The 55,964-nt window shown below is 68.9% G+C and carries 55 protein-coding genes; 30 read left to right on the plus strand and 25 right to left on the minus strand.

Features of this window, described 5'->3' with window-relative positions; translation table 11 throughout:
• Positions 1–34 precede the first annotated feature (34 nt).
• The 3 genes from AD72_RS03030 to AD72_RS03040 all read left to right on the plus strand — a co-directional run bounded on the left by AD72_RS03030 (position 35) and on the right by AD72_RS03040 (position 2,213).
• Positions 35–949 (plus strand): 2-hydroxyacid dehydrogenase, encoded by a 915-nt coding sequence (locus AD72_RS03030; protein WP_031464812.1) that lies wholly within the window; start codon positions 35–37, stop codon positions 947–949.
• Between the two features lie 101 nt (positions 950–1,050).
• Complete coding sequence (locus AD72_RS03035; RefSeq protein ID WP_231644715.1) at positions 1,051–1,734, plus strand: GntR family transcriptional regulator; 684 nt, start codon at positions 1,051–1,053, stop codon at positions 1,732–1,734.
• Complete coding sequence (locus AD72_RS03040; protein ID WP_031464814.1) at positions 1,734–2,213, plus strand: OsmC family protein; 480 nt, start codon at positions 1,734–1,736, stop codon at positions 2,211–2,213. The genes AD72_RS03035 and AD72_RS03040 overlap by 1 nt, the downstream gene beginning before the upstream one ends.
• A gap of 112 nt (positions 2,214–2,325) precedes the next feature.
• Here the strand turns inward: AD72_RS03040 and AD72_RS03045 are convergent, their stop codons facing one another.
• Complete coding sequence (locus AD72_RS03045; protein ID WP_051897791.1) at positions 2,326–3,129, minus strand: ABC transporter ATP-binding protein; 804 nt, start codon at positions 3,127–3,129, stop codon at positions 2,326–2,328.
• 14 nt (positions 3,130–3,143) lie between these two features.
• Positions 3,144–4,052, minus strand: coding sequence for a LysR family transcriptional regulator (locus tag AD72_RS03050; protein WP_231644716.1), 909 nt, complete (start codon positions 4,050–4,052; stop codon positions 3,144–3,146).
• Between the two features lie 82 nt (positions 4,053–4,134).
• Between AD72_RS03050 and AD72_RS03055 the strand changes: the two genes are divergently transcribed.
• From AD72_RS03055 to AD72_RS03065, 3 genes are read left to right on the plus strand one after another with little or no spacing between them, the layout of a single operon-like run.
• Positions 4,135–4,671, plus strand: a complete 537-nt coding sequence (locus AD72_RS03055; RefSeq protein WP_031464817.1) for a MaoC family dehydratase — start codon at positions 4,135–4,137, stop codon at positions 4,669–4,671.
• Positions 4,668–5,468 carry an HpcH/HpaI aldolase/citrate lyase family protein gene (locus AD72_RS03060; protein ID WP_031464818.1) on the plus strand — a complete coding sequence of 267 codons (801 nt, stop codon included), beginning with the start codon at positions 4,668–4,670 and terminating at the stop codon, positions 5,466–5,468. Before AD72_RS03055 ends, AD72_RS03060 begins: the two co-directional genes overlap by 4 nt.
• Entirely contained in the window at positions 5,468–6,736 is a 1,269-nt protein-coding gene (locus AD72_RS03065) for an acetyl-CoA hydrolase/transferase family protein (protein WP_031464819.1), read from the plus strand. Before AD72_RS03060 ends, AD72_RS03065 begins: the two co-directional genes overlap by 1 nt.
• A 2-nt stretch (positions 6,737–6,738) precedes the next feature.
• Here AD72_RS03065 and erm read toward each other — a convergent pair whose 3' ends face one another.
• Positions 6,739–7,503, minus strand: a complete 765-nt coding sequence (gene erm, locus AD72_RS03070) for a 23S ribosomal RNA methyltransferase Erm (protein WP_031464820.1) — start codon at positions 7,501–7,503, stop codon at positions 6,739–6,741.
• Between erm and AD72_RS36325 the strand changes: the two genes are divergently transcribed.
• On the plus strand, positions 7,502–7,837 hold the full coding sequence (locus tag AD72_RS36325) for a hypothetical protein (protein WP_156365022.1): 336 nt from the start codon (positions 7,502–7,504) through the stop codon (positions 7,835–7,837). The genes erm and AD72_RS36325 overlap by 2 nt on opposite strands.
• Before the next feature lie 600 nt (positions 7,838–8,437).
• Complete coding sequence (locus tag AD72_RS36330; protein WP_051897795.1) at positions 8,438–8,959, plus strand: HNH endonuclease; 522 nt, start codon at positions 8,438–8,440, stop codon at positions 8,957–8,959.
• 19 nt (positions 8,960–8,978) lie between these two features.
• On the opposite strand, the gene AD72_RS03080 is transcribed toward AD72_RS36330, so the two are convergent.
• Positions 8,979–9,557, minus strand: a complete 579-nt coding sequence (locus AD72_RS03080; RefSeq protein WP_031464822.1) for a TetR/AcrR family transcriptional regulator — start codon at positions 9,555–9,557, stop codon at positions 8,979–8,981.
• 46 nt (positions 9,558–9,603) lie between these two features.
• Between AD72_RS03080 and AD72_RS03085 the strand changes: the two genes are divergently transcribed.
• Positions 9,604–10,785: an FAD-dependent monooxygenase gene (locus AD72_RS03085; protein ID WP_031464823.1), complete on the plus strand. Its 1,182-nt coding sequence runs from the start codon at positions 9,604–9,606 to the stop codon at positions 10,783–10,785.
• A gap of 4 nt (positions 10,786–10,789) precedes the next feature.
• Positions 10,790–11,695, plus strand: a complete 906-nt coding sequence (locus tag AD72_RS36335) for an MFS transporter (protein ID WP_051897799.1) — start codon at positions 10,790–10,792, stop codon at positions 11,693–11,695.
• Here the strand turns inward: AD72_RS36335 and AD72_RS03095 are convergent.
• The 6 genes from AD72_RS03095 to AD72_RS03115 form a co-directional block, all read right to left on the minus strand.
• Complete coding sequence (locus tag AD72_RS03095) at positions 11,680–12,453, minus strand: GNAT family N-acetyltransferase (protein ID WP_031464825.1); 774 nt, start codon at positions 12,451–12,453, stop codon at positions 11,680–11,682. The two genes, AD72_RS36335 and AD72_RS03095, sit on opposite strands and share 16 nt — an antisense overlap.
• Before the next feature lie 85 nt (positions 12,454–12,538).
• Positions 12,539–13,111: a hypothetical protein gene (locus AD72_RS03100; RefSeq protein ID WP_031464826.1), complete on the minus strand. Its 573-nt coding sequence runs from the start codon at positions 13,109–13,111 to the stop codon at positions 12,539–12,541.
• Positions 13,108–13,647, minus strand: coding sequence for a DUF6286 domain-containing protein (locus AD72_RS03105; protein WP_031464827.1), 540 nt, complete (start codon positions 13,645–13,647; stop codon positions 13,108–13,110). Before AD72_RS03105 ends, AD72_RS03100 begins: the two co-directional genes overlap by 4 nt.
• The gene (locus tag AD72_RS03110) at positions 13,644–13,967 is read right to left on the minus strand and encodes an Asp23/Gls24 family envelope stress response protein (protein ID WP_031464828.1); all 324 of its coding nucleotides are present in this window, start codon (positions 13,965–13,967) and stop codon (positions 13,644–13,646) included. The genes AD72_RS03105 and AD72_RS03110 overlap by 4 nt, the downstream gene beginning before the upstream one ends.
• 4 nt (positions 13,968–13,971) lie before the next feature.
• On the minus strand, positions 13,972–14,148 hold the full coding sequence (locus AD72_RS37075) for a hypothetical protein (protein WP_020496513.1): 177 nt from the start codon (positions 14,146–14,148) through the stop codon (positions 13,972–13,974).
• A 13-nt stretch (positions 14,149–14,161) separates the two neighbouring features.
• Complete coding sequence (locus AD72_RS03115; protein ID WP_031464829.1) at positions 14,162–14,623, minus strand: Asp23/Gls24 family envelope stress response protein; 462 nt, start codon at positions 14,621–14,623, stop codon at positions 14,162–14,164.
• 172 nt (positions 14,624–14,795) lie between these two features.
• Here AD72_RS03115 and AD72_RS03120 point away from each other — a divergent pair, with 172 nt between their 5' ends.
• From AD72_RS03120 to AD72_RS03140, 5 genes are read left to right on the plus strand one after another with little or no spacing between them, the layout of a single operon-like run.
• The gene (locus AD72_RS03120; RefSeq protein WP_031464830.1) at positions 14,796–14,993 is read left to right on the plus strand and encodes a CsbD family protein; all 198 of its coding nucleotides are present in this window, start codon (positions 14,796–14,798) and stop codon (positions 14,991–14,993) included.
• 40 nt (positions 14,994–15,033) lie between these two features.
• Positions 15,034–15,582, plus strand: a complete 549-nt coding sequence (locus tag AD72_RS03125; RefSeq protein ID WP_051897801.1) for an RNA polymerase sigma factor — start codon at positions 15,034–15,036, stop codon at positions 15,580–15,582.
• Positions 15,573–16,136 (plus strand): Asp23/Gls24 family envelope stress response protein, encoded by a 564-nt coding sequence (locus AD72_RS03130; protein WP_031464832.1) that lies wholly within the window; start codon positions 15,573–15,575, stop codon positions 16,134–16,136. The genes AD72_RS03125 and AD72_RS03130 overlap by 10 nt, the downstream gene beginning before the upstream one ends.
• A complete protein-coding gene (locus AD72_RS03135; RefSeq protein ID WP_031464833.1) occupies positions 16,129–16,515 on the plus strand; it encodes an Asp23/Gls24 family envelope stress response protein in 387 nt (128 codons plus the stop codon). Before AD72_RS03130 ends, AD72_RS03135 begins: the two co-directional genes overlap by 8 nt.
• Positions 16,512–16,829 (plus strand): hypothetical protein, encoded by a 318-nt coding sequence (locus AD72_RS03140; protein WP_031464834.1) that lies wholly within the window; start codon positions 16,512–16,514, stop codon positions 16,827–16,829. Before AD72_RS03135 ends, AD72_RS03140 begins: the two co-directional genes overlap by 4 nt.
• On the opposite strand, the gene AD72_RS03145 is transcribed toward AD72_RS03140, so the two are convergent.
• From AD72_RS03145 to mgtA, 4 genes are all read right to left on the minus strand, one after another.
• Positions 16,811–18,094, minus strand: a complete 1,284-nt coding sequence (locus AD72_RS03145) for an ABC transporter ATP-binding protein (RefSeq protein WP_031464835.1) — start codon at positions 18,092–18,094, stop codon at positions 16,811–16,813. The two genes, AD72_RS03140 and AD72_RS03145, sit on opposite strands and share 19 nt — an antisense overlap.
• A 16-nt stretch (positions 18,095–18,110) precedes the next feature.
• Positions 18,111–19,844, minus strand: coding sequence for an ABC transporter permease (locus tag AD72_RS03150; RefSeq protein ID WP_031464836.1), 1,734 nt, complete (start codon positions 19,842–19,844; stop codon positions 18,111–18,113).
• 3 nt (positions 19,845–19,847) lie between these two features.
• A complete protein-coding gene (locus AD72_RS03155; protein ID WP_156365024.1) occupies positions 19,848–20,573 on the minus strand; it encodes an MgtC/SapB family protein in 726 nt (241 codons plus the stop codon).
• A 76-nt stretch (positions 20,574–20,649) separates the two neighbouring features.
• The gene (gene mgtA / locus AD72_RS03160) at positions 20,650–23,232 is read right to left on the minus strand and encodes a magnesium-translocating P-type ATPase (RefSeq protein ID WP_037344710.1); all 2,583 of its coding nucleotides are present in this window, start codon (positions 23,230–23,232) and stop codon (positions 20,650–20,652) included.
• Positions 23,233–23,542: 310 nt separating this feature from the next.
• Between mgtA and AD72_RS03165 the strand changes: the two genes are divergently transcribed.
• Positions 23,543–23,884, plus strand: coding sequence for an ArsR/SmtB family transcription factor (locus AD72_RS03165; RefSeq protein ID WP_031464839.1), 342 nt, complete (start codon positions 23,543–23,545; stop codon positions 23,882–23,884).
• A 274-nt stretch (positions 23,885–24,158) separates the two neighbouring features.
• Here AD72_RS03165 and dnaE read toward each other — a convergent pair whose 3' ends face one another.
• Entirely contained in the window at positions 24,159–27,677 is a 3,519-nt protein-coding gene (gene dnaE, locus AD72_RS03170) for a DNA polymerase III subunit alpha (protein WP_031464840.1), read from the minus strand.
• A gap of 109 nt (positions 27,678–27,786) precedes the next feature.
• Here dnaE and AD72_RS03175 point away from each other — a divergent pair, with 109 nt between their 5' ends.
• Positions 27,787–28,725, plus strand: a complete 939-nt coding sequence (locus tag AD72_RS03175; protein WP_031464841.1) for a LysR family transcriptional regulator — start codon at positions 27,787–27,789, stop codon at positions 28,723–28,725.
• Here AD72_RS03175 and AD72_RS03180 read toward each other — a convergent pair.
• Positions 28,710–29,579, minus strand: coding sequence for a nitroreductase family protein (locus AD72_RS03180; RefSeq protein WP_051897803.1), 870 nt, complete (start codon positions 29,577–29,579; stop codon positions 28,710–28,712). The genes AD72_RS03175 and AD72_RS03180 overlap by 16 nt on opposite strands.
• A complete protein-coding gene (locus tag AD72_RS03185; RefSeq protein WP_031464843.1) occupies positions 29,576–30,328 on the minus strand; it encodes a hypothetical protein in 753 nt (250 codons plus the stop codon). Before AD72_RS03185 ends, AD72_RS03180 begins: the two co-directional genes overlap by 4 nt.
• A 120-nt stretch (positions 30,329–30,448) precedes the next feature.
• Here AD72_RS03185 and AD72_RS03190 point away from each other — a divergent pair, with 120 nt between their 5' ends.
• Entirely contained in the window at positions 30,449–32,143 is a 1,695-nt protein-coding gene (locus AD72_RS03190) for a GAF domain-containing sensor histidine kinase (RefSeq protein ID WP_031464844.1), read from the plus strand.
• Between the two features lie 113 nt (positions 32,144–32,256).
• A complete protein-coding gene (locus AD72_RS03195; RefSeq protein WP_031464845.1) occupies positions 32,257–32,916 on the plus strand; it encodes a response regulator in 660 nt (219 codons plus the stop codon).
• A 108-nt stretch (positions 32,917–33,024) separates the two neighbouring features.
• Here the strand turns inward: AD72_RS03195 and AD72_RS03200 are convergent, their stop codons facing one another.
• The 3 genes from AD72_RS03200 to AD72_RS03210 form a co-directional block, all read right to left on the minus strand.
• On the minus strand, positions 33,025–33,657 hold the full coding sequence (locus AD72_RS03200) for an Rv1733c family protein (protein ID WP_156365025.1): 633 nt from the start codon (positions 33,655–33,657) through the stop codon (positions 33,025–33,027).
• Positions 33,658–34,048: 391 nt separating this feature from the next.
• Positions 34,049–34,528: a MarR family winged helix-turn-helix transcriptional regulator gene (locus AD72_RS03205; protein WP_031464847.1), complete on the minus strand. Its 480-nt coding sequence runs from the start codon at positions 34,526–34,528 to the stop codon at positions 34,049–34,051.
• A gap of 137 nt (positions 34,529–34,665) precedes the next feature.
• Complete coding sequence (locus tag AD72_RS03210; protein ID WP_031464848.1) at positions 34,666–35,070, minus strand: DUF5313 family protein; 405 nt, start codon at positions 35,068–35,070, stop codon at positions 34,666–34,668.
• A gap of 326 nt (positions 35,071–35,396) precedes the next feature.
• On the opposite strand from AD72_RS03210, the gene AD72_RS03215 reads away from it, so the two are divergent.
• The 4 genes from AD72_RS03215 to AD72_RS03230 all read left to right on the plus strand — a co-directional run bounded on the left by AD72_RS03215 (position 35,397) and on the right by AD72_RS03230 (position 39,365).
• Positions 35,397–36,557 carry a Cmx/CmrA family chloramphenicol efflux MFS transporter gene (locus tag AD72_RS03215; protein ID WP_031464849.1) on the plus strand — a complete coding sequence of 387 codons (1,161 nt, stop codon included), beginning with the start codon at positions 35,397–35,399 and terminating at the stop codon, positions 36,555–36,557.
• Between the two features lie 147 nt (positions 36,558–36,704).
• Positions 36,705–37,337: a cupin domain-containing protein gene (locus tag AD72_RS03220; RefSeq protein ID WP_037344715.1), complete on the plus strand. Its 633-nt coding sequence runs from the start codon at positions 36,705–36,707 to the stop codon at positions 37,335–37,337.
• Positions 37,338–37,600: 263 nt separating this feature from the next.
• A complete protein-coding gene (locus AD72_RS03225) occupies positions 37,601–38,047 on the plus strand; it encodes a CBS domain-containing protein (RefSeq protein ID WP_031464851.1) in 447 nt (148 codons plus the stop codon).
• Positions 38,048–38,078: 31 nt separating this feature from the next.
• Positions 38,079–39,365 carry an ArsB/NhaD family transporter gene (locus tag AD72_RS03230; protein ID WP_031464852.1) on the plus strand — a complete coding sequence of 429 codons (1,287 nt, stop codon included), beginning with the start codon at positions 38,079–38,081 and terminating at the stop codon, positions 39,363–39,365.
• On the opposite strand, the gene AD72_RS03235 is transcribed toward AD72_RS03230, so the two are convergent.
• The gene (locus AD72_RS03235; RefSeq protein ID WP_037344719.1) at positions 39,350–40,585 is read right to left on the minus strand and encodes a sodium:proton exchanger; all 1,236 of its coding nucleotides are present in this window, start codon (positions 40,583–40,585) and stop codon (positions 39,350–39,352) included. The genes AD72_RS03230 and AD72_RS03235 overlap by 16 nt on opposite strands.
• A 273-nt stretch (positions 40,586–40,858) precedes the next feature.
• On the opposite strand from AD72_RS03235, the gene AD72_RS03240 reads away from it, so the two are divergent.
• From AD72_RS03240 to AD72_RS03250, 3 genes are read left to right on the plus strand one after another with little or no spacing between them, the layout of a single operon-like run.
• Entirely contained in the window at positions 40,859–41,206 is a 348-nt protein-coding gene (locus tag AD72_RS03240) for an ArsR/SmtB family transcription factor (RefSeq protein WP_031464854.1), read from the plus strand.
• Between the two features lie 55 nt (positions 41,207–41,261).
• Positions 41,262–43,313 carry a DNA gyrase/topoisomerase IV subunit B gene (locus AD72_RS03245; RefSeq protein WP_031464855.1) on the plus strand — a complete coding sequence of 684 codons (2,052 nt, stop codon included), beginning with the start codon at positions 41,262–41,264 and terminating at the stop codon, positions 43,311–43,313.
• Positions 43,314–43,323: 10 nt separating this feature from the next.
• Complete coding sequence (locus AD72_RS03250; RefSeq protein WP_031464856.1) at positions 43,324–45,810, plus strand: DNA gyrase/topoisomerase IV subunit A; 2,487 nt, start codon at positions 43,324–43,326, stop codon at positions 45,808–45,810.
• On the opposite strand, the gene AD72_RS03255 is transcribed toward AD72_RS03250, so the two are convergent.
• Complete coding sequence (locus AD72_RS03255) at positions 45,807–46,439, minus strand: TetR/AcrR family transcriptional regulator C-terminal domain-containing protein (RefSeq protein WP_031464857.1); 633 nt, start codon at positions 46,437–46,439, stop codon at positions 45,807–45,809. The genes AD72_RS03250 and AD72_RS03255 overlap by 4 nt on opposite strands.
• A gap of 62 nt (positions 46,440–46,501) precedes the next feature.
• Between AD72_RS03255 and AD72_RS03260 the strand changes: the two genes are divergently transcribed.
• The 3 genes from AD72_RS03260 to AD72_RS03270 all read left to right on the plus strand — a co-directional run bounded on the left by AD72_RS03260 (position 46,502) and on the right by AD72_RS03270 (position 50,351).
• Positions 46,502–47,872 (plus strand): DHA2 family efflux MFS transporter permease subunit, encoded by a 1,371-nt coding sequence (locus AD72_RS03260; protein WP_231644717.1) that lies wholly within the window; start codon positions 46,502–46,504, stop codon positions 47,870–47,872.
• Positions 47,873–47,887: 15 nt separating this feature from the next.
• Complete coding sequence (locus AD72_RS03265) at positions 47,888–48,871, plus strand: ABC transporter substrate-binding protein (protein ID WP_156365026.1); 984 nt, start codon at positions 47,888–47,890, stop codon at positions 48,869–48,871.
• A gap of 61 nt (positions 48,872–48,932) precedes the next feature.
• Positions 48,933–50,351, plus strand: a complete 1,419-nt coding sequence (locus AD72_RS03270) for an MFS transporter (RefSeq protein ID WP_231644718.1) — start codon at positions 48,933–48,935, stop codon at positions 50,349–50,351.
• Here the strand turns inward: AD72_RS03270 and AD72_RS03275 are convergent.
• The 3 genes from AD72_RS03275 to AD72_RS03285 all read right to left on the minus strand — a co-directional run bounded on the left by AD72_RS03275 (position 50,348) and on the right by AD72_RS03285 (position 54,926).
• Positions 50,348–50,980: a class I SAM-dependent methyltransferase gene (locus AD72_RS03275; RefSeq protein ID WP_031464861.1), complete on the minus strand. Its 633-nt coding sequence runs from the start codon at positions 50,978–50,980 to the stop codon at positions 50,348–50,350. The genes AD72_RS03270 and AD72_RS03275 overlap by 4 nt on opposite strands.
• Before the next feature lie 50 nt (positions 50,981–51,030).
• The gene (locus tag AD72_RS03280) at positions 51,031–52,755 is read right to left on the minus strand and encodes a glycine/sarcosine N-methyltransferase (protein WP_031464862.1); all 1,725 of its coding nucleotides are present in this window, start codon (positions 52,753–52,755) and stop codon (positions 51,031–51,033) included.
• An 815-nt stretch (positions 52,756–53,570) separates the two neighbouring features.
• Complete coding sequence (locus AD72_RS03285; RefSeq protein ID WP_031464863.1) at positions 53,571–54,926, minus strand: type I glutamate--ammonia ligase; 1,356 nt, start codon at positions 54,924–54,926, stop codon at positions 53,571–53,573.
• An 89-nt stretch (positions 54,927–55,015) separates the two neighbouring features.
• Here AD72_RS03285 and AD72_RS03290 point away from each other — a divergent pair.
• The coding region (locus tag AD72_RS03290; protein ID WP_037344729.1) for a cytochrome c oxidase assembly protein at positions 55,016–55,964 on the plus strand (949 nt) is incomplete at its 3' end.

Below are 55,964 nucleotides of genomic sequence, written 5' to 3' on the forward strand. Positions count from 1 at the left end.
GGGTGCGCGCGGTGCTCGCCTATCTGCGGGCGCGGTGAATCCGGTGAACCGGGTGCTCGTGCCCTGGCCGGAGATCCGGGACCGGCTCGAGGGATTCGCCGCCGAGATCTATGACGGTGACCGGCCACCGCCCGCGGACCTCTCGGACGTGGTGGCCTGTGTGCTGCCCTATGACAAGGGAACCGCGCCCGCCGAGCTGCTTTCCCGTCCCATGCCGGAATTGCGGTTCGTGCAGGCGCTCTCGGCCGGGGTGGAGAAACTGCTCCCGCTCGTGGGCCCGGATGTGGTGCTGTGCAACGGGCGTGGGCTGCACGATGCGAGCGTTGCCGAGCACGCCCTCGGGCTCGTCCTTGCCGCGCAACGGGATGTGCCGCGCTGGGTGCGCCAGCAGTGGATCGGGAGCTGGGCGCGGGCGCACACCCGCTCGCTGATCGATGCCACGGTGGTGATCCTCGGTTACGGTTCGATCGGCGCGGCGATCGAGACCCGGCTGCGTGCCTGTGGCGCGATCGTGGTTCCGGTGGCGAACCGGGCGCGGCCGGAGAGCGGGGTGCGCGGGGTCGCCGAACTCGAGGAGATCCTGCCGCGCGCGGACATTCTCGTGCTCGTCCTCCCGGACAATGCGGGGACGCGCGGGCTGCTCGATGCCGAACGGCTCGGCCTGCTCCCGGACGACGCGCTCGTGGTGAACGTCGGCAGGGGCCGCGCCGTGGACACCGAGGCGCTGCTCGCCGAGACCGCGAGCGGGCGGTTGCGGGCCGCGCTCGATGTGACCGATCCGGAGCCACTGCCGCCCGGGCATCCACTGTGGACAGTGGAGGGAGTGCTGATCACCCCGCACGTGGCGGGCGGATCGGCGAGCTTCTATCCGCGCGCCGCCGACTTCGCGGTCGCCCAGCTGCGCCGGTTCGCGGCCGGGGAGCCGCTGGAGAACATCGTCGAACGCTGAACGGTCGAACGGCCGAGTAACGGGTACCAAAGCGCCCGCCGTGCACTCGGCATACTTTGTATACATTGCATTCATGGTATGCACGGTGTACTGTGTGGACCGTGACCGAACATCCGGTGCGGGCCGAACCCACGTACACCACGCTGCGCGAGCTGATCGTGTCCGGGGAATACGCGCCCGGGCGGCGGATCACCGAGCTCGAACTGTCCGAGCGGCTCGCGGTGAGCCGCACTCCCGTCCGGGAGGCGCTGCGGGTACTCGCCGGGGATGGCTTGGTGCGCCCGGAGAAACGCGGGGTGGCCGTGGTCGCGCTGGACGAGAAGGCGGTGCGCGAGGCCTACTGGGTGCGCGCCAATCTCGAGGCGCTCACCGCCGAACTGACCGCGCTGCGCCAGCACGAGGGGGAGCTCTCGCCCGCGGCGCTGCACCGCTTGCGGACCCAGGCGGAGCGCACCGACGAGCTCACCCGCCGTGGTGACCTCGCCGCGGCCGTCGAGCAGAACCGTGCCTTCCACCGGATGATCGCCGAGCTCGCCGACAACGCCATCGCGCTCGGCATGCTCGACCGGATCTGGGACCAGATCGTGGTCTCCACCCGGGAATCACTCCACGGGCAACGGCACGGCGAGCGCACCGAACAGGTCGACGAGGAACACCGGCAGCTCATCGAGGCCATCGCCGAAGGCAAGCCGGACGAAGCGGCGCGGCTGGCCCGCGCTCATGTACTCACCACACTGGCGACCAACAAAGCGGAAGCCCGGCAGGGCACGGAAGGAACACACTGATGGAACGCGAGCACGACTACCGGATCACCGTGGAGTGGACCGGGAACACCGGTGAGGGCACCGCGAGCTACCGTGGCTACGGGCGCGATCACGAGGTGCGCGCCGAGGGCAAGCCGACCCTGCAGGGCAGCGCCGACCCCACTTTCCGCGGCGAGGCCGAACGGTGGAACCCGGAGGACTTCCTCGTCGCCGCGCTCTCCGAATGCCACATGCTCAGCTACCTCGCGCTGTGCGCACTCGAGGGCATCGTGGTGACCGCGTACACCGACCAGGCCCAGGGCACCATGCGCGAATCCGCGCGGGACGGCGGGGCGTTCACCGAGGTCGTGCTCAACCCTGTGGTCACCGTGGCGAGCGAGGAGATGCGCGAGCGCGCCGAGGCACTGCACGAGGACGCGCACCACCGCTGTTTCATCGCGAACTCGGTCAATTTCCCTGTCCAGACCCGGAGTTCCTGCCTGGTCCGTTCCGCGGCGTGATCGGCAGGAGCGCAGGATCCCGTCCCGGGCCAGCCAGTCCGGCAGCATCGCGTCGACGGTTTCGGTGCTGTCGGCGCGCTCTCATTCCCGGGTTCGGCAAGGATTCCCGGGCTCAGCCGATCGCGGCCAGCCGCGGGGATCGCGCGCTCCACCGGCCCGCGGTCCGCTCGATCTCCACCGGATGCGCGAAGCATTCGCTGACCAGCTCGGTGGTGATGACCTCCTCGGCGGGCCCGCTCGCCAGGTGCGCGCCCTCGCGCAGCAGCAGGGCGTGCGTGGTGCTCGCGGGCAGCTCCTCCAGGTGATGGGTGACCAGCACGCTGGCCAGTTCGGGATGCCCGGCGCGCAGCCCGTCGATGGCGGTGAGCAGCTGCTCCCGTGCGGCGAGGTCGAGCCCGGTCGCGGGTTCGTCGAGCAACAGCAGCCGCGGTTTGGGCATGAGCGCGCGGGCGATCAGGGTCCTGCCACGCTCCCCTTGGGACAGGGTCGGCCAGCGCTCTTCGCGCTTGCCCGCCATCCCGAGCATGTCGAGCAGTTCCCCGGCCTGCGCGCGTTCCGCAGGGCTCGGCGACCAGCGGGGTACGAGTTCGGTGGTGTTGGTGATCCCGGTGAGCACCACCTCGAACACGGTGAGCGGGGTGCCGAGCGGGTGCCGCGGGTTGACGTGGCCGATGTGGCTGCGCAGTTCGCGCATGTCCACCTTGCCGAGCTGGTTGCCGAGTACGTGCACGGTGCCGCGGGTGGGGTGGGTGACCGCGCCGAGCAGACCGAGCAGGGTGCTCTTGCCCGCACCGTTCGGGCCGAGCAGCGCCCAGTGCTCGCCCTCCTGCACGGCGATGTCGATGCCGTTCAGCAGGAGTTTGCCGTTGCGCACCAGGTCCACGCCCTCGGTGCGCAGTACCGCGGTTCCGGTCATCGACCTACCAATCATCAGACGTCTGAGCTATCGGCGAGTGTAGCCGGACCGGATCCTGGGACACCATGGGTCGTGATGAAGGCACGGAACCGGTTCGCCGCCCCGGTGGTGTGCCGCGAACCGTGCCAGGCGAGCCCGATCGTGCGGTACGCGCCGCTGTCGCCGATCCGCACCAGCCGGGTACCGGCCACCGCGGGACCCGGCAGCACCGCGATCCCGATACCGGAGGCGACGAGCCCGCCGATGGTCGCGAGCTCGGTGCTCTCCATCGCGATGTCCGGGCGCACCCCGGCGGCGGCGAGCAGCCGATCGGTGATCTGGCGCAGGCCGAATTCGGGGCGCAGCAACACGAACTGCTCGCGCGCGAGTTCGGCGAGGGCGACCGAATCGCGCCCGGCGAGCGGATGCTGTTCGGGAAACGCGAGCCAGAGCCGCTGGGTGCGCAACGGGAACCATTCGATGTCCGGGGCCCGCGGCTCCGGGCTGGTGACGATCAGGTCGACACTGCCCTCGCGCAGCGCGGCGAGCACCGCGTCCGCCGAATCCGAACGCAGCAGGAACCGGGTCTCCGGCGCGCTCGGCCGGTAGGCGCTGATCAGCTCGGGCACCAGCCAGGAACCGAAGGAGTGCGGGAAGGCGAGGCTGACGGTGCCGCACCCCGGATCGAGCATCGCCGCGATCCGGTCCTGTCCGGTGGCCAGTTCGTCCAGGGCTCGCCGGGCATAGGTGCGGAACACCTCGCCGTACTCGTTGAGCCGCAAGCGATGGCTCTCCCGGTCGAACAGCGGTGCGCCGAGCCGCCGCTCCAGCCGGGCGATGGCCCTGGACAGCGTCGGCTGGGTGATGTGCAGCACCGCGGCGGCATCGGTGACGTGCTCGGTCTCGGCCAGGATGAGGAACCAGCGCAGCTCGTCGACCGTCACGCCGGTGATGATACGTCGCACGTATGGGCAGGTTCGGCTTCGGTTATTTCCGTTATCCGCGCGCTGCGGCGATGCTGAGGGCATGAGTGAACAGACAGCGACCATCGCCTGGCAGGGGCGCTATTTCGAGGATTTCGCCGTCGGGGAGGTTTATCGGCACCCGCTCGGGCGCACGGTCACGACCACGGACAACAGCTGGCTCACCCTGCTGACGCAGAACTCGGCGCCGCTGCACTTCGACGCGCACTACGCGAAGCAGACCCAGTTCGGCAAGCCGCTCGTGGACTCCACGTTCACCCTGGCCCTGGTCACCGGGCAGAGCGTCACCGATGTCTCCCAGCACGTGCTGGCCAACCTCGCCTGGGACAAGGTCCGGCTGCCGCATCCGGTCTTCGAGGGGGACACGATCTATTCGCAGTCCGAGGTGTTGTCCACCCGGGGCTCGAAATCCCACCCGGAAGCGGGCATCGTGCGGGTGCGCACCATCGGTTACAACCAGCGAGGTGAGATCGTGATCACGTTCGAGCGTACGGTGCTGGTCTACCGGCGCGGGCACGGCCCGGAGTTCGGCACCGTGGAACCGGTGTGGGACGAGCACGCGCGGAAGGCGATCCAGTGAGCGCGCCGAGGTCCTGGCTCTTCGTTCCCGGTGATCGCGCGGAACGGTTCGCCAAGGCGGCCGCGAGCGGTGCGGACGCGGTGGTCTGCGATCTGGAGGACGCCGTTTCCGCCGAGCACAAGGCATCCGCGCGCGCCGCGGTCGCCGACTGGGTGCGCGAGCACGAGGCCTATGTCCGGGTCAACGGGACCGAGACCGAGTGGCACACCGAGGACATCGCCGCCCTGGCCGGGGCGCCCGGACTGCGCGGGATCATGCTGCCCAAGAGCGAACAGGTCGACCAGCTGCACCAGGTGCACCGCGCGAGCGGTGCAGCCCCGGTGATCGCGCTGGTGGAGTCCGCGATCGGGGTGCACGAGGCCACCCCGATCGCCCGGATGCCCGGCGTGGCCCGGCTCGCGTTCGGTTCGCTGGATTTCGGCCTGGACGCGGGGATCGAGGTCGGCTGGGAGGAACTGCTCTACGCGCGCTCGCGGATCGTGCTCGCCTCGCGGGTCGCCGGTGTGCCCGCCCCGGTCGACGGGGTCACCACGGCGCTCGATGACCCGGAACTCCTTGCCCGGGAAGCGAATGCGGCGCACCGGCTCGGTTTCGGCGGCAAGCTGGCGATCCACCCGAGCCAGGTTCCCGGGATCAACGCGGCGTTCCGCCCGGCCGCCGAACAGCTCGAGTGGGCGCGTTCGGTGCTGGCCGCGGTCGCCGAATCCGGTACCTCCGCGGTGCGGGTGAACGGACAGATGATCGACAAGCCCCGTGTGGAACTCGCGCGCAGGCTCCTCGAGGAGGAAGGACAGTGATGACCGAGCAGGGACGGCCCGAGGATGTGCTCGACCACATCGGACCGGGCACGGATGTGATCGTGCCGATCCAGTTCGGCGAGCCCGTGACCCTGCTCGACACGCTGGAGGGGCACGCAGGGGAACTGGACGGGGTGCGGATCCACCGGATGGATCCGTACCACGAGCGCGCCTACATTCGCGGCGAGTTCGGTGACCACCTGCGGCACGTGGACTACTTCCTCGGGCCCGGTTCGCGCAAGGCCTACTGGGCGGGGAACTGTGATCTGGTGCCGAATCACTTCAGCGAGATGCCGTTGCTGTTGCGGCGCACCGCGCCACGCCCGATCGTGCTCGCCGCGGCGAGCCTTCCCGATGAGCACGGCTATTTCAGCCTCGGCACCAATGCCGACTACACCGCGGCGTTCATCGGGGAGGTGCCGTTCTTCCTCGAGGCGACACCGCACATGCCGCGCACCTTCGGGCAGAACCAGGTGCACATGAGCCAGGTGGCCGGATGGTGCCGCACCGGGCTCGAACTGCCCGATGTGCACCCGAGCGAACCCGATGAGCGCGACCACGCCATCGCGGCCGCGATCGCCGAACGGATCGCGGACGGTTCCTGCCTTCAGGTGGGGGTCGGCAAGGTGCCCGATGCGCTGCTCGCCGCGCTGACCGGGCACCGCGATCTCGGGGTGCACACCGAGGCGCTCTCCGACGGCATCATGCGGCTCATCGACAAGGGCGTGATCACCGGAACCCGCAAACACCAGTACCGCAACAAACACGTGGCCACCTTCTGCGTCGGTTCCCGGAAAATGCAGCGCTGGCTGCACAACAACGCCGCGGTCTCGATGCTCCCGGTCGACTGGGTCAACGATCCGCGGGTGGTGGCCCGCGAACCGAATTTCGTGTCCATCAACGCGACCAGCGAGGTCGATCTGATGGGGCAGGCCGCGAGCGAGACCATCGCGGGCAAGTACTGGTCCTCGTCCGGTGGGCAGGCCGATTTCGCCCGCGGTGCCATGTATTCCGAGAACGGGCAGGCCTTCCTGGTGCTGCACTCGGCCACGAGTTCGGGGCAGAGCAGGATCAATGTCACGCTCACCCCGGGCAGTGTGGTGACCACCCTGAAGAACACCATCGATCATGTGGTCACCGAGTACGGCATCGCCTCCCTGCGCGGGCGCAGTCTCGCCGAGCGGGCACGCGCGCTGATCGCCATCGCGCACCCGGAACACCGCGAGCGGTTGAGCAGGGAGGCGCGCGCGTCCGGGTTGTTGCACTGACGCTATTCCCGCACCAGTTGCCACAACGCCACCCACTGCTCGGCGGTCAGTTCCTTGGGCAGTGCCTTCGGCCCGATGCCGTGCTCACGCAGCACGGCATCGATCCCGGAGCGGCGTGGTTTTCCGTTGCGGAGCAGGATCTCCCGGATTCCGTGGCCCCGGCCGGTGAACACCTCCCGCACGAATCGCTGGTACGGCTGCGGTTTCCGCACGAGCGGCACCGTTCGCCGGTGGATCGCGAGCAGTCCGCCGTCCACCGCGGGCACCGGGCGGAACGCGCGTGCGGGAACGCGGCCGTGCAGCGCGAACTCGTACCAGGGCCACCAGCTCGCGGTGAGCAGGCTCGCCCCGCCGACTCCCGCGCGGCGCCTGGCCACCTCCCACTGCACGAGCAGGATTGCGGTGCGCCACCCGCGCGCGGCGAGGATGCGTTTGAGCAGCGTGGTGGTCAGGTGGAACGGGAGATTGCCGACGATCACGTGCGGTGCGGCGGGAAACCGGTAGCCGAGGATGTCGGCGTTGACCACCGTGACATGGTGCGGCGCGCGGTTTCGCAGTCGTCGCGCGCGTTTCGGGTCGAGCTCGACGGCGGTGACGGGGCGCCCGGTCGCGCCGAGTGCGAGCGTGATCGAACCGTCACCGGGGCCGATCTCGATGACCGGTTCCCCGGTGCGCGCGACCAGCTCGGTGATGCGCGCGATGACTGTGCGGTCGACGAGGAAATTCTGGCCGAGTTCGTGTGGACCACCGAAGTGCGTGGCAGGCATGGGTATTCTCCGCGAGGAAACGTCGGAGCCGGGCAGCCCGAATGACCGCGCCGGCAAGGGACTCTTGCATGGCAAAGACGTGGGCGCGGCGGAGCTGCCGGACGTTCTCGGAGAAGACGCGGAAGTCAGCTCGCCGCTAAGCGCGACGAATCCGCGTGAAGAAAATTGCGTTGATACCCATCGCGGTCAGTTTAGCAGCACGGCAGCCGCGCTGGTCGAGGCCTCAGCGGGCGAGCTCGAGTGCACCGGTGCGCGCTTACCGGCCGTGCTCCTCCATGGTGAAGGACGCTTCGCGTCGCTGCGCGATCGGCGCCTCGGCGGCGCCGTCCCTTGACCCTGGAGCCTCTGCCCGGCCGGTGGGCAGGCTTTCGCGGGACAGGCCATTGTGGGATGATTGGCCAATCGAATTCCGGCAGGATGCGTTGGTGGAGTCCACGTGTTCCTGTCGGGTCGAGTGCGCGCGGTTGGATCATCGGATTCTGGTTGATGTGCACCGATTGTGGTGTTCGCAGGTGGCGCGGTTTGGGGACGAGTCAGCGCGGGATTCGGTGATCGAGGAACTGCGACTGGCTTGGTCGTGTTATCGGGGTAAGGCGATCGGGATGGTCGAAGTATCGATCGAGATGCACGAATGATTCCCGAAACTATTGTCGTGTATGGGCGAGGGGTTGCTGGATTCGTTTCTCGCGTCGAAAGCCGTCGAGGTGCTGCGGTCGCTCGCTCCGGAGTTGGTGGTGGTCGCGGATCGGCGGGTCGCGCACCGCCTGTGTGAACAAGGCATGCCGCATGATTGGCGTGCGTTTCTGCGGCGGGTGGCGGATGGGCTGGATCCGGCGGCGAAGCAGGCCGCCTCGCGCAGGCGCGGGTCTGGGATCTCGCGCGGGCGATCAAACACCGCGGGGACGCGCGTCCCCAGGAACAGATCCGGGCGGACGTGTTCACCGACCTGTTGCTCGGTCGCGGCGAGAAGCATCCGTCGGTGTGCACGGTGGTGAACGTGCACGTGCCCCTCGGTACCGCGCTACATCTGTCCGAAGACAATGCGACCATCGACGGGATGGGTGAACTCCCCGCATACATCGCCCACCGTCTACTCACCGACCCCAACAACGTGGTGCGCAAAGTCCTCACCGATCCCGATACCGGCGTAGTACAAGGTTTGGGACGCAAACGCTACCGGCCCTCCCGGCGTCAACGCGATTTCGTCCACGCCCGTGATCGGCACTGCCGCACTCCCGGATGCGGGCGAGCGATAGTCGAGATGGACCACGTGAAGCAATGGCACCGCGACCAAGGAACCACCGACCCCGCCAACCTTCAAGGCCTCTGCCGACTCGACCACAGACTGAAACGCATCCCCGAGTGGAAACACCAACTCGACCCTGCCACCGCCCGGCTCACCATCACCACCCCCACCGGACGCGCATACACCAGCGAACCCGCCCAATCTCCCTAGTGGAGGTCGCAGGAAAGTCCTATCCGGTTTCCTCGGCGAGATAGTCGATCGCCCGGTGCACGAGCTCGCCCGGTCGGTGCGCGTCATCCGTCTCGGCCCAGCGGATGAGGGCTGCCGTGGTCGCGGTGAAGCAGGCATCCGCGCAGATCCGCAGCCGGAACTCCCACTCCGGGTCGGTTCGCTCCCCGCGCAGCGCCTCGACGACGGCCGCCTGGGTGGCGTGCTGGTTCTCCAGCAGCCGGGCGCGCAGAGCCGGTGCGCTCAGCATCAGGCGGATACGGCGCAGCAGCAGGTCCAGTTCCGGTTCGCTGAGCCGGGACAGCCCGTCCGCGAGTGCGCGGCCGATCCTGGTGACGAGTGGTTCGCCGGGTTCCCTGGCGCGGACGAGCTCGAGGATGTCCGGGTCGTAGTCGTCGCTGAGCACCAGGTGTTCCTTGGTGGGGAAGTGCCGGTAGACGGTCATCGCGGACACCTCGGCGGCCTCGGCCACCTGGTTCACCGTGGTCGTCTCGAAACCCTGCTCGAGGAACAGGCGCATGGCGTGCTCCTGGATGGACTGCCGGGTCCGTCGCTTCCGCCGCTCGTGCACCTCGCTCATGTGTTATAAACTAACATATGTTAGTCACTAACATTTAGGAGTGGGTATGACGGAGCGGCGGGTTCTGATCAGCGGGGCGGGGATCGCGGGGACGAGCCTCGCGTACTGGCTCGCCAGGTGCGGGTATCGGCCGACGGTCGTGGAGCGCGCGCCGGATCTGCGCACCGGGGGTTCACCGGTGGATGTACGCGGCCAGTCCCTGGAGGTGGCCGAGCGGATGGGGGTGCTCGGTGAGATCCGCGCCGCGCACACCGACATCCGGAATTTGTCCATTGTGGACGACAGGGGAGCGGTCGGGGCGCGGGTTCCGATGACGGCTTTCGGCGCGGCGGGCGACATCGAGACCATGCGAGGCGATCTGGTGCGCATTCTCCACCGGGCGGGCGAGCGGGACACCGAGTACCTCTTCGGCGACACGATCACCGCGCTCGACCAGGACGAGGACGGGGTGACCGCGAGCTTCGCGCATGCCGGGCCGCGCCGGTTCGAACTGGTGCTCGGCGCCGACGGGCTGCACTCGGCGGTGCGCGGGCTGGTCTTCGGTGCGCAGGAGGATCATCTGCACCATCTCGGCTGCACGGTCGGGGTGGCCACGGTGGCGCGGGAATTCGGGCGGGACCGGGAGGTCCTGCTGTACAACGTGCCCGGCAAAGCGGTCGGCGTGTACCGCTCGGGCAACCACGATCACGCGCGGGTGATCTTCCTGTCCCGCGAACCGGCTCCGCGCTACGACCACCGGGATCAGGCCGCGCAGCGCGAACTGCTGGCGGAGAATTTCACCGGCCTCGGCTGGCGGACACCGGAACTGCTCCAAGCGATGCGCGGCAGCCCGGAGTTCTTCTTCGACACGGTCAGCCAGGTGCGGATGCCGGAGTGGTCGCGCGGGCGGATCGGGCTGCTCGGCGATGCCGCGTACTGCCCGGCGCTGCTGTCCGGGACCGGTTCCGGGCTGGCCATGGTCGGCGCCTACGTTCTGGCCGGGGAACTCGCGGCCTGCGGGGACCCGGTGCGCGCGCTGCGCGGGTACGAACAGGTGCTGCGCGCCGAGGTGCGGCGCGGCCAGTCGCGGGCGGGATACGGCGGCGGAATGCTGGTCCCGGCGAGCAGGACGGGCATCCGGGCGCGGAACCTCGCGGCCCGATTCCTTGCCCCGCTCGCGAAACTGGGCTCCTCGCGCAAGCGGTCCGCCCCGCTTCCCGAGTATCCGATCCCGGAGCGGCTAGCCTGAACCGGTGTGCGACAAGGAAATCCCGCTCACCGGTGGGATGGGCGGCGCGGTGCGCGCGGGTGCCACGGTGCGGAAAACCCGGCACAGCGAGCGGATCTCGCTGTTGCTCGGGCGGTTGCGGGCGGCCGGATTCTCCCGTGCGCCCCGGTTTCACGGTGTGGACGAGCGCGGCCGCGATGTGCTGGAGTACCTGCCGGGCACGGTGGGGAATTATCCGTTGCCGCGCCAGGTCCGTACGCACACCGCGCTCGTGTCCGCGGCCCTGCTCACCGTCGGCACCGGCGGGGTGCTGTTCCTGCTGACCCAGTATTTCCAGTTCGTGCGCGGTTTCTCGGCCTTCTCCGCGGGGCTCGCCGTCGTCCCGCTCGCCGTCGGCACCGTGTTCGGCTCCGCGGCGGGTGCCCGCGCACCGGCCCGGATCGGGGCCCGGTGGTGCATCGCCGCCGGGTTCGCGGTCATCGCGGCCGGATTCCTGCTGCTCGCCACGCTCACTCCGGACTCGCCCATCCTGGTCGCGGTGCTCGGCTTGCTGCTCGCCGGGACCGGTTCGGGGTTCGCGGGTCCGAGTACGAACAGCACCGTGCTCGGCGCTGTTTCCGGGGAACGTGCCGGAATGGGCGCCGCGCTCAACGACACCCACCAGCAGCTCGGGATCGCGCTCAGCGTCGCCGGTCTGGGCAGCCTGTTCGCCGCCGGATACCGGGCACGGCTACCGGAACCGTTCCCGGGACGACTGGGTGATTCGGTCGCCGCGAGCTTCGGTTACACGGTGCACCGGCCGGAGTTCGCCGCCGCCGTCCGGCTCGCGTTCACCGGGGCGCAGGGGGTCGCGCTGGGTGTGGCGGCGGGTGCGGCCGCGCTCGGTGCCCTCGTCGCCGTGCTGGCGCTGCGCGGTCACCAGGGAGCGTGATAGAGCGCGGTCTGGGTTTCGGTGTCCGCGAACCCGACCGAGCGGTACACCCGGATCGCGCCATCCTGCGGGTCGGCGACGATGACCAGGGTGTGCGCGCCGAGCCGGTCGAACGCCCACCGGCTGGCAGCGTGCACCAAGGTGCCCGCGAGCCCCCGCTTGCGATAGGAGGCCAGGGTGCTGACGTTCTGGAACCGGGCGAGCCCGTTGCCCGCCTCGAATACGCCGAGACCGGAGGCGAGCACCCCGTCGAGGAACGCACCGAACCAGGCCCCGCTGCCCGCCTCGTGCAGCTCGCGCATCGCGGTCTGTTTCGCCCTGGTGTAGGCCACATTGTGCGCGTTGATCGGGACATTCGCGCTGGCACGCATCAGTTCCAGTGCGGCGGCCCAGTCCGCGTCCCCGTCGAGCCTGCGGATCTGCGCCTCGGTGTTCGGGCGTGGCGGTTCGTGCACCTCGGTCGCGGTCAGCACGGTGTCCCGCTGGCACTCCAGCTTCGGTGAGCGGTACACGGCGGGCTCGGTCGCGTCCACGCCGAGCGCGATGTGCTCGGCACCCGGGAACACCTCGCCGAAGGTGCGCACCCAGGATTCCACCGCTTCCTGCGGCGGCGCGTCGTGCAGCAGCAGGAAGTTCCCCCAGTGGAAGGTCGGGTTCCCCGGGGTTCGCACGATGGTGTAGCCCGCTTGCTCGTCGATCGTGCTGCCCTGCCGTTCGAGCAGGGCGAGATCGGTCCGGAAGCCGAGCGAGGTGACCATGGTGCCCGAGCTTATGCGTGCCAGGGCGAGGTTTCCAGTACGAGCGTCTCGGTTGCCGTGGCCCCGGGTGTGATAGGCGCCAGGCTCAGTCCACCCGCGCGCTCGAACCGTCCCGGAACCGGGCCTCGATCGTCACGGGCAGCCGCTCGAAACCCAGTGCCCGCTTCAGCCGCGGGACCGCTTCCCCGGCGATGCGTTCCCGGATCGCGGACAGCGGCGCCTCGTGGGTGACGCTGACGGTCAGGTGCAGCACCGGTTCGGATCGTTTGCCGTCCAGGCGGGCGGCCGCCTTGCACACCCCCGGATAGGCGCCGATCTCCGCGGCGAGCGGGGTGACCGCGACACTCGTGGACAGGCTGGTGCTGCCCGCGGATTCCGGCTCCTCGAGGCGCAGCGTGGTGTTCGCCGGTTTGCGGCCGAGCTGGGCGAAGATCCAGCGCAGACAGAGCAGCCCGAGCAGCACGGCCACGACGGCGACCACGATGCTCACCCACTCCGGCGGTACCGCGAGCCGGGGGACGAGCTCGGAATCCTTGCCGAGCAGCGGAAGCACCCCGGTCGCCGTGCCGAGCGCGAAGGCGCCCGCGGCGAGCAGCACCAGGCCGAGGATCGCGAGCAGGGTGCGGTTGAGCCGGGCAGGACGGTTGGGCAGGTTCATCGCTTCGACCTCAGCTGCCTGATCCGCACCCGGACCGGATGCCGGGTGACGAGTTCCAACTGTTCGATACGGCGCTGGACCGCAGCGCCGATCTCCTCGGCGAACGAGGCGGAATCCTCCGTATGGGTGGTGTACGCCGTGATGTGCGCTCCCTTGCGGGTGCACCGCGCCTTGGCCCGCTCGACCCCGGCCACGCCGCTCGCCGCGGTGCGCAGGGTGGTGCGCAGGCTCCGTTTCGAGGCGCAGGCGCGCAGCCCGGATTCGTTGTCCCGCAGCGGGAGGGCGTTCGGTGCGCCGGGCAGGAACGCGGCGAGCAGCAGCACGATCCCGAGCACGGCGGCCGCGCAGCCGGCGATCAGCACCGTGGCGTCCGCCCAGTGCAGCCCGTGCAGCGTGCCGAACAGCTGCCGGTAGCCGAGCACCGGCGGATACCCGGTGAGCAGCTGGATCGTGCTCGTCGCGAGCAGCGCGCACACGCCGAGCAGGATCAGTGCGGCCAGCGCGGCCGCGATCGAGCGCCGTGGCCTGCGGATCATCGCACCCTCCTGGTATCGCTCGCCGCCTCGAGCGCGGTCACCGTGATGTCCACCCGTGGCACCCCGAGCCCGGTCAGTTCCCCGATCCGCTCGCGCACCAGCTCCCGGGCGCGGCCGGTCACCTCGCTGACCGGCTCCGGATAGCGCACCGAGACCCGCAGGCGCAGCGTCGCGGTGTTGCCCTCGATGTTCGCGTTCGCCGTCGCCGTCCCGATGCCGTCCATCCCGGCCAGTGCCCGCGTCGCGATGCGCTCCACCACGCGGTCGGCGATGGTGGTCTTCCCGCGATCGGCGGCCGGTGCGGCGCTGAGCACGGTCATGCGCTCAGCCCCGGTCGCGATCGATGAACCGGGAAAGGTCGATCTTGCCGTCCAGGAATCGCCCGACGAGCAGGCCGACCGCGCCGAGCACCAGCACGATGAGGAATGCGCCGAAACCCCCGAGGGCGGCGGCGAGTCCGAGCGCGAGCCCGGCGATCAGCCCGAGGCTGGTGGAATTCATGAGCTCTCTCCGTTCACTGGACGCGATCGCCCGTAGCGGAATCCCCGCCGTCGTTCTCCTCGTCGTCACCGGGGAGATAGACATCGTTGACCGCGATGTTGACCTCGACCACTTCGAGCCCGGTCATCTGTTCGATCGCGGTGATCACATTGCGGCGCACCGCCTTGGTCAGATCGGCGATGGAGACCCCGTATTCCACGACGATCTGCAGATCCACCGCGGCCTGTTTCTCGCCCACCTCGACCGACACTCCCTGGCCCGCGCTCGGCCCGGTTCCCGGGATGCGGTCCCGGATCGCCCCGATGGCCCGGGCGGCGCCACCGCCGAGATCGTGGATTCCGGAGACCTCGCGCGCGGCCACTCCGGCGATCTTCTCCACCACGGTGTCCGCGATGCTCGTGGTTCCCTCGCCGGGAGCCCGGTCCGCGTTCTCGCCGGTTTTCGGGTCCGCCGCCTTCGTTTCCTGAGTGGTCATTCGAATTCTCCTCACGCTTTTCGGGTATCACTAACGACACCGAGCGCTTTCCTGTGTCACGGTATCCCCCTGTGATAGGTATCACCGAGTCGAGATCGTGAGGAATTCGCCGAATGCGGTGTCCAGGCTCGTGACAGTGACCGTATCGAGTGATGGACTGAAGGAGGACGGCATGTCTTTCGGTGACAAGATGGACGACCTCGCCGGGAAGGCGAAGGAAGCAGTGGGCAAGGCGACCGGCGACGACAAGCTGGACGCCGAAGGCAAGGGCGACCAGGCCAAGGCCGAGTTCAAGGAGGCGGCCAAGGGCGTCAAGGACGCGGTGAGCGATGCGGCCGGGAAGGCCAAGGAGGCCTTCAAGAAGGACTGAGGTCCTCGGCCGTACGGAACAGAAGGTGTGGCGGACCCGAGTGGTAGCGGACGAGCTCGACGACGCGACCCTGGTCGCTCGCGCCCGCGACGGCGACGTGCGTGCGTACGAAGAGCTCGTCCGCCGCCATCAGGACCGGATGTTCCGGCTCGCGCTGCGCATGCTCGGCAACCGCGGGGACGCCGAGGACGTCGTGCAGGAGGTCTTCCTCACCGTGTGGCGCAGGCTAGCCCAGTTGCAGCAGGACGCGGCGTTCCTCGGCTGGCTCTATCGCACGACGACCAACCGCTGCCTCAACGTCCTGCGTTCGCGCAAGCCGAGCGCCGAGGTGGACTGGGAGGAGATCGCGGCACCCGGAAACCAGGCGGGGCCGGAACGCAGTGCGCAGGTGAGCGAGCAGCTCGCGGTGCTGAACCGGGCCCTGCGGGAACTCACCCCGGAGCAGCGGGCATGCTGGCTGCTCAGAGAAGTGCACGGGCGCTCCTACGAGGAGATCGGGGCGGCCGTCGGCGCGAGCCCGACCGCGGTGCGCGGGCGCATCGCCCGGGCCCGCGCACAACTGGCAGAGGTGATGCGGCCATGGCAATGACGCCAGAGCACGAGCCGTATCTGCTGCCCTGCGGGCGCGAGCTCGAACAGGTGTGGCAGAACCTCGAAACGGGGCGCACGGACGAGCACGAGGTTTCGTGCCGGCACTGCACCACGGCGCGGGAGAGCCTCGGGGCGCTGCGCACGGCCACCACCGAACTGCTCGCCGACCAGGAACGCCCCTCGAGCGCGCTCACCGAGCGCATCATGTCCGCGGTGCGTGCCGAGGTGCGCAGGGGAGACCTGCTGCCGTTGCCGCCGACCGAACTCGGCCCGGTGGAGATCAGCGAACAGGCGGTCGCGGTCGTGCTGCGGTACGCGGCGGACGAGGTGACCGGGGTGCGGGCGCGGCGCTGCCGGGTCCGGGTGACGGAGGAGAACCGGGAGGGTGTGGTGTTCGTGGCCGCGGAGCTGACGATCGCGGTCGCGCACGCGACCGGGGTCGAGGCCGCGGCCGAGGCCGTCCGGGAACGGGTGCGGGCCGCGTGCGCGAATCGGATCGGATTCGAGCTTTCCCGGCTCGATGTGCACATCGCGGATATCTACGATGTCTAGCGCCGGGGCGGAGTGGGTGTTCGACGAGGCGGTGCTCGCCGCCATCGCCGTGGATGCCGCGCTGCGCACGCCCGGCGTTGTCCGGATGGAACCGGGACTGCGTGGGCTGCTCGACCGGCTCGGCCGCGGAGTGCGGCAACGCATCGGAGGGCTGGAGCGCGCGCCGTCCGAGGGGGCGCGGGCCGTTGTCACCGACGGCGAGGTGCGGATCCGGCTCGATCTGGTCGTATCCGGATCGGCGCGTGCCGCGGATGTGGCCGCACGGGCACAGCGTGCGGCCGCCGAGGCGATCGCGGCCGCCACCGGACTGACCGCAGGCCTTGTCACGGTGTCCATTCTGGACGTCGAGCTCAGTGTGAACGGAGAACCTCCGGCATGAACGAGAAAACCGGCCTCGCCGAGGAGCTGCTCGCCGCGGTGTCCACTGTGGACGGACTACGGCCCGCGACACCGGCAACGGTGCCGAAGACCGTGCGCGCCGCGTGGAACGTGGACACGCTCGCCGTCGACGTGTCCGCGGAACTGGTGGAGATCCGGCTGGTCGCCGCGAAACTGCCGCTTCCGGGGCTGCTCGCCGAGCTGGAGAACGCTGTCCGCCCGATCCTGGCGGACAGCGAGGTCCCCGAGGCCCGGCTGCGGCTCGTGGTCGCCGATCTGGACCGGGCCGCCCTGGATCAGGGCACGGTGAGCTGACCGGAATCCGTGTCGTAGTCGTACAGTTCGCCGTACCGGCCCCAGTCGATCGCGGTGTCCAGCTGCTGCTGTGCCTCCGTGCTCGGGAAACCCCGGCGCAGCAGGTCGAGGAAGAAATCCGCGCGCAGTTTCCCGTTCGCGCTGCTGGCCAGCGCGCGGACGATGGTGCGCACCAACGGGGCCCGCTCGCGGACCTGCGCGGCGAAAATCTCCTTGCTGCGCTGGATATCCGCCCCGGTGAACTCCTTTCCGGTCGTGGTGAGCGCCAGCTGCCCGCCGTCCACGGTGAGCAGATCGAGCATGGTCGCCGCGTCCACCAGCGGGAACAGATCGTCGATCTCGAAATTGAGTTCCCCGGCGATGTCCGGAAGTTCGGCACGCCCGCCGCCCGAGCCCACGATCTCGGTGAGCCCGGCGAGCCCGCCGACCGAGACCGGGGGCAGCGGGCGCGCGGTCGGGGTGGCCTCCGCGGGCTCGGGCACATCGACCCCGGGCTCGCGACCGGTCAGCTGGTCGTAGAGACGCTCCACGAGCGCGGTGAACCGCGGGGATTTCTTGTCCCGCGGGCGGTCCAGGCCGATCTCGACCTCGGCGACCAGGTGGCCGGGATTGGCGCCGAGCACGATCACCCGGTCGGCGAGCTGCACGGCCTCCTCGATGTTGTGCGTGACCACGCAGATCGCCTTGGTGGGGAAACGTTCCCCGGACCACAGCGAGATCAGTTCCCCGCGCAGGTTCTCCGCGGTGAGCACGTCGAGCGCGGAGAACGGCTCGTCCATCAGCAGCACATCGGGTTCGAGCACGAGTGCGCGGGCGAACCCGACGCGCTGGCGCATCCCGCCGGAGAGTTCCTTGGGGTAGGCGGACTCGAACCCGTCCAGCCCGATCAGGTCGATCGCCGCGAGCGCGCGTTCGGTGCGCTCCCGCGGGGCGACCCTGCGCGCGGCCAGCCCGAGCTCCACGTTGTCCTGCACGGTGAGCCAGGGCATGAGCGCGAAGGACTGGAAGACCATCGCGGTGCCCGGATTCGCTCCGCGCAGCTCGGTTCCCCGGTACCGCACCGAACCGCTGCTCGGCGCGATCAGCCCGGCGAGAGTGCGCAGCAGCGTGGACTTGCCCGAACCGGAACGCCCGAGCAGTGCGACGATCTCGCCCGCGCGCAGCTGCAGGTCGATGCCCTCGAGCACCCGGAGCTCATCACCTGCCGCGCCGGGGAAGCTCTTCCCGAGCCCGGCGGCTTCGATCAGGATTTCCTTGCCCATCATGGGATTCCCCTCTGTATCAGAACGCGTAGCGCTTTTCGGCGAGCCGGTAGAGCGGCCGCCAGAACACCCGGTTGAGCCCGACGACGAACAGGCTCATCACCGCGACCCCGATCAGGATGCGGCCCGGGTCCCCGGCGCCGGTCGCCTCGGTGATGTAGGCGCCGAGCCCGGTCGCGGTGAGCGTGTTGCCGTGATAGGTCACGATCTCGGCGACGATGGATGCGTTCCATGCGCCGCCGGCCGCGGTGATGCCGCCGGTGATGTAACTCGGGAACACCGCGGGCAGGATCAGCTTGCGCCACCACAGTTTCCGTGGCAGCCGCAGGTTCGTCGCGGCCTCGCGCAGATCGTTCGGGATCGCGCTGGCCCCCGCGATCACGTTGAACAGGATGTACCACTGCGCGCCGAGCGCCATGAGCAGGATCCCGCCGAGATCCAGGCTGATCCCGGTGGCCACCAGTACCGCGGCCACGAGCGGGAACAGGAAGTTCGCCGGGAACGAGGCGAGCACCTGCACGACGGGCTGGGCGAGCCGGGAAACCCTGGGGTTGAGCCCGATCCACACGCCGATCGGCACCCACACGCAGGTGGCCGCCACGAGCAGCACCAGCACTCTGCCGAAGGTGACCAGACCGAGCAGCAGCGCGTGCCCGAGCTCGCCGAATCCGGCGGTGGTGTCGATGAAGATCAGCATCCGGTAGAGCCCGTAACCGAGCGCGGCGAGCACCAGCACCGCGAAGACCACATCGGTGGCCCTGCGGCGCAGCACGGAACCGGTGAGCCGGTGCTCGGCCAGCCCGAACACGGCGAAGCACCGGTCCAGCGGATAGATCAGCCTGCCGAACACCGCGCGCAGCGCCTCGGGAATGCGGGACCGGCGCAGCAGCCCGAGGAACAGGCTGCGCGGTGCCTCGGCGACATCCGAGTCCTCCACCCGGAACCGCTCGGCCCAGGCGGTCAGCGGACGCCAGAACAGCACGTTGACCCCGATGATGAGCACGACCATCACCCCGACCGCGAGCCCGACCTTGCCGAGTTCGCCCGCATCGCTTGCCGCGGCGACATAGGAGCCGATCCCGGGCAGCGCGTAGTCGTGGTTGTTCACGCTGATCGCCTCGGACGCGGTGAGGAAGAACCAGCCGCCGCCGAAGCTCATCATCCCGTTCCAGACCAGGCCGATCATCCCGCTCGGGGCGTCCACCCGCCAGAACCGCTGCCACCGGGAAAGCCGCAGCAGCCGCGCGGCCTCGTCCAGCTCACGGGGCTGGGAGCGCAGCGAGTGATAGAAGGCGAAGGTCATGTTCCACACCTGGGAGGTGAAGATCGCGAACACCGAGGCGCATTCCAGGCCGAGCTCGGATCCGGGGAACAGCGCGATGAATCCGGTGATGGTCACCGAGACGAACCCGAGGATCGGCACCGACTGCAGGATGTCCAGCACCGGGATCAGGACCTTCTCCGCGCGCCGCAACCGGGCCGCCGCGGTGCCCACGATGAACGTGAACAGCACCGCGAACACCAGCGCGGCGAACATGCGCAGCAGCGAGCGGCCCGCGTACTCGGGAAGCAGCGCGGGATCGGTGGACACCGTGGCCGCGGCGGTGTTCGGATTCCACGGCGCCGCCGCCCCGCCCGCGAGGTGGACGATCAGCCACAGCAGTACGGCGGCACCGAGGAACACGAGGACGTCGGCGACTCCTCGGCCGCGGGAGAAGGTCCCGCGGGTCGGAAAGGCACGGAGCAGGGACATGGTTCACCCTTCGTCGTTCTCGTCCGCGGACTCGACCTGCCAGCGGACACTGGTCACCGATGGTTCGAAGGAGAGCAGGCTGACCGCGGACTCGAGCTGTTTGTCATCGCGTTGTTCGGCCATCGCAGAGGCGCGCACCTCGACACCGCCGTCCTCGCCGATCGTCTCGCTTTCCATGGAGCACAGGGCGAAATCCGTGGTGGCCAGCGCCTGCACCACGAGGGTCCGGATATGTGCCTGTGCCTCCTCGTTGGTCACCGCGCGGAAGGTGTAGCGCGCCGGGGTTTCCCTGCGCGGTTCCGGACGGCGGTCCACGGCGTGCCCGATCGGCCGCAGCAGCAGATGGGTGGCCACGATGACCACCGTGCCCGCGGCCGCGATCAGGTAAAGCCCCGCTCCGGCGAGCGCGCCCACCGCCGCGGAGCACCACAGCGTCGCCGCCGTGTTCAGCCCGCGCACGGTCAGCCCCTCGCGCAGGATCACCCCGCCGCCGAGGAATCCGATCCCGGACACGATCTGTGCGGCAACCCGGGTGGGGTCGGCCGGATAGGCGCTCCCGCCGTGGAATCCGTGCGCGGACAGCAGCACGAAAAGCGCGGCGCCCACCGCGACGAGCGCGTTGGTGCGCAGCCCTGCCATCCGGGCCCGGTACTGGCGTTCGAAGCCGATCACGCTGCCGAGCCCGAACCCGCAGGCCAGACGCAGCAGAGTCTCCGTCGTGGTAATCATGGCGTGCTCGCTTTCACCGGATTTTCCGGTTCAGGAAAAGGTTTCTGTGGTTTTCCTCGGTTTTCCGGGCAGCGGATCAGGGCAGGCTGCCGCGCACCCGCAGATACACCCGCTTGGTCAGCACCGCGGCACCGCCGTAGCAGGCGATCACCGCGATCAGCCATGGCGCGTAGGACAGTGGCAGCGGCTCGAAACTCAACGCCGCGGCGAGCGGGGAGAACGGCAGCGCGATCCCCAGCAGCGCGACGATCCCGGCCGCCCCGGCCACGTACTTGGACACCCGAGAGCCGCCGGCCGAACGCAGCGCGAACACCACGAGCAACTGGGAGAGCAGGCTTTCCAGGAACCAGCCGGTCTGGAATTCCCCGGCACCGGCGTGGAAGACCCAGTGCAGCACCGCGAAGGTCGCGAGGTCGAACAGCGAACTCAGCGGACCGAACACCAGCATGAACCGGGCGATCCCGGCGGCGCTGAGCCGTCGCGGGGCGCGCAGGTATCCCGGGTCGACCCGGTCCAGGGCCAGGGACAGCTGCGCCCCGTCGTAGAGCAGGTTCGCGATCACCAGCTGGATCGGCAGGATCGGCAGGAAAGGCAGGAACACGCTCGCCGCGAGGACCGAGAACACGTTCCCGAAGTTGGAGCTCGCGGTGATGGTGATGTACTTGAGCGTGTTGCCGAGCGTGCGCCGCCCGGTCACCACACCCTTGGCCAGCACACCGAGATCCTTGCGCAGCAGCACCAGATCCGCGGCCCGCTTGGCCACCTCGGTCGCGGTGTCCGCGGCGATCCCCACATCGGCCCCGCGCAGTGCGGGCGCGTCGTTGGTGCCATCGCCCATCACCCCGACCGCGTGCCCGCATTCGCGCAGCACTTCGACGATCCGGGTCTTGTTCTCCGGGGTCGCCTTCGCGAAAACCGTTGCCTGCTCGACGAGTTCGCGCAGGGCCGCGCCCTCGGCCCGGTCGAGCTCGGCGCCGAGCACGACCCGCTCGCCCGGATCCACCCCGACCGTGCGGGCGACCCGGGCCGCGGTGTGCTCGTTGTCCCCGGTGACGACCTTGACCGCGACCCCGTGCTCGGCCAGCGCGGCGATCGCTTCCCCCGCGCCCTCGCGGACCGGGTCCACGAATCCGACGAAACCCAGCAGGGTCAGTTCGTTCTCCTCGTCCGCGCGGTAGCGGCCCTCGCGCGCCGGAAAGGAACGCAGCGCGACCGCGAGCACCCGCATGCCGTGCTCGGCGTAGGAACGCGCGAGATCCGTGGCCCGCAGCCGTTCCCCGCGGTCGAAAGGCACGACGTCATCGTCGTCCCTGCGGACCTCGGTGCAGCGGGAGAGGATCTCCTCCGGATCTCCCTTGCACACCAGCAGATCCTGGTCACCGCGGCGCAGTACCACCGAGGCGCGCCGCCGGGCGTGGTCGAACACCAGCTCGTCCACCGGCGTGAAGGTGGCCTCGGCGAGCACATCGTCGCCCGCATCGGCCAGCTGCTCGGTGATCGCCTCGTCCAGCCGATCGCCCGGCGCCTCCTGGAAGTGCACGGCGAGATACGCGTACTCCGCGGGCGCCCCGTCGGTCCGGCCACGGATGTCCACACTGTTCGCGTACACCACACGGTCCTCGGTGAGGGTGCCGGTCTTGTCCACGCAGAGCACGTCCATGGCGCCGAGGTCCTGGATCGCGTCCAGCCGGGACACGATCACCTGCTCCTCGGAGAGCCGCACCGCGCCCCTGGTGAGGTTGGTCGTCACGATCACCGGAAGCATCTCCGGGGTGAGCCCGACCGCGACCGCGACCGCGAACATCACCGCCTGGCCCCAGTTCCCGCTCACCGTTCCGTTGACCGCGAGCACGATCGGCACCAGCACTGCCATGAACCGCACCAGGGTCCAGCCGACCGCGCGCACTCCACGGTCGAAGCTGGACTCCGGGCGGGCCCGGGCACTCGCGGAGGCGAGCGCGCTGGCGTAGGTCGCGTTCCCGGTGGCGACGACCACACCGGTTCCGTAGCCGGAGACCACGGATGTCCCGGCAAGGCACAGCGAAGGGGATTCGGTGACCGGGTGCGCCCGCCCGTTCTCGTGCTTGCGCACCGGAAGCGTCTCCCCGGAGATCGCGGACTGGTCCACGACCAGATCGTGCGCGGAGAGCACCCGCACATCGGCGGGGAGCACATCGCCGGGAACGAGCACCAGCAGGTCCCCGGTGACCAGATCGGCGACCGGGACATCGCGCTCGAGCGACTGGTGGCCGACCTCCGCGCGGCGGCGCACCGTCAGCGTGGTGGACACGTTCGCCCGCAGCGCGGCCACCGCCCGCTCCGAACGATTCTGTTGCCAGTACCGCAGTCCGATGCTCAGCCCGACCATCACACCGACGGTTATCGCCCCGCGCGCGTCCCCGAGTACCACGAACACCGCGCCCAGTGCCGCGAGCAGCGCGGCGAACGGGCTGCGCGCCGCGGCGAGCAATCGGGTGCCGGTGCGGGAGAACCGGCGCGGCACCGATTCGGGGTGCGCGCTCGCGCGGGCTTCGGCCTCCGCCTCGGTGAGCCCGTGCGGAGAGCTCTCCAGCATCCGGTAGACCGACAGCGCGGGGGCCGCGGCCACCTCGCCGAGCCGCTCATGCTCGGGTGGGGGTGTGTGAACCGAACGCACCATTTCGGGGTCCTCGTCTTCGCAATCGGCCGGGACAGGGCAGTCCGTGCGCACGCGGGCCGAAAGCGCCGACCCTCACCGGTTGCGCTCGTGCCGGGCTTCCGCGTTGCCATCGCCCGCGTGGTTGTTGCCGCTACTTCGATCGCCGGTCACCCGGCTCACCTCCCCTCTGCGCTCCATGGGCCGCGCCGGATCCACACCGCGGCGCGCCTCGGTCACCAGTAGAACGCATAGCGTCCTAACAGTCAAATACTTGCTCAAGTGTTGGGTTGTACGTCACCATGGTGTTGCCGACTCGAGAGGACGAATACACGTGTCGATCCCGGTTCCCGAACCGCTTCCGCCCGACCTGCTGCAGGAGACCGCCGCCACCTTCGGGCTGCTCTCGGCCAGCGTGCGGCTGCAGATCCTGTGGTTGCTCGCCTCCGGGGAATGCGACGTGGGGACCCTCGCCGAGGCCACCGGGCAGTCCGTCGCGACCGTCAGCCACCACCTCGCCAAGCTCAAGCTCGCCGGTCTCGTGCGGGCCCGCCGCGAGGGGAAGCGGCAGGTGTACTTCGTGGACGACCCGAACATCGTGGAGCTCGTCGGGCTCGCGGTCGAGCACCATCGTGGCCCCGCTGAGCCGAAAGCGCGCCGGGCGCGGGGCGCCTAGCGGGGGACTCGGTTCCGGGACGACTCGCCGGGCCGCTGCTCGAACCGGCCCGCGTCACTGGCCGTGCCGTACTCGCGGGTCGTCGTACCGGCGCCCGGTTGGCGTGGTGAACTCGAGTGCGCCGCTGCTGTGATCGAGCAGGCACGGACGCGGAGTTTGTCGGTTTTGGTGTGGCGGCTTGCCGACCGGAGCCGGACGTATTCGCGTTGCCGTGCACTGGGGCGGTACCAAGAACAGGGCGAAGCAAGGCTGATCGCCGGGAAACGGCCGCGATTCAACGGGGTATCGGCACCACCCCGCGCAGCGCCTTCAATTCGCCGAGCAGCGCCGGGCTGACCCGAACCGGATAGCGATCGAGCGCGAACTCGGTGCGCCGTGTCCCTTCCCGCAGGTGCAGCTGGACAGGGGTGTTTCCGTTGTGCGCCAGCAGGGTTCGCTTGAGTTCGAGGACCAGTTCGCGGGTGATCTCGCCGGTCCTGCTCTCCAGGATGAGCGGTCTCGAATCGGGTTCGGCCTCGATGTCCAGACGCTGCAGGCCGTCCCCGAAAACGGAGAGCCGGTCCTCGCGGGACTGGGCGCGCCCGCGCACGACGACGGCGGTGTCCTCGGTGAGTTCGGCGCCGAACACCTCGTAGGCCTTGGCGAAGAACAGCACTTCGATGGCGGCATCGAGGTCCTCGATGGTGCAGATCGCCCACGGCTGGCCCTGTTTGTTCACCCTCCGCTGCACCTCGGTGATCAGCCCGGCGATGGTGACCTCGCCCTCGCGCGGGTTTTCCAGCAGCGCGGCGATCGGAGCGGGGGCGTGCCTGCGCAGTGCCTGTTCGGCGCCGTCGAGCGGGTGCCCGGAAACGTAGAGCCCGAGCATGTCCCGTTCCTGGGCGAGCAGCTGCGCCCGCGGCCATTCCTCGGCGCCGAACCGCAGATGGGCCAGCGGCGCGGTTTCGGTGGCCTTGTCATCCGCGCCGAACAGATCGAACTGGCCCATCGCCGCCTTGCGTTTGAGCGGGATGATCGCCTCGATCGCCGCCTCGTGCCCGGTGAACAGGGCGCGCCTGGTGTGCCCGAGCGAGTCGAAGGCGCCGGATTTGATCAGCGATTCGATGACCCGCTTGTTGCAGGCGAGCAGTTCGGACTTGTCCAGGAAATCGGTGAACGAGTGGCTCTTGCCCTTCTCCTCGCGGGACCGGACGATCGATTCGACGACATTGGAGCCGACATTGCGCACCGCGTCCAGGCCGAATCGGATATCGGTTCCCACCGCGGCGAACCGGGGCCCGGACTCGTTCACATCCGGTGGCAGTACCCGGATCCCGAGCCTGCGGCACTCCGCGAGGTACACCGCGGACTTGTCCTTGTTGTCGCCGACCGAGGTCAGCAGCGCGGCCATGTACTCGGCCGGATAGTTCGCCTTGAGGTAGGCCGTCCAATAGCCGACGAGCGCGTATCCGGCGGCGTGCGATTTGTTGAACGCGTACCCGGCGAAGGGCAGAATCGTGTCCCACAGTGTCTGCACCGCCTCGCCGGAATACCCGTTCGTGCGCATCCCATCGGCGAACCCGGCGTACTCCTTCTCCAGCACCTCGGCCTTTTTCTTCCCCATCGCCTTGCGCAGCACATCGGCGCGGCCCATGGAGAATCCGGCCAGCTGCCTGGCGATCTGCATGATCTGTTCCTGGTAGACGATCAGCCCGTAGGTCTCACCGAGAATGCCGGAAAGCGGTTCGGCCAGTTCGGGATGGATCGGCACGATCTCCTGGCGGCCGTTCTTGCGGTCGGCGTAGTTGTTGTGCGTGTTCATCGCCATCGGACCGGGCCGGTAGAGCGCGTTCACCGCGATGATCTCGTTGAACCCGATGGGTGCCATGCGCCGCAACAGATCCCGCATCGCCGCACCGTCCAGCTGGAACACTCCGAGGCTCTCGCCGCGGCCGAGCAGTTCGTAGGCGGCCGGATCGTCGAGGGCGAGCCGGTCCAGATCGATCTCGGTGCCCCGGTTGGCGCGGACGTTCTCGATCGCGTCCCCGATGACCGTCAGATTGCGCAGGCCGAGGAAATCCATCTTCAGCAGGCCGATCGCCTCGCAGGACGGGTAGTCCCAGCCGGTGATGATCGCGCCGTCCTCGCGCTGCCACAGCGGGATCGTCTCCAGCAGCGGTTCGCTGGACATGATCACCGCGCAGGCGTGCACCCCGGCGTTGCGGATCAGGCCCTCCAGTCCGCGCGCCGTCTCGAAGATGGTGCTCGCCTGGGGATCGGTCTCGATCAGCGAACGCACCTCGGCGGCCTCGGGGTACCGCTCGTGCACGGAGTCCACGATCCCGGACAGCGGAATGTCCTTCGCGGCCACGGGCGGTGGCAGCGTCTTGGCGATCCGGTCGGCGATCCCGTAACCGGGCTGGCCGAAATGCACCCGGGCGGCGTCCTTGATCGCCGCCTTGGTCTTGATGGTGCCGAAGGTGATCACCTGCGCCACCCGGTCGGCGCCGTATTTCTCGGTGGCATAGCGGATCATCTCGCCCCGGCGCCGGTCGTCGAAGTCCATGTCGATGTCCGGCATGGATTCCCGCTCCGGATTGAGGAACCGTTCGAACAGCAACTCCTGCTCGATCGGGTCGATATTGGTGATCCCGAGTGCGAAGGACACCAGGGAACCGGCGGCCGAACCCCGCCCGGGACCGACCCGGATACCGAGTTTCCTCGCGTGTGCCACCAGATCGGCCACCACGAGGAAATAGGCGGGGAACCCCTTCTGTGCGATCACCTCGAGTTCGTACTCCGCGCGCGGCGGGTACTGCCCGGGGACCCCGGAGGGGAACCGCCAGTCCAGTCCGCGCAGTACCTCGGCGCGCAGCCAGCTCGCCTCGGTCTCGCCATCGGGGACGGCGAACCGCGGCATCCGGTCGCGGTGCGCGTACACCTCGGCATAGGACTCGACCCGCTCGGCGATCAGCAGCGTGTTGTCCGCCGCGCCCGGTACCTCACGGTCCCAGTACTCCCGCATCTCCCGCGCGGACTTGAGGTAGTACCCGCTGCCGTCCAGGGCGAACCGGGTCGGATCGTCGAGCGTCTTGCCGGACTGCACACACAACAGGGCCGAATGCGCCTCTGCCTGGTCCGCGGTGACGTAATGACTGTCGTTGGTGGCCAGCGGGCGCAGCCGCAGCCGCTCGCCGATCTCCAGCAGGCCCTCACGGACCCGCGCCTCGATCGCCAGCCCGTGATCCATCAGCTCGAGGAAGAAGTTCTCCGCGCCGAAGATGTCCCGGTAGTCCGCCGCGGCGCGCAAGGCTTCCTCCCGCTGCCCGAGCCGCAACCGGGTCTGCACCTCGCCGGACGGACAGCCGGTCGTGCCGATGACCCCGGCGGCGTGTTCGGCGAGCAGTTCCCGGTCCATGCGCGGTTTACGGTAATAGCCCTGCATGCTCGCCAGGGAGGACAGTGCGAACAGGTTGCGCAGCCCCGTGGCATCGGCCGCGAGCATGGTCATGTGGGTGTAGGCGCCCGCCCCGGCCACATCGTCGCCGCGCTGCTCGAATCCGCCCCAGAACACGGGTTTCCGGTGCGCGCGCCCGGCGGGTGCCAGGTACGCCTCGATGCCGATCACGGGTTTCACCCCGGAGGCGCAGGCCTCGCGGTAGAACTCGTCCGCGCCGTACATGTTGCCGTGATCGGTCATCCCGACCGCGGGCATGTCCAGCCGCTGTGCCTCGGCGAACAGCGGGCCGATCTTCGCGGCACCGTCGAGCATGGAGTACTCGGTGTGCACATGCAGATGGACGAACGGATCCACGCGTCGACTCCTCGCGGTTGTAACGTCTGCCTGGCCGCTGCATTCGAACCGGCACACCGCAGGGGAGTCCAACAATCGACACGACACGAACGACAACCAGGAGTTGTTGATGGAGGCCAGTGAGCTGGACGTGGCCGCGGTGCGGGCTTTCCTCGCGGTGGTCGAGGAGGGGCACTTCGGCGAGGCGGCGGCCGTGCTGGGGCTCTCCCAGCAGGCGGTGTCCAAGCGGGTGGCCCGGCTCGAGGAACGGCTCGGCGCCGAACTGGTGCACCGGGACCGGAACGGGGTGCGCCCGAGCGCGGCGGGGGAGCGGTTCCTGCCGCACGCGCGCGCCCTGCTCAGCGTGGCCGAGCGGGCCGTGGAGGCGGTCACCGGAACGCAGCGGCCGTTGCGCGTCGACGTGATCTCCCACCAGATCATCGCGACCGAGCTGCTGCACGCCTTCCACGAGCGGCATCCGGACATCGAGATCGATCTGGTGACCGGATTCCGTTCGGTGCGATCCCGCGATGCGGCACTGGCAGACGGGCGGGTCGACGCCGCGTTCGCGTTCGCCGCGGACGGGCCGTTCGAGCGGGTGCCCGCCTACCAGGAGGTCGCCCATCTGCTCGTCGGGCGCCGACACCGGTTCGCCCGCCGCAAACGGGTACGGCCCGCGGAGCTGCGCGGTGCGACCGCGTGGATGCCGGGTAACCGCCCCGGGGCCGAGTGGACCGGCTACTGGCACTGGTTCGGCCGCGAGTTCGGCATCGGGATGGACACCAGCGGCCCGGACCTCGGTATCGACTACCTGCTCGACTGGCTGAGCACCAGCCCAGAGGGCCTCTCCTTCGCCGGGGACGGGGTTCGGGTGCCCTGGCACGAGGGGATCGTGCGGATCCCGCTCGCCGATCCCGTCCCCGTGTATCCCTGTTCGCTGCTCTGGCGCACGGGCAACGCGCACCCCGGGCTGGCCACGCTGGCCGGTTTCGTGCGGGAGCACTACCGCCCACTGGACCGGGAATCGGTCCTGCTGCCTCCGGACAGCGCGGCTCAGGCGGCCGGATAACCGAACCGGAACAGCGCCTGCGGGTGGCCCTCGATCCCGAACGCCCTGGCGACCCCGGCGCCCAGGTGCGCCGATCGCAGTGGCCGGACGAGAACCGAACCGGCGAGTCCTTCCGCGATGGCGGCCAGCCACAGCCGGTGCAACGCCGCACCCGCCTGCACCCGCGCCGGGCGCGAGTCGTTCTCGGTGTACAGCAGCACGACCGATTCGGCCGCGATCCGGGAGGCGAGCAGCTCCGGCGGCGGCAGGTAGGTCTTGGTGCGCATGAGCCCGGAAAGCGAGGCACCGGATTCCCGGGCGGCGGAAACCGGGAACAGGGTGCTCCAGGCGAGCAGTTCCTGATGGAAAGCCTGGTCGGCGCGCTGGGTTCGCGCGGCGGCGCACAGCAGTTCGGCGAAGGAGTAGGTGTCCGTGCGGTCCCCGAGCCGCCGGACCGGCACCGGGATGGCGTTGGCGAGCAGCGATTCGCACAACACATCGGAGAGCGGGCGCGGGGCGAACGGGGCGCGGTAGCTCCTCCGCCGGAACAGCGCCGAATAGGCGGCAAGCTCGGCCGTTCCCGGTTCCCCGCCCATGCCCGCCTCGATGCTCGCGAGCAGTTCCGCCTGCCGTCCGCGGGGGAACAGCCGCGACCACGGCTGCCTGCCGAGGGCGAGCAGGCTCAGCTCGAGCGCGGTGAGCGCGGCACCACAGGACAGGGCGCGTTCCTGGGCCGGTTCGGCGGCGCGGTTCTCGTAGAGGCGCACGGTGTTCGCCTGCACCTCGAGCAGCCACGGGCGCGTCGGGCAGACCGAGGGCGCGTGTTCGAGCGCCCTGGCGAGCAGTCCGGTCTCGGCATTGGAAAGCGACTTCACGCGATCCCGACCTCCAGGCGTGTCTCCGCTGCCGCCGCGGAGTCCTCCCCGAGGAGCAGCATCGTCTGTGGATGGGTCCGTCCACCGCACAACTCACGCAGGACCGGCCGGGCGGAGGCGATCCCGGTCGGCAGGGCGCGGAATCCGGCGGTGAGCCCGAGATGGGTCGCGGTCAGCAGGACGTGCTGCATCGCCGCGCCCGCCCGCAACTGGGCGAACTCGGAGTCCTCCTCGGTGTGCAGTACGGCGAGCAGTGGGTGGTGCTCGTCCAGGCGTGCCGGCTCGGTCTCGCGCAGCGCGGCGGGGAGCTCGACGGCACCGTCGAGGAACAGCAGCCGCGCACCCGCGGCGAGCGCGGCCCGGTGCAGTGCGCGGCGTGCCGGTTCCGGGACCGGACCGTCCGGGAACGGTTCCCGGACGCGCCGCGTCTGGATGCACGCGGCGAGGGCACGCTCGTACCGGGTCGGGTGGCTGTGCCCGGTCAACAGCACACTGGCCAGGTGTTCCGGGGGTTCCGGCAGCCAGTCGACGACCACCCGGCGCCCCCGCGCGGCCACCGTGACGCGCAGGTTGTGCACGGCGGCCCCACAGGCGAGCAGGGCGGCACGGGCATCCGGATGGGCGGTCCAGGTGTGATCCAGGTGGACCTCGACCCGTTCGCCGTGCGCCCGGAACAGCCATGGCCGGCGGTCGTGCGGCGAGGGCGCGCGGGCCGCGGCACGTAGCGCCTGGGTGATGAGTTCGGTCATGGGCCCGATCCTGCGTGGCGTGCCGAGCGCGGGCACAGAGCAGACGGTCGCACCGGGCAGGGTCCTTGGTCCCCTGCATGGGCGCTGGTCAGCGGCGCATGAGCGCGCCTATGGTGAAGCATGTCCGTGAACGAGGAGCCATCGCTGCGCGGAACCCTTTCCGGATTGCGGCTACGCGAGCTGCTCGGTGAGGTACAGGCACGGGTCGAGGAACTCGTCAGCGCGCGCGATCAGATGGACGGTCTGCTCGAGGCGATGCTCGCGGTCGCGTCCGGGCTCGAACTCGATGCCACGCTGCGGCGGATCGTGCACGCCGCCATCGAACTGGTCGACTGCCGGTACGGCGCGCTCGGCGTGCTCGATCCCTCGGCGGCGGGGCTTTCCCAGTTCGTCTACGAGGGCATCGAGGAGCACACCCGCGAACTCATCGGCGAGCTCCCGCGCGGGCACGGTCTGCTCGGGCTGCTGATCGAACAGCCGAAAGCGGTGCGGCTGGAGAACCTGGCCGCGCACCCGGCTTCGGTGGGATTCCCCGAACACCACCCGCCGATGCGCAGTTTCCTCGGGGTGCCGATCCGGGTGCGCGAGACCGTGTTCGGCAACCTCTATCTGACCGAGAAGGCGGGCCAGCAACCGTTCACCGAGGACGATGAGGTCGTGGTCGCCGCGCTGGCGGCCGCGGCGGGGATCGCCATCGAGAACGCGCGGCTCTACGAGACGGTCAAGCACCGCCAGCGCTGGCAGGAGGCCACCAGCGATGTCCGCGCGGAACTGCTCACCGCCGCCGATCCCGCGGGTGCCTTCGATCTGATCGTGGCCAGGGCAGGGGAGCTGATCGGGGCCGACGCCGCCTTCCTCGCCCGGACCGAGGACGCGGAACAGCCCGTCGAGGAGGTACACGAACTGCTGGTCGTCGCGGCGAGCGGGACCGCACCGGACACGGTCCCGGTCGCCAGCGATCCCTGCGGGCAGGCGTTCCTGACCGCGCGGCCGCAGAGCGCGCCGCTTCCCGGGCTCGGCGAGCGGTTCGGCGACCGCTTCGGTCCCACGCTGGCCCTGCCGCTGCGCGTCTCCGCGGACGCGGTGACCGGAGTCCTCGTCCTGCTGCGGGAAACGGGTGCGGAGCCGTTCCCGGAGCCGGTGATCCCGCTGGCCGCCTCGTTCGCCGATTCCTCCGCGCTGGCCCTGCAGCTGGCCGAGGATCAGCGCAGGCTGCACGATCTGCGGTTGTTCGCGGACCGGGACAGGATCGCGCGTGATCTGCACGATCACGTGATCCAGCGGCTGTTCGCCCACGGGCTCGCGCTGCAGAGCACGCAGGCGCGGGTGCGCACGCCCGGGGTCGTCGAGCGGCTCGGCGAGATGGTCGAGGACGTGCAGAACATCATCACCGAGATCCGTACCGCGATCTTCGACCTGCACCGTGGCGATCGCGGGACCCCGCGGCTGCGCACCCGGCTCGACGGCGCGATCGGCGAACTGACCAGGGACATCCGGCTGCGCACCACGGTCCGGGTCACCGGACCGCTGGAGATCATCTCCGCGCGCCTCGCGGACGCGGCCGAGGCGGTGGTGCGTGAGGCGGTGAGCAATGTGGTGCGGCACGCGCAGGCACGGTCGGTGCTGCTCACCGTGTCGGTGGACGACGATCTGACGATCGAGGTCACCGACGACGGATGCGGGATCCCCGCGGAAGCCGTACGCAGCGGGCTGCGCAATCTGGAACGCCGCGCGGTCGAGGCGGACGGGTCGCTCACGGTCAGTGCGGTGGAGACCGGTGGCACCCGGTTGTCCTGGACCGCGCCCCTGGATTGAGAGGTCCGGATGAGGACCTTGGTCCCGCTGATCGAGGACGGTACGACACTGGCGCCGCGCGCCCAGGGCACCCTAGGGTCGCTCCGGGGTCCACAGGAGAGGAGAACTCGTCCGTGATCAGGGTATTTCTGGTCGACGACCATGAGGTCGTGCGCCGGGGCCTCGCCGAGCTGATCGGCGCGGACAACCGGCTGCAGGTGATCGGCGAGGCGGGCAGTTTCGCGCAGGCCCTGGCCAGGATTCCCGCGCTGCGCCCGGACATCGCGGTACTGGATCTGCGCCTGCCCGACGGCAACGGCATCGAACTGTGCCGTGAACTGCGCTCCATGCTGCCCAGCCTCAACGTGCTCATGCTCACCTCGTACACCGACGAGGAAGCCATGCTCGACGCGATACTCGCCGGCGCGGACGGTTACGTCATCAAGGACATCCAGGGACTGCGGCTCACCGCGGCGATCCTCGAGGTCGGCTCGGGCCGCTCACTGCTCGACAATCGCGCGGCGGCCACCCTGATGGCGAAGCTGCGCGCGGACGCCGCCGCGGCGGACGGTCCGCTCGCCGGGCTCACCGAACAGGAACGGGTGCTGCTCGACCTGATCGGGGAGGGGCTGACCAACCGGCAGATCGCCGAGCGGATGTATCTCGCCGAGAAGACGGTGAAGAACTACGTGTCCCGGCTGCTGACCAAGCTGGGGCTCGAGCGGCGCACCCAGGCCGCGGTGCTGGCCACCGAACTGCGTGCCCCGGAGCGGTCCCGGGAGCAATCGGACTAGCGGGCCGGCCCCGGTCGGATTCACCCCTCGACCGGACTCACTCCTCGGCCGGACCGCCGCAGAGATTCCTTTGCAGAGAATGTTCTGCAAAGGAATCTCTGTGTGTCGTCACCAGAAACGGGGCCCGCTGTGGTTGTTCGTATCGAACAGTTGCCATTCGCGATGCCAGCGCAAATAGCGCCCCCGATTGATGCCCGCCCTGGCGAGCAGGAACAGCCCGGTCAGTGCACCGGCGATACCGAGCCAGGTGAGCAGGCCGGTGCAGATCGCCCCGATTGTCACATCGTTCGCGGTCAGCGGTGCGCGTACCACCGCTCCGGTGTTGTCCAGCCAGATCTGGATCTGGTCGCCCCTCTTGGTCGCGGGAGGTACCACGATGTCCCCGTCCGCCCGCCCGGGCAGGGTGCTTTCGCTCCAGTGGGCGGGCACCTTCGTGGTCTGTTCCGTCGCGATCCGTCCCATCCCGGCGATGGGTGCGTCGGCGAGCGCGGTCGCGGTGACCGCGTGCCGGTCGGCTAGTTGTCGTGTGGATTGTTCATGCAGTTGTGTGAAATTGCTCGTTCCGATCGACACCGCAAACGGCACGGACAAAATCGCGAGTGCTACCGCGAACGCGAGCAACCCGCTTTCCAACCGGTCAACGCCGCGCACAAGTGGGTTCCGCCGGAGGTGGGCAAACCTCCACCACCGACGGGTGCGCATTGACCCGGTCATCCCGATCGCCTCCCATTCCTCGATCACCTGGTCTATCTTTATTGTCGGACCGAACGGCTAAAGTTGAACACCCTCCGTGCTAAACAATGGCGCGGCTCACGAAACCCGGCAACTCGCCGGCGTGATCCGTGCTCCCCGCAGCAGGGGACAACCCGCTGCGTACGGCCTGCGCGGGGGGAGAACGAGCGGATTATCGCCACCGTGGCACCCGGTCCAATTTGGGAAAGTTCTCCCGGCAGGTGGACCCCGCGTGGGTGAGTGCTCCTCCGTGCGGGTCGGTGTTCGTGTGCCCGCCCTCACGGTTTCGGGTGGAGGTCCGGGTCACATCGAAACGATGGCTCCGGAGTGGGAAATCCGGTTACCCGGACCGGGGTTCATCCCGCATGTCCGGTTCGGCGGACGGCGCGGCGGGCCCCGGCTATTCGAACAGCGGAGCCGATTCGATGTCCAATTCCTCGGAGGCCGCGATCACCCTGGTGAGCGCCACCCGCAATTTCTCCAGGTCGGCGACGTCGATCCCCAGTTTCTCGACCACCTGGTACGGGATTCGCTCCGCCATTTCCCGCAGTTTCTTTCCCTTTTCGGTCAACCCGACGGCGAGCAGGCGCTCATCGGCCGAATTGCGCGGCCGGGTCACATAGCCGAGCGATTCGAGCCGTTTCAGCATCGGGGAGAGCGCGGCGGAATCGGCACGCAGCGAGGTGCCGAGCTGTTTGATGGACTGTGGGGACTCTTCCCACAGCGCGAGCATCACCAGATACTGCGGATGCGTGAGTCCGAGCGGTTTCAACAGCGGCCGGTAGAGTCCGATCACATTTCGCGAGGCGACCGAGAGGGCGAAACACACCTGCCGTTCGAGGGCGAGAGGATCCTCGCCGAGATCGACCGATGAACTCACGACAATTCCTCTCCGTTCCACGGGCCGGACGCGTTCACTCCTCGTCGCGATTCGCTGCACCCTCGCTGCGCCGGTTGCTGGGCTTGCTCGGGCTTCCCTGCGCTCCTCGCTCGCCAGGGGCTCGCTGCGATGCTCGCTCAACCTTCGCTGCGCCACACCGAATCGTAGTCGAGCCGCTGGGCGCGTACTTTCTCCTCGTTCGCCTGCTCCCGGATCCGGGACGCGGTGCGCGGCGGGTACCCGTAGCGCACCAGCCGCGAGTCGATGCTGTCCGGGGCGTAGGTGAGCCCGTAGTAGATCGACACGATCAGGCCGAGCAGTACGGACAGGAAGGCCAGCCACAGTGGCCCGCCGAAGGAGGCGAGCACGAAGAACAGGATCAGCGCGGGCACGGCCACTCGCAGCAGCACCCCGGCCAGATATCGCAGCCACCAGGTGCGGCAGGTCGCGTCCTGCAGTGCCCACTCCTTGTAGCGCATGGGCAGCCGTCCGCCGACCGCGTGCCAGAGCCACTGCGCCGGATTGGGTCGGGCCATGGTCATCCGCCCGTCACCGCCTTCGCTCCCGGAAGCCGTGCTCCGGCTGTCCTCGTACGTGCTAATGCTTAACGTCTTAACTATTAAGGTAACACCCTGCGTGGGGCCCCGGGTGGTGAGCTCACCCACGCTGCCCGGACAACCGTCCGGGAAACCGGTGGACGAGCGGACCCGGGCTGGCTAACCTGCCCGGCATGTCCACCCCCGAGGCGTCGAGGAGCGGGCCACCGGTCGTTCCGGTGGCATAGCCCGAACGCGCCCGCGTCCGGTCAGCCCCGGACCGGCCGGTTGCCGTTGTCCTTCTCCGACGCAACCGATACGGGGTCTCTCTCATGCCGTTCGCGGTATACCTGCTCGGCTTCGCCGTGTTCGCACTCGGCACGTCCGAATTCATGTTCTCTGGTCTTGTCCAGGATGTCTCGGCCGATCTGCACGTCAGTATCCCGGACGCGGGCCTGCTCACCTCGGCCTTCGCCATCGGGATGATCTTCGGTGCCCCGCTGCTCGCGGTGTTCGCCATGCGCTGGCCGCGCCGTCCCGCGCTCGCCGGTTTCCTGATCGTGTTCATCGCCGCGCACCTGCTCGGTGCCGCGAGCACGGACTTCGGCCTGCTGCTCGGCACCCGGGTGCTCGGCGCGCTCGGGAACGCCGGATTCTGGGCGGTGGCCCAGGCGACCGCGATGGATCTGGTGCCGCCCGGACGTAAGGGCAGGACCATGGCGATCGTGCTCGGCGGGGTGAGCATCGCCTGTGTCGCCGGGGTTCCCGCGGGTGCGCTGCTCGGCGCGCGGTGCGGCTGGCGCAGCGCCTTCCTCGCGGTGGCCGCGCTCACCCTGCTCGCGCTCGTGGCACTGCTGCCCGCGCTTCGCCCGCACGGCCCCGAACACACCACGGTCACCCGCCTCGGCGGCGAACTGCGCGCGCTCGCCGATCCGCGGCTGCTGCTGACCTACGCGCTGAACGCGCTCGTCCAGGGGGCGAGCTTCTGCACCTTCACCTATCTCGCCCCACTGCTGACCGGGGTTGCGCGGATCGGCCCGCAGTGGGTTCCGGTGCTGCTGGTGGTGTTCGGCCTCGGCGCCTTCCTGGGGGTCGCGGTCGGCGGGCGGATCGCGGACACCCGTCCCCACCGGGTGCTCGGGATCGGCATGGCCGCACTGTTGTGCGGCTGGCTGGCCCTGCTGGTGCTCGCCGGGATCCCGGTCGCGGTGTTCGCGCTGGTGTTCGTGCAGGGCATGCTCGGCTTCGGGATCGCGCCGGCGCTCAGTTCGCGCGCCTTCTACCTCGCGACCGGGGCGGCCACGCTGACCGGAGCGTTCACCACCGCCGCGTTCAACATCGGCAACACGGCAGGCCCCTGGCTCGGCGGGCTGGCCATCGAGGCGGGATTCGGCTACCGCGCGCCGGTGGCGGTGAGCGCGCTGCTGCTGGTGCTCGCGCTCGGCGGCCTCGGGTTCGCGCTGCGCATTAACAGTAATTCCGATCGGCGATGAGACCGTATTTGTGCTGATAATTCTTTGTTTGAACGTTTCCTTGGGAAGGGTTAGCCCTGTCGGACGCATTTGTGGCGAGCGGGACCAATTCTTGGCTATTCTTGAATTACCGAATTTCTCCGTTTTTTTGTCGTGAGGAGCAATCGAATGTCCGAAATCAATCGACGGGCCGCGCTCGGTACCGGGGCGGCCGCGCTCGCCGCGACCGGGCTCAGCGCGCAGGCGGCCAATGCGACGGCGCCCGCCGATACCGCGGGCGGGGGCAACCCGTTCCTGTTCCGGCTCACCAGGTCCGCTCCGGACAACTACCATGGCGGCAGTCTGCGCGGTGCGCACGAAAAGGACTTCCCGGTGCTGGCCGGCCAGCAGGCATCGGTGTATTTCGTGCACCTGGATGTCGGCGGGATGCGCGAGCCGCACTGGCATCCGAGTGCCTGGGAATTGAATTTCATCATCAGCGGGACGGCGGACTGGGTGGTGCTCGGCACGCACGCCGACGGTTCCTATCACAATGAACGATTTCGGGCGGGGCAGGGCGATCTGGTGTTCGCGCCGCAGGGCTTTTTCCACTACTTCGGTAATGCGAGCCCGCACGATCCGCTCCAGGTGCTCGTGATCTTCAATACGAGCACCGCCGAGCCGAACGACGACATCGGCATCCTCGCCGCGCTGAACTCGCTGCCGCGTGAGGTTCTCGCCACAACCTTCGGAGTGGATCCCAGTGCCTTCGCCAAGGTGCCGAAGACACTGAAACCGGTGGTCATCACGAAACACTCCTGACCGTTCCGCCCGGCGAGCCGTGAGCCCCTCGGCTTGCCGGGCGGCTTGGCGGATTTGCCTCGGTCACCATCTTTGCGGCATCTTTACACCCGGCGTGCCGGGAAGTCTGGTCGGCACACCCGCTTCGACCGGGGTGGGTGTAGAGGCGTAGAGGGGCTTCATGGTGCGTAGGCGTGGTACTGGTTCGCGGCCGCTGTCAAGGTCACGTCATGAGTTGCCACCCGTACTCGGCAATCTCGGCGAGGTAGACGTACCCTGCGGATATGCACGCGGAAGACATCGCGGAGGAATTCCCGACGGTCGGCCTGGACGCGGACGCCCTGGACGCCGTCCGGCTCCTCGCGGACAATCGGCTGCCCGCGGTGATCGTGGTCGACGAGAGCGGGAAGCCGTACACGGTGCTGCCCGCCGCGCAGGTGGTCTACAGCCTCGTGCCGGGCTACGTGCGCGACGATCCCTCGCTCGCCGGGGTGCTCACCGAGTCCATGGCCGACCAGATCACCAGCAAACTCGCCGCGAAGACGGTGCGCGGGCTGCTGCCCGAGGAGCCGCCGGAGCTGCCGGTGGTGCAGCACGACGACACCCTGGTGGAGGTCGCCGCGGCGATCGCGGGCTCGCGCTTCCCGCTCGCAGTGGTGCGCGGGTGCAAGCTGCCGGTCGGCGTGATCACCGCCTCGAGACTGCTGGAGCGCGCGCTCTCCACCTCCTGACCGCCGCCACCCGGGCGGTGGTGCGGCCGTGATGAGCATTGTCGCGGTCGTCATCTTCGTCGTCGCGTACGTCTTCATCGCCAGCGAGAAGCTGCCCAAGATGGCGGTGGCGCTCGCCGGTGCCGCGGTCGTGCTGCTCATCGGGGTCGTCGGCTCGAAGGACGCGTTCTTCTCCGAGGACACCGGGGTCGACTGGAACGTCATCTTCCTCTTACTCGGGATGATGATCATCGTCGGCATCCTGCGCAGAACCGGCGCCTTCGAGTACACCGCGATCTGGGCGGTCAAACGCGCCAAGGGCAAACCCCTGCGCATCATGGTGCTGCTGGTGACCATCACCGCGGTCGCCTCGGCCTTCCTGGACAACGTCACCACGGTGCTGCTGATCGCCCCGGTGACGATGCTGGTCTGTGACCGGCTCGGGATCAGCAGGGTGCCGTTCCTGATCGCCGAGGTTCTCGCCTCGAACATCGGCGGTGCGGCAACCCTGATCGGTGATCCGCCGAACATCATCATCGGCAGCCGCGCGAACCTCGACTTCAACGAGTTCCTGATCAACATGGGCCCGATCGTGCTGATCGAGCTGATCGTGTTCGTCATCTGCCTGCGCTGGCTGTTCCGCGGTTCGTTCACCGTGGATCCGGAGAAGGTCAGCGATGTGATGGCGCTGAACGAGCGCGAGGCGATCAAGGACACCAAGCTGCTCATCAAGTGCGGCATCGTGCTGCTGCTGGTGTTCATCGGGTTCATCGGGCACTCGGTGTTCGAACTCGACCCCTCGATCGTCGCGCTGATCGGGGCCGGGCTGCTGATCCTGCTCTCCGGCACCAAACCCAAGCAGTACCTCGCCGGGGTGGAGTGGGAGACCCTGCTGTTCTTCGCGGGTCTGTTCATCATGATCGGCGCGCTCGTGAAGACCGGCGTGATCAAGTACATCGCCGGACTGGCCGCGGACGCGACCGCGGGCAACGCCCTGTTCGCGGTGATGCTCGTGCTCGTGGTCTCCGCGGTGCTGTCCGGGATCGTGGACAACATCCCCTACGTGGCCACGATGAGCCCGATCGTGCTGCAGCTGACCAACGACTTCGCGGACCCGGTGCACTCCGAGGCGCTGTGGTGGGCGCTCGCACTGGGCGCGGACTTCGGCGGCAACCTCACCGCGGTGGGAGCGAGCGCGAACGTGGTGATCATCGGGCTCGCCAAGCGCGAGGGCACGCCGATCTCGTTCTGGGACTTCACCAAGAAGGGCATGATCGTCACACTGCTGACCGTGGTGATCGCCGCGCCCTATCTGTGGCTGCGCTATTTCGCGTTCTGATCCGCCAGTTCCGGGACCCGCACGCCGGAGCGCGGAGCGGGCAGGAACGGCGCGGCGAAGGTGGCCCCGATGTGGCGCCGGTTGCGTACCAGGGCGGTGATCGCGAGCGCCGCGTAGAGCACGCAGAGCACGTAGCGCGCGGTCTGCCCGGGCACCGCGAACTGCACCGCGAACAGGGTGAGCAGGGTCCACGCCGCCCACCTCGGGAAGCGCATGGCCAGCAGGGCGGCCACCCCGAGCAGCGTCTGGGTCGCGGTGAGCAGGAACTCCTCGATCTGGCGCCCGTCCAGGTGCAGCGAGAGTCCGCCACCGCCGAGCAGATAGGCGATCGGGAGGCTGCCCACGAGCAGGGTCCACTGGTTGACCTTGGCCGAGATCAGCGTGCCGATCGCGGCGGATCCCTTGCCGTGCACCGCGAACAGGATCGCCACGATGAATTCCGGGGCCTCCGAGGCGAGCGGGGCGAGCCATTGCACGAGCAGGAACTGGTCGATACCGAGCCGGGTTCCGGTTCCGATCAGGGACTGGGCGAACGGCTGCGCGCTGGCGAGGATGACCGTCGCGGCGTAGGCGAAAAGGGCGATCACCAGGGTCCGCCGGGTCCGTGCCGGGAGCGCGCCGATGGTCGCCGCGGTGCCGACCAGTTCGGGTTCGGCGGACTCGGTGCGCGCCACCCGGACGAGGTAGTACACGAACAGCCCGAGCAGTGCGGCCCCGAGCAGCAGCGCGATCTGCCCGGTCGCCGGGATCACGAACGCGGCCAGCGAGGCGATCGCCAGGAAACCGAGCTCGATCCGGTGGTTCGATTCGAGCACGAGCGCGGAGACGGGCTTGCCGGTGCGCTTGCGGGTCACCGCCAGCGCCACGAGCACCACCAGCGACCAGCCGAGGCCGAGCAGCAGCCGGTTCGATCCGGTCATGTTCGCCGCCGCATAGGCCACGTGCGCCGGATCATGTCCCGCGGTATAAGCGAAGTAGAGGTCCACGGCGTACTCGGGGAGCACCGCGATCACCGCGAGGATGGCGATGGCGAGCCCGCCGGAGATGTCCGCCTGTGCCGCCTCGGCGGCCCAGGCGAGCAGGAACGACGCCGCGGCCACCGCGATGCCGTAGAGCAGCAGCCCGGCGACCGGATCGAGCTCGATCCCGGAAAGCCGTACGGCCAGGGCGGGAAGCGTGAGTACGCCGCAGAGCAGCAGCACCCGCAACAGCCTTGCCATGGTGATCCCTCTTCCCGGACTCGTCTCGGTCCCCGCCGAGACGTCCAGGGGGATCTCGGCCAGGCAATACGTCGCTGGCCGAAGGTCTCGCCCGCCCGTTTCACACGGGCGCCACCACCGGAGGACCGCGGTCCTCAGTCTGTCGACGGTGGGCTTCTGGGCTACTCCCCTTCGACGAGGTCCATCATGCACGAAGGTTTGATACTTTCGCAAGTACCGAAATGAAAGACTCGGTGAACGGAGATTCGCCGGGTGGGGGACAATCGGGTGATCATGTCCCCAGCTGATGCCCCGGCCGACACGCCGGAACCGACCGACGCGCAGCTGAACTCGGCTGCGGGAACCTTCGCACTGCTGGCCAGCCCGACCCGGTTGCATCTGGTGTGGCTGATCACCAACGGCCCCTATGACGTCGGCACCCTCGCCAAACGGGTCGGTCTCACCATCGCCACGGTGAGCCAGCACCTGAGCAAACTGCGGCTCGCCGGGGTGATCACCGCGCGCCGATCGGGGCGGCGGCAGATCTACGCGGTCGAGGATCCGCACGTGATCGCGCTCGTCGACCAGATCTTCGAGCACATCGCTCCGGACGGCAGCCTGGCTCCCGACCCGCCACGGTGAGGTAGCCATGGGCACGGTGAACGGTGCTGTCGGCCACAGCGGATAATGTGGCGCCGTGACTGCTGCTGATTTCTACGGTGCGGATGACCTCACCCACCTCGAGGGGCTCGAGGCGGTGCGCAAGCGCCCCGGCATGTACATCGGTTCGACCGACAGCCGGGGTATCAATCACCTGTTCAACGAGATCATCGACAACGCCACGGACGAGGGCGTCGGCGGGCACGCGAGCATGGTCACGGTCACGCTGCACGCGGACGGCAGTGTGCAGGTCGACGACGACGGCAGGGGGATCCCGACCGGGGTGCACAGCAAGTCCGGGCTCTCCGGGGTCGAGCTGGTGCTCACCCGGCTGCACGCGGGCGGGAAGTTCGGCGGCAGCGGCTACAAGGCCTCCGGTGGTCTGCACGGGGTCGGCGCCTCCGCGGTGAACGCGCTCTCGCACCGGTTCGACATCACCGTCAAGCAGAAGGGCAAGGTGCACGAGATGTCGTTCGCGCACGGGGTGCCCGGCGTGTTCGACGGATCCGGCCCGAAGGCGAAGTTCACCAAGCAGTCCGGGCTGCGGGTGGCGCGCAAGCTCAAGCGCGGCGAGTCGACCGGCACCTCGATCCGCTACTGGTACGACGCCAACTACTTCGAGAAGGGCGCCGAGCTCGATCTCGAAGTGCTGCGCCAGAAGGTGCGCAACACGGCCTTTCTGGTGCCGGGTGTCACCTATGTGCTGCGCATCGCCGGTGACGACGCCATCGAGGAGGAGCGCTTCCACTTCCCGAACGGCCTCTCGGACATGGTGGACTTCCTCACCCCGTCCGGGGACCGTCCGGTCTCCGGGACCCTGATGATCACCGGGGAGGGCACCTACAAGGAGAACGCCGCCGACGAGAACGGCGTGATGCACTCCAACGTCGAGCGCCACGCCGAGGTCGAGGTCGCGCTGCGCTGGGGCACCGGTTACGAGCGCACCGTGGAGTGCTTCACCAACACCATCCGGAACATGCACGGCGGAACCCATCGCAAGGGTTTCGACCGCGCCCTGTCCCGCGCCATCCAGGACGCGATCGGGCGCACCCGGGGCCTGCTCAAGCCCAAGGAGGACATGCCGACCCTCGAGGATGTGCTCGAGGGGGTCACCGCGGTGATCCACGTGCGCATCCCCGAACCGCAGTTCACCTCGCAGACCAAGGACGAGCTGTCCACCGCGGGCATCACCAAGGTCATGACCGGAATCGTGGAGAAGCAGGTCAAGGAGTGGACCGACGGGCGCAAGACCAAGGCAGAAGCCAAGACCGTGCTGCAGAAGGTGGTCGACGCGGCCCGGGTCCGGCTGGTGCACAAGCAGCAGAAGGACGCGGCCCGGCGCAAGACCGCGCTGGAGGGCGCGGCCATGCCACCCAAACTCGTGGACTGCCGCACCACCGGTGTCTCGCGCAGTGAACTGTTCCTCGTCGAGGGGGACAGCGCGCTCGGAAGTGCCCGCATGGCAAGGGTTTCCGAATACCAGGCGCTGCTTCCACTGCGCGGCAAGATCCTCAACGTGCAGAAGGCCAACCTCGGGGACACCCTGAAGAACGCCGAGATCGCCTCCATCGTGCAGGTGCTCGGCGCCGGGACCGGGCGCACCTTCGACATGTCCACCATGCGCTACGGGCGGGTGATCCTGATGGCGGACGCGGATGTCGACGGTTCGCACATCCGGACCCTGCTGATCACCCTGTTCGCCAAGTACATGCGCCCGGTGATCGAGGACGGCAGGCTCTACGCCGCGATGCCCCCGCTGCACAAGGTGATCACCAAGGGCCGCTCCGGCGAGACCAGGTACACCTTCACCCAGCGGGAGATGGAAGAGGCCGTCACCGAGATCCAGCAGGCGGGCAAGCAGGTCGTCACCCCGGTGCCCCGGTTCAAGGGGCTCGGCGAGATGGACGCGGACGAGCTCTGGGAGACCACCATGAACCCGGCCACCCGGGCGGTGCGCCGGATCACCCTGGACGACGTGGAAGCCGCCGAGACCGCGCTCGAACTGCTCATGGGGGAGAAGGTCGAACCGAGGCGCAACTGGCTCGTCGCCTCCGCCGACCGCGTCGACCGCGAAGCCATCGATATCTAAGAGGAGCACCATGGCACGCCGCAACGGCCCCAAGACGAAGATCGATCCGAGCGTCTTCGACAACGCGGGTGCGCGGGTCTACGACAATTCCGTGAAGACCGAGATCGAGGACTCCTATCTGGAGTACGCCTACTCGGTCATCCACTCCCGCGCGCTCCCGGACGCGCGGGACGGGCTCAAGCCGGTGCACCGCCGGATCCTGTTCTCCATGAACGAGAACGGGTACCGGCCGAACCACGCCTACGTGAAGTCCTCGCGCGTCGTCGGCGACGTGATGGGCAAGTACCACCCGCACGGGGACACCGCCATCTACGACGCGATGGTCCGTCTCGCGCAGGACTTCTCGATGAACGCGCCGCTGATCGACGGGCACGGGAACTTCGGCAGCCCGGACGACGGACCGGCCGCGTCCAGGTACACCGAGGCGCGGATGTCCCCGGAGGCCATGGCGCTGGTCGGGGAACTCGGTGAGGAGACCGTCGACTTCCATCCCAACTACGACGGTTCGCTGGCCGAACCCGAGGTGCTGCCCGCCGCGTTCCCGAACCTGTTGGTGAACGGCACTTCCGGGATCGCGGTCGGGATGGCGACCAACATGATCCCGCACAACATGGGCGAGGTGATCGCCGCGACGCGCTGGCTGATCAACCACCCGAACGCGAGCCTGGACAAGCTGATGGAGTTCGTACCGGGCCCGGACCTGCCGACCGGGGGCAGCCTGCTCGGGCTCGACGAGGTGCGCCGCGCCTACGAGACCGGCAGGGGCGTGGTCCGCATGCGCGCGAAGGTGGAGACCGGCCCGCTGGAGGGCAGCCGGGGCCGCCAGGCGATCACGGTGACCGAGCTGCCCTACGGGGTCGGCCCGGAGAAGATCATCGAGAAGATCACCGACGAGGTCGGCAAATCCAAGCGGTTGACCGGAATCGCCGATGTCAAGGACCTCACCGACCGGGAGAACGGCACCCGGCTGGTGATCGAGTGCAAGGTCGGGGTGAATCCGCAGGCGCTGCTCTCGGACCTGTACCGGCTCACCCCGCTCGAGCAGTCCTTCGGCATCAACAACCTGGTGCTCGTCGGTGGGCAGCCGCAGACGCTCGGGCTCAAGCAGCTGCTGGAAGTGTTCCTGGAGCACCGCTACGACGTGGTCACCCGGCGCACCAAGTACCGGCGGCGCAAGCGCGAGGAACGGCTGCACCTGGTCGACGGTCTGCTGATCGCGCTGCTGGACATCGACAAGGTCATCAAGCTGATCCGGAGCAGCGAGAACGCGGCGGCCGCGAAGGAGGGCCTGATGAGCAAGTTCAAGCTCTCCGAGATCCAGGCCGCTTACATCCTGGACACTCCGCTGCGCAGGCTCACCAAGTACGACCGGATCGAGCTCGAGGAGGAGCAGGAGCGGCTGCGCGCCGAGATCGCCGAGCTGACCGCGATCCTCGAGGACGACAAGGAACTGCGCAAGGTCGTGTCGAACGAACTGGCCAAGGTGGCCAAGGACTTCGACCACCCGCGCCGGACCGCCCTCGTCGACGGGGACCTCAAGGAGGTGCTCGCCGCCTCGAAACCGGCCGGTCCGCTCGAGGTGGCCGACGATCCCTGCCAGGTGATCCTCTCCGCGACCGGGCTCGTTGCGCGCACCGCGGCCGAGTCCGAGGAGGCCAGCGAGGCGCGCACGCGCAGCGGGCGGGCCAAACACGATGCGGTCGCCGCCATCGCGCACACCACGGCGCGCGGGCAGGTCCTGCTGATCACCAGCAGCGGGCGGGCGGTGAAGACCGATGTGCTGCCGATTCCGGTGCTGCCCGAGCAGTCCGGAACCGTGTCCCTGCGCGGCGGGGTGGCCGCGCGTGAACTGCTCTCCCTGGCCAAGGGGGAGCGGGTGGTCGGCCTCGCCCCGCTCGGCGAACGGGCCGCCGGATCACCGGGGCTCGCGATCGGCACCCGGCGCGGGGTGGTGAAGGTGTGTTCCCCGGACTGGCCGGTGCGCTCGGACGAGTTCGAGGTGATCGGGCTCAAGGACGGGGACGAGGTGGTCGGCGCGAGCTGGCTCGCCGACGGCAATGAAGCGCTCGCGTTCGTCACCTCGGAGGCGGCGCTGCTGCGGTTCGACGCCTCGATCGTGCGCCCGCAGGGGCTCAAGAGCGGTGGCATGGCCGGGGTGAAACTGGGCGCCGATGCACGCGCGGTGTTCTTCGGCGCGGTCAACACCACCGATGTGGAACACGGCGCGCCCATGGTGGTCACCTCGACCGGGCAGAGCGTGAAGGTCACCCCGTTCGCCGCCTATCCGGCCAAGGGCAGGGCGACCGGCGGGGTGCGCGTGCACCGTTTCCTCAAGGGGGAGCACGAGATCAGTGTGGCGTGGATCGGCCAGCGGCCCGCCGGTTCGACCGACAACGGTGCGGCGGTGGAACTGCCGGAGACCGACAACCGCCGCGACGGTTCGGGACACGCGCACCCGGGCCCGGATGTCGTCGGCCACCTGATCGAACGGGGTTAGCGGGCGTAGGCCCGGATGAAGGTGTCGGCCGCGGCCTTGGCGATCGCGCGCCTTGCCGCGGCCGGCACCTTGCGGCTGCCCGAGCGGGACCGGTGCTCCATCGGCCCGGCGAGCAGTGCCTCGAACTGTTCGGCGGCCTGCGCCGGATCGCACTCGCGCAGGGTTCCGTCGAGCACCAGGTGCGCGAACCGGTCGGCGAGCGCGGCGACCACCCGTTCCCCGGTCTGTTCCCGGATCTCGCTGTGGATCTCGGGGAAGGTGCTCGCCTCCGCGCACAGCAGCCTGCGCACCGCCACCGAGCGGTCATCGGCGTAGCACTCGATCAGGCGGACGCCCAGATCCTCGAGCCGGGCGCGTAGTTCGCCGCGCCCGTCGCTGAGCCGCTGCACCACGGCGAGGTTGCGCCCGAGCACGCGCTCGGCATCGGCGGCCAGCGCTTCCCGGAACAGCGTCTGCTTGTCGGTGAAGTGGTTGTACACGGTGGGTTTGGCGACCCCGGCCGCGGCGGCGATCACGTCCACCGCGGCGTTGGCATAGCCGTCCCTGGCGAAGACCTGGAACGCGGCGTCCAGGATGGCCGCTCGTTTGTCGATCCGCCCGGTGCTCGCCGCCGAAGGGTGCTGTGCCATGTCGCCGATACTAGCCGATCTCATTGATTGAACTCACGGGTTCAATTCGCTAGGTTGAACCGGTGAGTTCAATTCAAACAACTTCCGAGTCAAGTACTCGGCTCGACGGCCCGGTGCTGCGCCGCATTTTCGTGCTGCTGCTCGGCGGAATCATGGGCATCCTGGACGCGACCATGGTCGGGGTCGCCACCGATACGCTCGCCGTGCGGTTCTCCGCGAGCCTGGCCACGGTCGGCTGGGTGGCCTCGGGATATCTGCTCGCGGTCGCCGCGATGGTCCCGGTCGCGGGCTGGGCGGTGGGCCGGTTCGGGGCGAAACGGCTGTGGCTGTTCGCGCTCGCCGTGTTCCTGCTCGGCTCACTGGCGGCCGCGTTCTCCTGGGACATCGCCAGCCTGATCGGATTCCGGGTACTGCAGGGGCTCGGCGCCGGGTTCCTGGAGCCGCTGCTGCTGACCATGCTCGCGCGCGCCGCGGGGCCCGCGCGGACCGGCAGGGTGATGGGGCTGATGGGGGTGGTGCTCTCGCTGGGCCCGGTTCTCGGCCCGGTACTCGGCGGGCTGGTGCTGTCCTCGCTCGACTGGCGGTGGATGTTCTGGATCAACCTGCCGATCGGCGCGCTGGCCTTCCTCGGTGCGCTGCGGATGATCCCCACCGATGAACCCGGCAACGCGGGGCGCTTCGATCTGCTCGGTTTCCTGTTGCTTGGCCCGGGATTCGCGCTGTCGATGCTCGGTCTCGCCCGGCTCGGCGAGGAACCAGGCACGCTCGGCGCGATTCTTCCGCTGGTGGCCGGGATCGCGCTGCTCGCGTGTTATCTGCCGCGTGCCTTGCGCGGGCGCCGGGAACCGATCCTGAATCCGCGGCTGTTCACCAACCGGGGGTTCACCGGGGCGGTCGCGGTGATGCTGTTCACCGGAGCGGCGATGTTCTCCATCACCTACCTGTTCCCGCTGTACTACCAGCAACTGCGCGGTTTCGGTCAGTTCGCCGCCGGGCTGCTGATCGCGCCGTACGGCATCGGCTCGGCGCTCTCGATGCCGTACGCCGGGCGGCTCGCCGATCGGATCGGGACGCGCGGCCTCGCCGGGCTGGGAGCCGCCGGGTCCGCGGTCGTCATGCTGGGCCTGGGTTTCGCGGGGACCGGCACCGGTCTCGGCTGGGTCCTGATCGGGCTGTTCCTCGTCGGTGCCGCCATGGGGCTGGTGGCCGCGCCGACGATGGGCTCGCTGTACCGCAGCCTCCCGGAGGAACAGATGGCGCAGGGCAGTTCCGCGCTGTACATGCTCAACCAGTTCGGTGCCTCGTTCGGGGTCGCCCTGGTCATGGTCCTGATGCAGGGCGGTGCGGGCTATCCGGGTGCGGCGTGGTGGATCGCCGGGGCGTTGCTGGCCGTAGTGCTCGTCGCCAGGTTGCTCCCCAAGCCGCAGCATTAGGTTAGGCTCACCTATGTGAAATCTGGTCGAATGGCGGCGGCACTGCTGACCGTGCTGCTCGGATGCGGACTGACGGCGTGCGGATCGGGCACCGGAACCGAGGACGCGAAGGCCGCCGGTGGCGGTCCGTTTCCCGTTACGGTGCAAGGAAAACTCGGAGAGGCGCAGATCGCGCACCGGCCGCGGCGGGTGGTGGCGCTGGACTGGACGAGTGCGGACATCGCGGTGACCCTTGGCGTGCGGCCGGTCGCCATCGCCTCGGTGGCCGGTGCGCCGAACGGGATCGAACCGTGGACCGCGGCGCGGCTCGGCGGTTCGGCGCCGGAGCGGTTCTCCACCACCAACGGTGATCCGATCGAGAAGATCGCCTCGTATCGCCCGGATCTGATCCTCGCGGCGAAGGACTACAACCTCACGGACTCGTATCCGAAGCTGAGCAGGCTCGCCCCGGTGGTGCACTACACCGGCGGCCCGAACGCGGACAGCTGGGAGCGCAGCACCCAGGTGATCGGCCGCGCACTCGGCACCGAGGACCGGGCGAACCGGCTGATCGCCGAGACCAAGGAGGCGATCGGCAAGGCGCGTGGCGAGCTGTCCTCCCTGCGGGACAAGAGCTTCAGCTTTCTCGTCGCCCCGCAGGCGAACGGGGTGCACGTGGTGAACTCCGGCCGGGATGTGAGCGCGCGGCTGCTCGGCCAGCTCGGGCTGCGGCTCTCCGCCCCGGTGCAGCGGCTGCCGGACTCCTCGACCGTGGGGCGGGCGAAACTGAGCTACGAGACCCTGGGCACCGCCGATGCCGATGTGGTTTTCGCTACCGGGCAACCGGATTCGCTGCAGGCGCTCAAGGACAACCCGGCCTTCGGCACGCTCGCCGCGGTGCGGGCAGGGCACTACATCCCGCTCGAACCGCAACTGGCGCAGGCAGTGGCCTTTCCCTCGCCGGGCAGCCTGCAGTGGTCGCTGCGCCAGCTCGTGCCGAAGCTGCGCGCGCTGCACTGAGCTAGCTCGCGGTGGACCGAGGTCACACTTATTAGTAGTTAGTAACTGGTAACTTGTGATCATGGCCGAACCGATGAGCACGGAAAGCCGGGACCACGCGCTCACCCGGCGGGACGGGCGGCTGAGCCGCGCGCTGGTGTGCACGGCGTTGGCGGGAGCGGTGATCGGCAGCGTCGGAGCGCCGCTGATCACCCCGGTCGCCACGGGAATGCACGTGTCCCTGGACGCCGCGCAGTGGACCCTGACGGTGACCCTGTTCAGCGGGGCGATCGCGGGTCCGGTGCTCGGCAGGCTCGGCAGCGGCCCGTACCGCCGGATCACGATCCTGGTCACGCTCGCCCTGGTGGTGGCCGGTGGGCTGCTGACCGTGCTCCCGCTTCCGTTCGCGGCCCTGCTGATCGGCCGTGGATTACAGGGCTTCGCGGTCGCGGTGGGGGCCTTGCTGATGAGCGTCGCCCGCGCCCATCTGCCACCCGAGCGGTCGGCGTCCACGATCGCCGCGCTCTCGGTCGCGACCACGGTCGGCATCGGGGTGGGGTACCCGGTGATCAGCCTGCTCGACCAGCTCGCGGGCCTGCGCGCGGCCTACGGACTCGGGCTCTTGCTGTCCGCCGCCGCACTGGTGATCGCCTGGCGAACGCTGCCGGTGGAGGAACCCGGGCCGCGTCCCCGGATCGACCTCGCCGGTGCGCTGCTCCTGGCCATCGGCACCCTCGGGGTGCTCCTGGTCGTGGCCGAACCCTCGATCTGGGCCACGGCGTGGCTGGCCGGTGGCATCCTCGCCGGTTCCGTGGTGATCCTGGCCTGCTGGGTTTTCCTCGAACTGCGCGCCGCGGCGCCATTGGTGCACCTGCGGCTGCTCGGCCAGGGCCCGGTGCTGCGCGCGAACCTGGCGATACTCGTCGCGGGCACTGGGTTGTACCTGCTGTTCAGCCTGTTCACCCGCTACGTGCAGACCCCGTCCGGTGCACACTACGGATTCGCGCTTCCCGGGGTCGCCGCCGGTGCGGCACTGATCCCGTTCTCGCTGCTCGGGTTCCTCGCGGGAAAGGCGGTGCCGCGCCTGAGCACGCGGATCACCGAACGCTGGACGTACGCGCTCGCGGTCGTGATCGCGGTGGCCGGCGCGCTGCTGTTCACCATCGGCAGCGAGTCCTTGCCGGTGGTCCTTCTCGCGATCGCGCTGCTCGGCTTCGCTGTCGGCGGTGTCTTCGCGGTGCTGCCCAGGCTCGTGCTCGTCGGTGTGCCGCAAGCCGAGACGGCCAGTGTGCTCTCCATCAACCAGATCGGCCGCAGCATCGGGATGAGCATCGGCAGCGCGCTCTCCGGTTTCCTGCTCGCCGCCGCAACCCCGGATGGCGCGATGCTGCCCGGTCAGCACGGCTACCTCAGCGCGGCGCTGTGGGCCCTGCCCCCGTTGGCCCTCAGTGCGCTCATCGTCGCCGTTCCCCGGTCCCCGCGTGGATCGGGGAACGGCTAGGGCTGTTCGTACACCAGGATGTAGCGCCAGAACAGGAGGCGCCGGATCCGGGCACCCGGCAGCTGGGTGGCGGCCGCGGAGCGGATCCGGGCGAGGGTCTCCCCGGCAGGCTTGGTGCACATCGGCGGGGTGCGGGGCGTGTTCCGGCCGCGCAGTGCCGCGACGAGCAGATTCGCCGCTGCGGCGGCGAGCCCGAGCAGCCGGTCGCTGATGGTGTGCTTCCGGTAGAGCCCGAGGACGACCAGGGTGCCGCCCGGTTCGAGCAAGCCGCGCAATAGGGGAAGGGCCTCGGTCAGCGGCAGGTGGTGCACGGTTGCGATGCTGACCACCGTGGCATACCGGTCCAGCCGAGCGGTCCGCACATCCGCGGTCAGGTAGCGGACCCCGCCGCCGGATCGGGTCGCCCCGGCGATGGCGGCCGGATCGGTGTCGATGCCGTCCACCCGAGCCCCGGTCGCGGCGAGCTTCCTGGCGAATTCTCCTGTGCCGCAACCGATATCGAGTGCGGAGCGGGGTTTTTCCGGCAGTTGCCGCAGAATCAGCCGATGATAGTGCGCGTTGTGGTCCCACGGCCGTGCGGCGTGGAACCGGTCCATGGCAGCGATCAGCCGGGCACCCAGACTCGTCACGAGCGATGAGGGTACCCGGCTGATCGTGGTTCAGCGGTGCACTGTGGGCATCACCAGCGGGCGTGGAAGATGCCCCACGCGAGGTTGCCCGCCTTGCCGCCGTCCACCCAGTGCCGCAGCCCGGTCTTCATCGGGTCGAGGTAGTCGGCGGAGAGGCCGAGCTCCGACTCCCGGGCCTCGGTCTCCTGCAGCACCCGGCCGTAGTGGGTGGTCAGCTGGTCGGTGTGCGCCTCGAAGTCGACGTTCTTGACCCCGAGCCTGCCCAGCTCGCGCCGGTAGTAGTCCGGAGAACCCATGGTGTCCAGGTGCAGCCGCTCCAGGATCGGGCGCAGCGCGCTGCGCGGGCAGTTGTCCGCGGCCATCGGGTCGGTGAACAGCAGCTCACCATGCGGCTTGATGACCCGCTCGATCTCCTGGAGCACCCGGGTGCGGTCCCCGCTGTGCAGGAAGGCGTCCTGGGACCAGACGACGTGGAAGGTGTCGTCGTCGAAGGGAATGTCCTCGAAGGAGGCATCCACCACTTCCACCAGGTGGGACAGGCCGCGCTCGGCGTTCATCGCGCGGTTGCGCTCGTTCTCCTTCTCCGAGAGGTTCAGACAGGTCACGTGGCAGCCGTAGGTCTCGGCGAGATACCGGGCGGCACCGCCGAATCCGGCGCCCACGTCGAGCACCCGGGTCTGCGGGGTCAGCGTCAGCTTGTTCGCCATCCGCTCCACGGTGCGCCGGCTCGCCGAGGCGATCTCTTCCTTCTCGTTCTCGTAGAGGCCGATGTGGATGTCCTCGCCGCCCCACACGGAGAAGTAGAAGTTGTCCGCGTCCTCGGAGTTGTAGTAGTCCCGCGCGGTGTGCACGGCCTTGGAGTACTTGCTGGTGTCCGCCTCGGCGATGTACTCCTTGCTCGCCACGTGCACCAGGAAGTCCGGGTCCGCCTCGGTGTAGCTCTCCTGGAAGTCGCCGTAGGTGTCCACATTCTGGAAGCCCACCTCGCGCAGCAGCCTGCGCACGTAGTCCTTGCGCAGCGGGTACATGTTGAGGTGGTAGACCGACTTGTCCGGGAAGGTGTAGCGGAACCGGGCCAGCCCGTCGTCCACGTACTCCGGCTCGGCCGAAACCGAGTCACCGCAGTAGTAGTAGGTGTGCTTGCTGGAGAATCCGTTGTCCAGGATCGCGTCGTAGTTGCGCTGGTCGAGAATCAGGATGCCGTCGTGCTTGAGCACCGCGTAGAACTCGGCGAGCGCCTTGCGCCGGTCGCGCTCGGAGAACAGGTGGGTGAACGAGTTGCCGAGGCAGATGACCGCGTCGAAAGTGCCGTGCACATCGCGGTTGAGCCAGCGCCAGTCCGCGGTCACGACCTGCAGGATGTGCCCGCCGTAGAACCGGCCGTTGTCGAACGCCTTCGCGAGCATTTCCTGGCTGCCGTCCGCGCTGACCGTCTCGAAGCCCTCTTCGTTCAGCCGCACGGAATGGAAACCCGTGCCGGTCGCGACATCCAGAACCTTCTTGACCCCGCGTGATTTCAGCAGGTCGATGAAGAAGCTGCCCTCGCTCTCGTAGCGCTTCTTCCAATCGATGAGCTCGTCCCATTTGTCGACGAATCCACCGACGTACTCGTTCGTGTAGTGGTCCGATTCCCGTACCTCGAGAGGCTCGTCGCCGAAGTTCTGGGCAGGGTGCGGCTCGACAGGTGGTAGATCGGGGACCGCGGGATTCGTGCCTGCCGTTTCGACGTCACTCGAGTCGTTGGTACGGGTCGGTTGCGCCGGCGACTTGGCCATTGTCTCGTCCTCCGCGTCTGCGTTACTACCTGAGCGTGCTCGGTAATTTGCGTTCTGCTATTTTCTTTTATTACTTCGGTTATATTTGATTTTTACTGGAATTCGGTCGTGTTTCGCGCATGCTCGTGCGCCGTCAGCGTCGACGGTTACGACCGGGTATCGCGCCGTGTTCCTGCCGCGTCATTGCGGAATATGCTCGCGTTCAGTCGCCCAGCATTGCTAATTGGCCGGCGCGCTCGATCGGCCTTGTTTGCCGATCTTCCGGAATTCCATACTTATCGTATGCATTCTTCGATCGCGGGACAATGGTGCGAAGGCGTGAACACGGGGCGCTTCGATGTCGCCCTGGGTGAACCCGCTTCGGCGTGAATTCGTACGCCTCGCGAAGCCGTCCCGAATGCTGTTTCTCGTGGTAGCGGTGCCGCATTCGAATCGACATCCACGGTGGAGCCGGAGAACGCATGCACGCCGTACTTCACCCTTTCCTTCATTCGATTGGAGCACTTGGATGCTACTAGCAGTGGAGATTAGAGGCAATGGCTCCGGATGTGTTGCTCCACTAGCCGTACGTTCGCCGGATTCGCGCTTCGGAGCGTAATGCGCACTTTGATGCGGAAGGCGCAACAAATCTTGGGTGCGCCCATGTCATTTCCGGTCGCGTACGGAACACGTAAATTCCGAGGGAGTACGCGCACCGCACGCCGCGAATTTCGCGCGCGGGCGCGCGAGCCCGGTCCGCCAGCTTTGTCACCCCGCGGCGCGGCGCACGGCCGGGCGCCCCGGGGCAGCGGGCGTGATGTCGATCTCGTCACGGTTCAGTAGAGCCAGCGAGACTCGGCGACCACCTGCTCGGGATCGGCGCCGGCGAAGTGGGCGTGCTCCTCGCGGCGCAGATCGGCGATCAGCCCGCTCAGCTCGGTGCCGAAGGCCCGGCACAGCACCGGATCCGCTTCGAAGGCCGTGGTGGCCTCGGCAAGGCTGGTCGGCAGCCGTTCGGCGCCGCGGTCCGCGTCGAGGCTCGCCGGGTCGACGGTGATCTCTTCGGGCAGCCGAGCGCCCTCGCGGTACCCGGCCAGCCCGGCGAACAGCAGCCCGGCGGCGAGCAGGTAGGGATTGGCGGCACTGTCGAAGCACTTGACCTCGATATTGGCCGCGCTGTCGCGTTCGCCGTCCACGCCCTGGATCCAGCGCAGCGCGGCCTCCCGGTTCTCGGTGCCCCAGCAGCGGTAGGGGGCCGACCAGTGCCGGGGCACCAGGCGCAGGTAGCTCGCCGCGGCCGGTGCGCCGATCGCGAGCAGTGCGGGCAGCCGGTCCAGGATGCCCGCGGCGAAGGAACCGCCCGTGTCACCGGGGCCCGCGTCGATCAGATTGCGCTGCCCGGACCAGATGCTCAGGTGCACGTGCAGTCCGTTGCCCGCGGCCCCGGCGAGCACCGAGGGCGCGAAGCTGGCCCGGCAGCCGTGCTCGAAGCTGACCGCCCGGATGGTCTCCCGGACGAGCACGTACTCATCGGCGGCGCGCACCGGATCGGCGGCCGCGATGGACAGCTCGAACTGCGCGGCCGCGTACTCCGGGTGCACCTGGTCCACCTCGATGCCCTGGGCGCCAAGGCAGGCGACGATCTCGGCGAGGTACTCGGCGCGTTCGGTCAGCCGCCCGAATCCGTAGGGCTGGCCACCCGCGGCCGGGGTGAACGAGCCGTCCTGGGCCGGCGTGCCGATGATCCACTCGATCTCGAAGGCCATCCGCGCGCGCAGTCCCGCGGTCTCGAGCGCGGAGACCGCCGAAGTGGTGAGGGTGCGCTGGTCACCAGGATGCGGGGTGCCGTCCTGGCGGAGCCGGTCGGCGGGTGCCCAGGCCCAGCCGGGCGCGGCCGCGAAGGTGCTGAGCCGGTCGAGATCGGGATGCAGCCGGATGTCGCCGACGACACCGGGGGAGTGCGCGCTCGGCACCGGGACGCTGCGCGCGGAGAACCCGTCGAAACACGGCGACATGCCGACGCCCCAGCGTGCCGCGTGGGTGAGCCGGGAAAGCGGGACCGCCTTGGTCCGTGTGATACCCGCGTTGTCCACGCAGGTCAGCCCGACCATGGTGACTCCGTGGCCGGCCAGTTCGGCGCGCATCGCCTCCGCGCGCTCGCCGAGCCGGCGCCGTGCTTGCTGATCCAACATCCTTGTTCGACTCCTCGGGTCGTCCCACCCCGCACGAGCTCACATGATCCACCCAACCGCCCGCGCGCGCACGGTGGGAATATGGAGCCATGATGGCGCCATTGAGCTGGGGGAACGCGTTCACCACCTGGCGGCTCGACCTGCCGAGCACGATCGTGTTCCTGGTGCTCGGGTTCGGTTACCTGGTGCTGCTGCGCCGTGCCAAGGGCTGGCCGGTGCGCGATGTGCTGCTGTTCGAGCTCGGCGTGGTGTTCGGGCTGATCGCGGTGAACAGTTCCATCGAGGCCTACAGCAGGACGTTGTACTGGATGCACATGATCCAGCACCTGATGATGATCATGGTGGTGCCCGCGTTCCTGATCCTGGGCAGGCCGCTGACGCTGCTCGCGCGCGTCGGGGGGCAGCGGGTCGCCGGGGTGTTGCGCGGGCGCACGGTGGCCGCGCTCACCGCGCCCCCGGTCACCCTGGTGTTCTACGCCGTCGTGGTCGTGGGAACCCACCTGACGGCGTTCCTGCCCGCGGTCCGGGACAATCCGGGGCTGCGCTACCTGGAGCTCGCGCTGTACCTGCTGAGCGGGTACCTGTTCTTCATCACGATGTTCAACTGCGAGCCCATCCGGTGGCGGCTGTCCTATCCGCTGCGGTTGTTCCTCTCGTTCATCGGGATGGTCGTGGACACCGTGGTCGGGGTGATCCTGATGATGCACAACACCGATCCCTTCGCGATCAGTGGAATGGTGCCGAACGACTGGGGGCCCGCGCCGCTTTCCGATCTGCGCACCGGTGGGGCGGTCATGTGGGTGCTCGGGGACGGGCTCATGGTGCTGATCGCGGTGTACATCATCGGCGCGTGGATCAGTGCGCCACGGGATGCCGGAATGGGGCGCTGGCTCGAGGCCGCGCGCCGCCAGCAGTTCGCCGAGGCCACCGGAACCCAGCCGGAGACCGCGCCCGAGCACGGTGAGGACAGCACCATCGACGACGAGGAAGAGGCGAATCTGGCCGCCTACAATGCGATGCTGCGCAGGCTGGCCGCGG

The sequence above is a fragment of the Sciscionella sediminilitoris genome (assembly GCF_000737195.2).
Taxonomy (GTDB): Bacteria; Actinomycetota; Actinomycetes; order Mycobacteriales; family Pseudonocardiaceae; genus Sciscionella; species Sciscionella sediminilitoris.

Coding starts and splice junctions, on each gene's coding strand:
- AD72_RS03040 (WP_031464814.1), top strand. CDS start 1,734: ATGGAACGCGAGCACGACTACCGGATCACCGTGGAGTGGACCGGGAAC.
- AD72_RS03045 (WP_051897791.1), bottom strand. CDS start 3,129: ATGACCGGAACCGCGGTACTGCGCACCGAGGGCGTGGACCTGGTGCGC.
- AD72_RS03055 (WP_031464817.1), top strand. CDS start 4,135: ATGAGTGAACAGACAGCGACCATCGCCTGGCAGGGGCGCTATTTCGAG.
- AD72_RS03065 (WP_031464819.1), top strand. CDS start 5,468: ATGACCGAGCAGGGACGGCCCGAGGATGTGCTCGACCACATCGGACCG.
- AD72_RS36325 (WP_156365022.1), top strand. CDS start 7,502: ATGGGTATTCTCCGCGAGGAAACGTCGGAGCCGGGCAGCCCGAATGAC.
- erm (WP_031464820.1), bottom strand. CDS start 7,503: ATGCCTGCCACGCACTTCGGTGGTCCACACGAACTCGGCCAGAATTTC.
- AD72_RS03080 (WP_031464822.1), bottom strand. CDS start 9,557: ATGAGCGAGGTGCACGAGCGGCGGAAGCGACGGACCCGGCAGTCCATC.
- AD72_RS03085 (WP_031464823.1), top strand. CDS start 9,604: ATGACGGAGCGGCGGGTTCTGATCAGCGGGGCGGGGATCGCGGGGACG.
- AD72_RS03095 (WP_031464825.1), bottom strand. CDS start 12,453: ATGGTCACCTCGCTCGGCTTCCGGACCGATCTCGCCCTGCTCGAACGG.
- AD72_RS03100 (WP_031464826.1), bottom strand. CDS start 13,111: ATGAACCTGCCCAACCGTCCTGCCCGGCTCAACCGCACCCTGCTCGCG.
- AD72_RS03105 (WP_031464827.1), bottom strand. CDS start 13,647: ATGATCCGCAGGCCACGGCGCTCGATCGCGGCCGCGCTGGCCGCACTG.
- AD72_RS03110 (WP_031464828.1), bottom strand. CDS start 13,967: ATGACCGTGCTCAGCGCCGCACCGGCCGCCGATCGCGGGAAGACCACC.
- AD72_RS37075 (WP_020496513.1), bottom strand. CDS start 14,148: ATGAATTCCACCAGCCTCGGGCTGATCGCCGGGCTCGCGCTCGGACTC.
- AD72_RS03115 (WP_031464829.1), bottom strand. CDS start 14,623: ATGACCACTCAGGAAACGAAGGCGGCGGACCCGAAAACCGGCGAGAAC.
- AD72_RS03120 (WP_031464830.1), top strand. CDS start 14,796: ATGTCTTTCGGTGACAAGATGGACGACCTCGCCGGGAAGGCGAAGGAA.
- AD72_RS03130 (WP_031464832.1), top strand. CDS start 15,573: ATGGCAATGACGCCAGAGCACGAGCCGTATCTGCTGCCCTGCGGGCGC.
- AD72_RS03135 (WP_031464833.1), top strand. CDS start 16,129: ATGTCTAGCGCCGGGGCGGAGTGGGTGTTCGACGAGGCGGTGCTCGCC.
- AD72_RS03140 (WP_031464834.1), top strand. CDS start 16,512: ATGAACGAGAAAACCGGCCTCGCCGAGGAGCTGCTCGCCGCGGTGTCC.
- AD72_RS03145 (WP_031464835.1), bottom strand. CDS start 18,094: ATGATGGGCAAGGAAATCCTGATCGAAGCCGCCGGGCTCGGGAAGAGC.
- AD72_RS03150 (WP_031464836.1), bottom strand. CDS start 19,844: ATGTCCCTGCTCCGTGCCTTTCCGACCCGCGGGACCTTCTCCCGCGGC.
- AD72_RS03155 (WP_156365024.1), bottom strand. CDS start 20,573: ATGATTACCACGACGGAGACTCTGCTGCGTCTGGCCTGCGGGTTCGGG.
- mgtA (WP_037344710.1), bottom strand. CDS start 23,232: ATGGTGCGTTCGGTTCACACACCCCCACCCGAGCATGAGCGGCTCGGC.
- AD72_RS03175 (WP_031464841.1), top strand. CDS start 27,787: ATGGAGGCCAGTGAGCTGGACGTGGCCGCGGTGCGGGCTTTCCTCGCG.
- AD72_RS03185 (WP_031464843.1), bottom strand. CDS start 30,328: ATGACCGAACTCATCACCCAGGCGCTACGTGCCGCGGCCCGCGCGCCC.
- AD72_RS03190 (WP_031464844.1), top strand. CDS start 30,449: ATGTCCGTGAACGAGGAGCCATCGCTGCGCGGAACCCTTTCCGGATTG.
- AD72_RS03210 (WP_031464848.1), bottom strand. CDS start 35,070: ATGACCATGGCCCGACCCAATCCGGCGCAGTGGCTCTGGCACGCGGTC.
- AD72_RS03215 (WP_031464849.1), top strand. CDS start 35,397: ATGCCGTTCGCGGTATACCTGCTCGGCTTCGCCGTGTTCGCACTCGGC.
- AD72_RS03220 (WP_037344715.1), top strand. CDS start 36,705: ATGTCCGAAATCAATCGACGGGCCGCGCTCGGTACCGGGGCGGCCGCG.
- AD72_RS03225 (WP_031464851.1), top strand. CDS start 37,601: ATGCACGCGGAAGACATCGCGGAGGAATTCCCGACGGTCGGCCTGGAC.
- AD72_RS03230 (WP_031464852.1), top strand. CDS start 38,079: ATGAGCATTGTCGCGGTCGTCATCTTCGTCGTCGCGTACGTCTTCATC.
- AD72_RS03235 (WP_037344719.1), bottom strand. CDS start 40,585: ATGGCAAGGCTGTTGCGGGTGCTGCTGCTCTGCGGCGTACTCACGCTT.
- AD72_RS03240 (WP_031464854.1), top strand. CDS start 40,859: ATGTCCCCAGCTGATGCCCCGGCCGACACGCCGGAACCGACCGACGCG.
- AD72_RS03250 (WP_031464856.1), top strand. CDS start 43,324: ATGGCACGCCGCAACGGCCCCAAGACGAAGATCGATCCGAGCGTCTTC.
- AD72_RS03255 (WP_031464857.1), bottom strand. CDS start 46,439: ATGGCACAGCACCCTTCGGCGGCGAGCACCGGGCGGATCGACAAACGA.
- AD72_RS03270 (WP_231644718.1), top strand. CDS start 48,933: ATGGCCGAACCGATGAGCACGGAAAGCCGGGACCACGCGCTCACCCGG.
- AD72_RS03280 (WP_031464862.1), bottom strand. CDS start 52,755: ATGGCCAAGTCGCCGGCGCAACCGACCCGTACCAACGACTCGAGTGAC.
- AD72_RS03285 (WP_031464863.1), bottom strand. CDS start 54,926: ATGTTGGATCAGCAAGCACGGCGCCGGCTCGGCGAGCGCGCGGAGGCG.